This is a genomic window from Stenotrophomonas sp. STEN020 (genome assembly GCF_056760195.1).
This window is the reverse complement of sequence record NZ_JBRREI010000040.1, coordinates 1-44,207: the sequence shown is the minus strand read 5'-3', so window position 1 is coordinate 44,207 and position 44,207 is coordinate 1. Positions and strand designations below refer to the sequence as shown.

The following is a 44,207-nucleotide window of genomic DNA, read 5'->3' as shown; positions in this document are numbered from 1 at the left end:
CCCCCCCCCCCCCCCCCCCCCCCCCCCCCCCCCCCCCCCCCCCCCCCCCCCCCCCCCCCCCCCCCCCCCCCCCCCCCCCCCCCCCCCCCCCCCACCCCCCCCCCCCCCCCCACCCCCCCCCCCCCCCCCCCCCCCCCCGCTCCCACAACATCTGGCACCAACAATTGCAGCCATCGCCGCTGCCGCCGATACTCGGCGCGGTCATGAACCCGCTTTCCTCTTCCCTGTTGCAGTCCGCAACCGACATCCCGGTGATGGTCGGCTTCAGCGGCGGCCTGGACTCCACCGTGCTGCTGCATCTGCTCGCCAACGCCCCTAGACGCCAGCCCGGCAGCCTGCGCGCATTGCATGTGCATCACGGCCTGCAGACAGTTGCCGATGACTGGCAACAGCATTGCACCAACCTCTGTGCACAGTGGGACATCCCGCTGCAGGTAGTGCTTGTTGATGTTCCGCGCGACACGGGCCAAGGTCTGGAAGCGGCAGCCCGCGATGCCCGCCATGCCGCATTCAAAGCCCATCTGCACGAAGGCGAATGGCTGGCCTTGGCCCATCACCAGGACGATCAGGCAGAAACCTTCCTGCTGCGCGCACTACGCGGCGCCGGTGTCGATGGCCTTGGCGCGATGCAGGAACAACGCAGCTTCGGCACCAACACACTATGGCGCCCGCTGCTGCAGCTGCCGCGCAGCGCGCTGGAAGCCTACGCCAGCCAGCACCAACTGCAGTGGATCGAGGACCCCAGCAACGACAGCGCCGATTTCGACCGCAATTTCCTGCGCCTGCAGGTGCTGCCACTGCTGCGCCAGCGTTGGCCGCACGCCTCAGCAGCAATGGCTCGCAGTGCCGAGCTCGCGGCGCAGGCAGCGGCGCTGTTGCACGAGAATGATGCCGCCCTGCTGCAGCGCTGCCTGTGCACAGAGAACGCGCTGCAGCTGCCCGAGCTCAACCAACTCGCAGCCCCGCAACAATCCCGCGTACTGCGTTTATGGGCGAAACAACAAGGACTGCCAGCACTGCCGGCCAATGGCATACAGGCAATCCAGCAACAGCTGCTGGCCAGTGGCCATGACCAGCAGGCCGAGTTCCGCTGGCAGCAGGCCCGCATCGTGCGCTGGCGTGCCCAGCTGCATGCAGTGCCCTTGATCAAGCCCTGGCCCGAGGGCTGGACGCGCGAATGGGACGGCGCTGAACCAGTGGATCTACCCGATGGCGGCAAATTGCTGCTGCACGGCGCAAACGCCTTTGATGGACCGCTACAACTGCGCCAACGTCACGGTGGTGAGCGCATCCAGTTGCCGGGGCGCAGCCACAGCCATCAACTCAAGCATTGCCTGCAACAGGCGGGCGTGCCCCCTTGGCTGCGCGCGCAGCTACCGCTGATCTGCGCTGGCAACAGCGTGCTGGCGGCGGCGGATCGGGTCATCTCGGCCCCGCTGCAGGCTTGGCTGCAAGGCCACGGTGCATCCCTGGAGTGGCAACCGCCAGATCCGGTGAATTGACCCTTTCCCGCTGGCCGCTCACACTTGCCTCATGGCAAAGAAGTCCCCCAATGAAACCTCACCGGTGGCCCACTTCGAGCAATCGCTTGAAGAGCTGGAGCAGCTGGTAGAGAAGATGGAAGCTGGCGACCTGAGTCTGGATCAGTCGCTGACCGCTTACGAACGTGGTGTAGGTCTCTACCGCCAGTGCCAGCAGGCGCTGGAGCAGGCCGAACTGCGCGTACGCCTGGTTACCGACCCGGCCCAGCCGGAAAAATCCGAACCCTTTGAAAGCAGCGGCAATGAAGACTGACGCCCTGCTCACCCGCTGGCTGGAACGCACCGAAGAACAGCTGCAAGACGCCCTGCCCGACCCGGAGCTTGCTCCGCAGCGCCTGCACCAGGCCATGCGCTACGCAGCGCTGGGTGGCGGCAAGCGCATGCGGCCGATGCTGGTCTACGCCACCGGCTACCTGTTCGGCGCCGATGAGGCGCGTCTGGACGCGGCTGCGGTTGCAGTCGAATTCATCCACGCCTATTCGCTGGTACATGACGACCTGCCGGCGATGGACGACGACGCACTGCGTCGCGGCCGCCCGACCACCCATATCGCCTTTGACGAGGCCACCGCGATTCTCGCCGGTGACGCCCTGCAAACCCGCGCCTTTGAAATCCTGGCTGGCGGATGGATGTCGCCGACCTTGGCGCTGAACTGCGTACAGACCCTTGCCGGCGCCTCCGGTGCTGCCGGCATGTGCGGCGGGCAGGCGCTGGACATCGACGCCACCGGCCAACAGCAGGGGCTAGACGATCTCAAGCGCATGCATGGGATGAAAACCGGAGCGCTGATCCGCGCCGCGGTGCGCATGGGCGCACTGTGCGGTGAGGCCAGCGACGCTCAGCTTGCGCAGCTGGACAGCTTCGCCGACACCCTTGGCCTGGCCTTCCAGATCCGCGACGACATCCTCGATGTCGAGGCCAGCTCCGAGCAGCTGGGCAAGACAGCGGGCAAGGACCAGGCCCAGGACAAGTCGACCTTCCCCTCATTGCTGGGCATGGACGGCGCCAAGGCCACCCTGGCCGAGCTGGCAACGGCTATGCAGGCGGCACTGATTCCGTTCGGTCAGCGGGCAGCGGCACTGTCGGCCTTGGCCGAGCTGACGGTACGTCGCTCGCATTGAGCGCAGCCCTGCTGAGCTTGTGAGCGGCGTAAGCCGCGAAGCTCACAAAGCGACAGCGCAAAGCCAACCCCTCCCCAACCCTCCCCTTGCCTTCGGCAAAGGGAGGGGGCAAAACGAGCGCTTTCTACCCAAACAAAAAGCCCGGGATTTCCCGGGCTTTTTGTCGAACAAACACCGCGCCGATTATTTGATCAGGCGGATGGTCATCGGGTAGCGGTAGGTCTCGCCCTTGTTGGCAGCCAGGCCAGCAAGGATGGCGAACACCAGGCCACCGATCCATGCCACGGCATAGGTCAGGAAGCCGATCAGCACGACCATCAGGATGCCGCTGATGAAGTAGGCGCCCAGCAGGGTCAGCTGGAAGTTCAGCGCTTCCTTGGAATTGGCGTTCAAGAAGGCCTTTTCCGGCTTGTCCTTGTTGATCAGCCAAACGATCAACGGCACGATGAAGCTGAAGAAGATGCCCGACAGGTGCACCAGCATCGCAATGCTGTTGTCGTCGGAAGCGCCTGCGCTGGTCGGTGCCGGCGGCGGAGTGGTCTGGTAATCGCTCATTGTTTCCCCAAGATCCTTGTAAAGGGTTTATCCGTAATGGCTGACAACTATAGGGAGCACATCAGCTCCCACGTAAGAATAGTCCGCTGTTTGCCAAGACTCCGTCAATCATTACCTGCTACGGTCATCTTCCCCACCAGAATCGAACCGGTGGAAACATGCGAACGCTTGTCCACATCGCTACCCACCGCTTCAATGCCAGCAAACATCTGCTTGAGGTTGCCAGCGATGGTGATGCCGTCCACCGGATAGGCGATCTGCCCGTTCTCGACCCAGAAGCCGCCGGCTCCGCGTGAGTAGTCACCGGTGATGCCATTCACGCCCTGCCCCATCAATTCAGTCACCAGCAGACCGGTGCCCATACCCGACAGCATGGATGCCCGGTCACCGGCATTGGCCTTCACTTTCAGGTTGTGCACGCCACCGGCATTTGCCGTGGTCTGCAGGCCCAGCTTGCGCGCCGAGTAGCTGCCCAGAATGTAGCGCTGCAGAACGCCGTCGGTAATCAAGGCCGAGTTACGGGTTGCAACGCCTTCGCCGTCGTAGGAACTGGAACGCAGGCCACGACGCAGCAGCGGCAGTTCATCGATGGCGAACCAGTCCGGGAACAGCTGGGTGTCCACACTGTCGAGCAGGAAGCTGGCGCGGCGATACAGGGCGCCGCCAGAGACGGCGCTGAGCAGATGGCCGATCAAGGAACGTGCCATTTCCGCAGCAAACAAGACCTGCACCTCGCCGGTCGGCAGCGAGCGTGGCTGCAGCCGGGCGACCGTGCGTTCGGCCGCGCGCAGGCCCACCGCCGCCGGATCGTCCAGGTCTTCGCGGGCAATCGCACTGGTATACCAACCGTCGCGCTGCATGCCGTCGCCCTGACCGGCGATCAGCGCACAGCCAATGGAATGGTGGCTGCTGCGGTCACGGCCGATGAAGCCATGCGAGTTGGCATACACCGACACGCTCTGCGCGGTGGAAGCCGAGGCGCCGTCGGAGTTGCTGATGCGGCTGTCGCTGTCACGGCCAGCCGATTCACAGGCCAACGCCAGGTCCAGCGCCTGCTCGGCACTCAGTTCCCACGGATGCCAGCCGTCCAGATCGGGGAAGTCGGTGGCCATCAGCGCCGGATCGGCCAGGCCGGAGGCCGGATCGTCCTCGGTGTGCCGGGCGATTGCGCAGGCCTGGGCCACAGTGGCCTCCAGGCTGGCTTCCTGCAGGTCGGCGGTGCTGGCGCTGCCCTTGCGCTGGCCGAAATACACGGTCACCGCGATGCCGCGGTCGTGGGTGGCTTCAACCGTCTCCACCTCGCCCAGGCGCACATTCACATCCAGCCCACGGTCCTCGCTGCAGCTGACCTCGGCCTGGCTGGCGCCCATGGCGCGGGCACGTTCCAGCAGGCGCTGGGAGATGCCGGTCAGGCGTTCCAGGCGCTGCAGGCTGTCGTCGACGGCAGGCTTATCGGTGCTAATGGCGTTCAATGCTTTATCCTTGGTGGCCAAATCCCTTCACATCTGCCCGGTCTTGTATGACTGGCGGCGGCGTGACGTGGATTTTTCGTGGAGCCCGGCGAGCGCCTGGCTTTCCTGTCATGAAGTTTAGTAGGTAGCAGTGCGATGCGCGGACGCGATCAAGAAACCGGTGAATTTTTAGGCGAAAGCCGTAGCCAGAACCGGCGCGAAGCGCTGGAGGTGCTGGCGTTGGGCGAAACCCTGGTGGAGCTGACCCCCGCCCAGCTGGCGCGCCTGCCGATCCCGGACGGCATGATGGAACACATCGAGTACACCAAGCGGATCACCTCGCATGGTGCGCGCAAGCGTCAGCTGGCGTTCCTGGCCAAGCAGATGCGCCGCGAGGAAGACGAGACGCTGGACGCGATCCGCAATGCGCTGGACGCCAATAGCGAGACCTCGCGCCGCGAAGTGGCGATCATGCACCGCATGGAGCGCTGGCGCGAGCGACTGCTGGCTGAGGGCGATGTCGCCCTGGGCGAGCTGCTGGACGAGCATCCGGAGGCTGACCGTCAGGCCCTGCGCACTTTGGTGCGCAACGCACTGGCCGAGAAGGCCAAGAACAAGCCGCCGCGCGCCTACCGTGAGATCTACCAGGTACTGCGCGAGCTGATGCTGGTGCCGGTGTTGAGCGCGGCCGCTGAGTTTGCTGGCGATGACGATGCCGATGATGTGGATGGCGACGACGAGCAGGATTGATGTGGGTTGAGGGGGCGTTGCTGCTGGTTTGGTTCTTTAGCGAAAAGCTCCCCTCATCCGCCCCTATCGGGGCACCTTCTCCCGCCAGCGGGAGAAGGGACGGCTGGCATGTGGAATTTGGCGGAGTCAGCTCGAACTGCAGCTCTGCAATCCCTTCTCCCGCGCGCGGGAGAAGGTGCCCCGAAAGGGGCGGATGAGGGGAGCTCTTAACCAAGCACCCTCAAGCCTGCGTACCACCCACCGTCAGCCCATCAATCAGCAACGACGGCTGGCCGACACCGACCGGCACGCTCTGCCCGTCCTTGCCGCAGATACCCACGCCTTCATCCAGTGCCAGATCGTTGCCGATCATGCGCACCTTCTGCATGGTCTCCGGACCGTTGCCAATCAAGGTCGCACCCTTCACCGGCGCAGTGATTCTGCCGTCTTCGATCAGGTAGGCCTCGGTCGCCGAGAAAACGTACTTGCCGCTGGTGATGTCGACCTGGCCACCGCCAAAGTTCACCGCGTACAAACCCTTTTTCACCGAGCGGATCATCTCCTCCGGATCATGGTTGCCTGCGCGCATATAGGTATTGGTCATGCGCGGCATGGTCATGTGCGCGAACGACTCGCGGCGACCATTGCCGGTCGGCGCAACGCCCATCAGGCGTGCGTTGAGCGTGTCCTGCATGTAGCCGACCAGGATGCCGTCCTCGATCAGCGTGGTGCACTGGGTCGGCGTGCCTTCGTCATCAATGTTCAAGGAACCACGGCGGCCATCGAGGGTGCCGTCATCGACAATCGTCACGCCCGGCGAAGCCACGCGCTCGCCGATGCGGCCGGCATAGACGCTGGTGCCCTTACGGTTGAAATCACCTTCCAGGCCGTGGCCGACCGCTTCGTGCAGCAGCACGCCGGGCCAGCCCGGGCCCAGCACCACCGGCATCACCCCGGCCGGTGCCGGAATGGCTTCCAGATTTACCAATGCCTGGCGCAACGCTTCGCGGGCGAAGGCTTCCGGGCGGTCACCGCCAAACAGCTCTTCGTAGCTGTAACGGCCACCGCCGCCGGCATAGCCGGACTCACGACGACCGTTGTGCTCGACAATGACCTGTACGTTCAAGCGCACCAGCGGACGCACGTCAGCGGCCAGCACGCCGTCGCTGCGCGCGATCAGCACCGTATCCACGCCACCAGACAGGCTCACCATCACCTGCTGCACGCGGGTATCAGCCGCACGCAGATAGCGATCCAGGCGCTTGAGCACTTCAACCTTGGTCTCGTTGCCGATGCTGTCCACCGGGTCCAGTGCCGGGTACAGCGCGCGACCACCTCCACGTACCAGCGAGCGAACATTCTGCTCACCGCCCTCGCGGGAGATCGCGCGTGCCGACTGTGCAGCGGCCAGCAATGCTGCCGGCTGGATATCGTCCGAATACGCAAAGCCGGTCTTTTCGCCTGCAATCGCACGCACGCCCACGCCCTGCTCGATCGAGTGCGCACCGTCCTTGACGATGCCGTCCTCGACGCTCCAGCTCTCGCGGCGCGAATGCTGGAAGTACAGGTCACCGAAATCGATGCCCGGCCCGAGCAAGGTGCCAAAGGTGCGTTCCAGACGGTTGGCGTCCAACCCTGCGGGCAGCAGCAGGCGGGTTTCGGCGAGCGTGAGAGCGTTTTCGGTCATGACATTCCAGATGGGGGCAGGCCTGCCTCTTGCAAGCCTGCACTGATTCAGGGGTTGCTGGCGGCGCCGGGGGTGACCAGCGGGGGCGGCAGACGGGCGGCGTCACGGTCCAGCACTTCGACCTTGGGATCTTTCCATGGCCCGGTTACCTTATAGGTCTTGGAGCCGATCTCGCCCAGTGGCTTGCCCAGCACCGCGTTGGCCGCAGCGCCCACTGCGGCACCTACCGGCCCACCGGCCACCGCACCGACCACGGTGAGCAGGTTGCCCGAGCGCGGGTTCACATCAATGGTCTGGTTGAACTGCTGGGCAACCAGGTCAGCCTGGCCACGGATGGTGATTTCCGCCGCTGGCGCCTCGATGGCGATCTTGTCGGTACTGGCCTGGCCGTTGCCGAAGCGCATCGCGCCTTCGACGTGGTTGAACGCCAGACCCTTGGAAAACAGGTCACGGAAATCAAACAGCAGGCGTCGTGGCAGCTGCGCCACGCTGAGCAGGCCGAGTACGCGGCCGGCGCCTGGGTCCACTTCCAACAGCTGACCGTTACGCAGGTTCATGTCCATGCCGCCCTCCAGCGTGGCCAGATTGAAGGCCATCGGACCGCCTTGCCAGCCAGCCTGCAGATTTACCTTGCCCTGCCCGCCACGCAGCTGCCCGGCATAGCCAAGACGCTGCAACAGATCGCCAAGATCTTCGCTCTGTACCTGTGCCGTTGCCTGGGTTCGTGCCTGCGCGCCCATACCACGCCACTCGCCGTGCACGTCGATGACCTGCTTGGGCGCGCGGATAGCCAGCTCCTGCACCTGCAGACCGTCACTGGTCGGGCGCGTGCGCAGACGGGTCTGGCCAAGCTTGATCGTGGCGAATTGCAGGTCGTCGATATCCAGTGCCAGCGGCGGGATATTGGCCGGATTGATAGGCGCTGCCGGTGTGTCACTGGATTCGGTTGTTGCCGCCGTCGCCGCCTGCCAATAGACCCGTGCCAGCTGCCCGCTGACCGTGCCGCCATCGACGGTAGGTACGCGCAGGTTGCCCACCAGTGCCGGCCCATCAAGTTGCACGGCAACCGCATCGGCACCGGGCCGCAGCTGCAGCCGGGTCTGCGCGAAGCGCCCGCCCACCATCAACAGCTGATCAGCCAATACATCAACCTGCTTGAGTGCCACACCGCCGTCGCTGCCGTCGCTATCGCCACCGCGTGCCAGGCTGATCCACTCCAGCGCGTCCAGCGAGGGGGTGCGGCCGTTGACCACCAATCCATCTGCCGGCGGCTCGTGATCGACCGTGTCGCTGCCCATCGTGACCTGCACGCCAGTCTTGCCGTTCTGGCTGCGCGCAGCCAAGGCCATCAGCTTGCCGAAGGAGACATCAATCCGCCCCGCCCCCATCGGCAAGGCCGCCTGGACGGTGGTTGCCAAGGCATCGGCCGCCGGCTTGTTCAATGGCGCCGGCAACTGCAGGCGGGTGCCCTGCAGGTCCGAACGCAGGGTCAGCAGGGTGGGCGGGCCAGTGCGTGCACCTGCTTGCTCCTTGGGCAGGCTTACACCGACCGTCCATGCCGAGGTGCCGTGCACATAGGGTTTGAGCCAAGCCAGCTCCGGCGCACGGTCCAGCAGCTTGCCCGCATCCAGATCCGCACTCAGCTCGGCCTCGAAGGCATGCGCGGGGTCCTTGACCGGCTTGCCGGCGCGCAGCGCCAGCACGCCGTCGCGTTCCTGATGACGTACCTGCAGGGCCGGCGCATCGAAACCATCGCTGCTGTACTGGGCCTTGCCGCGCACACCCTCGAACTGCAGGTCCCAGCGTTTGTCGGCCATACGCACGTCGCGCAGATCGACGTCGCCCAGCAGATGTCCACCGCCATCGTGGTGCAGCGGCAAAAGAAGATCGAAATTTACCGCCGCCGGCCCAGTCACCGTCAGGTTGTCCAGGGTGTCGCCATAACTGGCCTGCAATGGACTCTGCCGCAGCATCGCCAGCAGGCGCGCGCTTTCGTCAACGGTACTGGCCTGTACCACCAGCTTGGAGTCGGCAAAGCTGGCGATACCCGCACGCAGGCGATCCACCTTGACCCCGGCCAGATCGCCGCGGCCATTCAAATCAAAACCGCCACCGATGAAGTTGATATCGGCATTGACGTGCTGCATCAACGGCCAATCCTGCTGGAAGCGGATCGAGCCATCATCGATATGCCCCCCCGCCTCGAAGCGACCGTTGTTGCCGGTGAATGGCCAGTCATCCAGGTCACCGACAGCCAGACCGGTGCCGCCGCGCAGGGTGCCATCCACCAATGCGGCATCCAGCCACTCAATCGCCGCATCGCTCATGCTTGAGCGCACCCAGAACTGCTTGGCAGCAGTCATCGGCACATCATCGATCTTGGCGGCCAGGCTGATCCATGGCCGGGTGCCGTCGCCCTGGAACCACAGGCCGCCGCGCACATCAGCGGCATAGTTCTGGCCCTGCACCCGCAGCGCCGGTGTACCCACCTGCCAGCCGGCGCCTTCGCGCCAGCCGACCAGGTCGCCAGAAAGCTGCAGCTCATGCAGCACGCCAAAGCCGGTCGGCCAATCAAAACGTACGACATGGTCAGGCTTCAGACCCAGCGAGAACGCCTGTGCGTCGCCTTCGAAATGCCCGCGTAGACCACTGACTCCGGGGCTGCCGCCAACCGGCGCAAAGCTCGCGCCCAGCAGTTCGCCACTGGCACGCAAGGGACCATCGGCAGTACCGAGAACGCTGATATCGGCAAATTTCAACGACGGTTTGGAGCGATGCAACCAGTTCCGCAGGCTGGGCTCCAAGCGGTCACTGAGCGCAAGTACCTGCAGCAGCGGGCCGGCATCGAGCTGCTTGCCCTGCACCGCATAGTGCTTGCCACCGGCCAGCAGCAAGCCGTCCAATGACTGGGTAGTGCTGTCGGTGGCGATCCGCAGGGTGGGCGCGTCCAGCCGCCAGCCACCATCAATCGCTTTCCAACGCGCGCGTAGTTGCAGCTTGTTGAAGGCCACGCTCGGCGCGGCAGCGCCCTGCAAAGGCGCACCGGCAAGCTGCACATCGTCCAGTTCGCCTTCGGCGCTGACCGCCACTACGCGGTTGTCCTGCAGCTGTACCCAGCTCTGCAGTTCACCCTTGCCCTGGCGCAGCTGCACCCCGGCAAACTTCAGCAATTCGGACCATGCCCCCAGCTCGGCCGGATCGGCCGAGAACCAGGCCTGGCCATCACCGCGTTGGCGCTGGAAATCCAATACCGCGGTGACCGGCGCAGCCTTGGTATCGATCCAGCCCTTGGCCCCTACCCGCAGACGCTCACCGTCCACACGCAGGCGCAGGTCGATACGCGGAATGCGGGTCTGCAGGCCGATCGACGGTGCCTGTATCTGCAGCTGGCCACCTATAACCTGCAGCTCGCCTAGCCTGCGCAGCGCGTCGAGTGGATCGCCGCCGGTTTTGGACTCGGGCAGACCACGCACCGACCAACGGCCGTCATCGGCCCGTTGCAGGGTCAACGCCAGCCCGCGCAGGCGCAGCTCGGTCAGCGGCGCGCCGGGCAGCAGGCCCGAATACACCGCCACCAGTACCTCGGCCTGGCCAATGCGTACACCCTCGCCCTGCCCCACCCGCAAACCATCGAGCTGCAGGATGGGGCCGCGTCGGGTCCAGCGGGTATCCAGCCTATCGAACGCTACCTGTTGCCCAGCACGCTCACTCAACCAGGCAGCAACCTTGTCCGGATGCGCCTCCACCAGCGGCAGCAACTGACTGACCGTGCCGACCAGCAAAGCTACGCACACCAATGCGATCGCCAATGCCATCAAGGCATAGCGACGGAAGCGGCGCAGGCGGTGGCGCAACAACGTGGTCATCAGCTCACTTCGCGCTTCCGTGCAGCGAAGTGAGCTGGCTCAGAGCAGCACCACATCGAACTGCTCCTGCAGGTATTGATCGTCGGCCTGGAAGCGGATGCTCTTGCCGAGGAACTCCTCCAGCTCGGCCACCGCCGCCGACTCTTCGTCGGTGATACGCGCGACCACCTTGCTCGAGGCAATCACCAGCAAGCGTGCCGCCTCGAACTGGCGCACGGCGCGGGTGATCTCACGGAAGATTTCGTAGGTCACGGTTTCGGCGGTCTTGATGCTGCCACGGCCACTGCATTGCGGGCAGGTTTCCGACAGCTGCCGCTCCAGGCTTTCAACGGTGCGCTTGCGGGTCATTTCCACCAGACCCAGCGGCGAGAAGTCATACACCGTGGTTTTGGCGTGGTCGCGGGTCAGCGCCTTTTCCAGCGTACGCAGCACCTGACGACGATGCTCGGCGTCATCCATGTCGATGAAGTCGATGATGATGATGCCGCCCAGATTGCGCAGCCGCAGCTGCCGGGCCACCGTCTGCGCCGCCTCCAGATTGGTGCGGAACACGGTTTCTTCCAGATTGCGCTGGCCGACGAAGGAACCGGTGTTGACGTCGATGGTGGTCATCGCCTCGGTCTGGTCGATGACCAGATAGCCACCGGACTTGAGCGGCACCTGCTTGTTCAAGGCGCGGACGATCTCATCCTCGACCCCGAACATGTCGAAGATCGGGCGGTCGCCGGTATACAGCTCCAGCTTCTCGCCCAGCACCGGCATGTACTTGGCGACGAAGGCCTGCAGCTGGCCGAAGGTTTCCTTGGAGTCGACCTTGACCTTGTCCACGTCCTTGCGGATCAGGTCGCGCACCGAGCGCAACGGCAGGCTCAGGTCTTCATAGATGATGCTGCACGGCGGCGCTTCGCGGCCGCGCCGTTCCACCACCGCCCAGACCCGCGACAGGTATGAAATGTCTTCGGCCAAGGCCTCGGCCGGCTGGCCCTCGGCATTGGTGCGCACGATGTAGCCGTAACCGCCATGCTGGGCCGAAATCTCGGTGACCAGCGACTTCAACCGGGCGCGCTCGCCCTCATCCTCGATGCGGGCCGAAACCCCGACCATCTTGGACTGCGGCAGCAACACTAGGTAACGCGAGGGAATGCTGATCTGCGTGGTCAGCCGTGCACCCTTGGTGCTGATCGGGTCCTTGACCACCTGCACCACCACGTCCTGGCCATCGCGCAGCAGCTCCACGATCGGCACCGAGGACGGCAATGGCAGGCTGGGCGCGGTTTCATCGGTATCGGCCGCCACCGGCGCCGGACGCATCACGTCATTGGCGTGCAGGAACGCAGCACGGTCCAGGCCGACCTCGACGAAAGCGGCCTGCATGCCCGGCATCACCCGCTGCACCTTGCCCTTGTAGATGTTGCCGACCACACCCCGGCGCCAACCGCGCTCGATGTGCAGCTCCTGCAACATGCCGTTTTCAATCACCGCCACGCGGGTTTCGCGCGGGGTGACGTTGACCAGAATTTCTTCAGACACGTCCTTCATTCCCCCTTGTCCATGGAATCGTCGTCCGCGCCTGCGGCAAATGCCGCCAGCAGCGCGGCGGTCTGTTGCAACGGCAGCCCCATCACCCCGGAGTAGCTGCCGGCCAAATGACTGATGAAACGCTCCGCCCCACCCTGGATGGCATAGCCACCAGCCTTGCCCATCGGCTCGCCGATGGCGACGTAGGCCTGGATCTGTGCCGCGCTCATCGGCGCGAACGTCACTTCCGAGATCACCGTCTCCAGCGCATGTCGCCCCGCCGCAGCCAGCGCCACCACGGTGATCACACTATGCGTACGCCCCGCCAGCGAGGCCAGCATGGCCGCCGCATCGGCAGCATCGGCCGGCTTGCCATAGACCCGGTCATCCAGCACGACCTCGGTATCGGAGCCCAGCACCACCGCTTGGGGGTCATCGGCGACCAGCGCCAACCCGGCCTGGGCCTTGTCCAGCGCAACCCGGCGCACATAGGCCTCGGCCGCCTCACCCGGCGCACGCTGCTCCGGCACCTCCAGATCAAGGGCGCGGAAGGGCACATCAAGGCGGGACAGCAGTTCGTTGCGACGGGGAGAGCGGGAGGCGAGATAAAGCATCGTGAAAGCATAACCCGCGCCAGCAACCTGAATGATGAGCATTGCTGGCAAAGTGACGGCGACCCCATCATGGCTCACCACCCGTTCATCGCTCTGTGTTCATTTTCACGATCCAGCCAAGGAGGATCACCATGCGTCGTACCGCCCTCGCCCCACTGCTGCTGTCCCTGTCACTTGCCCTGGGAGCCTCGATGACCGCCCACGCCCAAACCGTGCCCGCCGTTGTAGCCAACGACGCCACCCTGCTCAATGTCTCGGCCCAGGCCGAAGCCCACCGGGTGCCGGATGTAGCCACCTTGTCGGCCGGGGTGGTCACCCAGGCCGCCGACGGCAACGCCGCCATGCGCGACAACGCCGTACAGATGGACAAGGTGATGGCCGCGATCAAGGCCGCTGGCATTGCCGAGCGCGACATCCAGACCAGCGGCATCAACCTCAGCCCGCAGTACCGCTACGCCGAGAACGAGCCGCCGAAGATCACTGGCTACCAGGCCAGCAACACGGTCAGCCTGAAGGTGCGCGACATCAGCAAGCTGGGCAAGGTGCTGGACAGCCTGGCCGCACAGGGAGCAAACCAGATCAACGGCCCGAGCTTTGAAATCGACCAGCCGGAACCGGTCTATGACGAAGCCCGCCTGGCCGCGCTGAAGAAGGCCCAAGCCCGCGCCGAAACCTATGCCAAGTCGCTGGGCCTGCGCGTGCGCCGCATCGTCAGCATTTCCGAAGGCAGCCAGGGCGGCTTCCGGCCGATGCCGATGATGGCCATGGCCGCCGGTCGTGCCAACAAGATGGAAATGGATACCGCGGTGTCTCCGGGCGAAACCACCGTCTCGGTCAACCTGGACGTGGTGTTCGAACTGGGCCGCTGAGCAACGCGGCAGCTGCAATCGGAACGGCGCCTGCGGGCGCCGTTTTTGTTTTGGCCACTTATCCTTGATGAGCTGGCCGGCATTTTTTTTGTGGAAGCGGTGTAAGCCGCAAAGCTGGAACTGCTGAACCTATCGGCAGCTGTGCCATCTGATGACGCACCTGCTTCGCGGCTTACACCGCTCCCACAAGAGCCGGCCTTCGCACCCTCAAGCTGTCCGCCAGCTGACCAGAAACGATCCCCCCGCTTGTCGAAAGCCCGAATAACAGGCGCACTGCAGCTACCGGACACGAAAGCAGCAACCCCGTCCCGTGTCATCGCGCGTTGTTCTCTGTCACACGCCCACGCATGGAGGTGGAACATGGTCCGCACGCAACAACGCAGTCCGTCCCTGCACGTAGAACCCTCGCGCATCCTTGCCTACAGCACGGCCCTGGCCCTGCACGCATTTGCCTTGGGCTTGCTGTTGATTCCGCTGTCACAGGTGCCCATCCAAAGGGAAGCAGCGCGTGAACGGTGGCAGGTCCCTGACGTCAAACCCATCGTCCCCAACCCGCCCCTACCGCCGGTCGATGTACCGGTGACCCGCACGCCATCACCACCGCGGCAACCGGCACTGGCAGCACCGGTAGACAACGCACCCATGCCGATCTTCGCTACCGAGGCAGTCGTCACCGCGCCGGTGGACGTTGCACCGGCGATCGATAGCAGCCCGTCCATTGATTCAATGGGCGCATCCACACCATTGCAAGGCGTGCAACTGCGTTACCTCAATGCTCCGGCACCGGGCTATCCGCGTGATGCCCTGCTCGCCGGTGCGCAGGGCACGGTGACACTGCGGGTTTTGGTGGATGTGGATGGCTCACCGCTGGAGGTCAGCGTCGAGCACAGTAGCGGCAACCGCAGCCTGGACAACGCCGCCCGCAGCCAAGTGCTGCGCCGCTGGAAGTTCCAACCCGCTACTGACGGCGGCCGTCCGGTACAGGCTTATGGCCTGATCCCGGTTGACTTCAAACTTGGCTGAACAGGGCCGATGCCCACTTACGGCAGCGTTTTCTAAACGCTGCCGTAAGAGCCTCGAATCCACCTGCGCCTATTAACGGTTATTTCACTACCTCGTCACCCATGGAAAACCTAGATTCGCGGCCGTCGATGTTCTTTGGCCGCGTGTTGGCGGCCTTCTTGCCGCTGTTCCCTGGAGAGAGACTGTGAAACATCCGACCTACCCGCGCAGCAATCGTCTTAGCGACGCAATCACCGGCAATCTCAGCCGCCTGCTTCTGGTTCCATTGACCCTGGTAGCGGCCGCGCCGCTGGCCATGGCCCAGGACCAGAAGGCCACCAACCTGGACCGGATAACCGTTACCGGCTCCAACATTCCGCGCGCCACCACTGAAACCGCCTCGCCGGTACAGGTTATCACCCGGCAGGAAATCGACCGAACAGGCAAGGCCACCATCGCCGAGTACCTGCAGACCCTGACCAGCGACGGCGCCGGCTCCATTCCCAAGAGCTTCGGCACCGGCTTTGCCGGCGGCGGCTCCGGCATCTCGCTGCGCGGCCTCGGCGCTGCTTCGACCCTGGTCCTGCTCAACGGCCGACGCATGGCACCTTACGGTCTGGCCGATGACGGCCAGAAGGTTTTCACCGACCTCAGCGTCATCCCGATGGATGCGGTCGAGCGCGTCGAGGTACTGAAGGATGGTGCTTCAGCCATCTATGGCTCCGATGCCATCGCCGGCGTCGTCAACATCATCCTGCGCCGCGACTTCACCGGCGCCATTCTCAAGGCCTCCTACGGCACCTCCGGTGACAGCGATGGCAATGCGCGCAAGGCATCCTTGACCGCCGGCGTAGGCGATCTGGACACCGATGGTTTCAACGCCTTCGTCAGCATCGACCTCAGCAAGACTGATGACATCCGTATTTCCGACCGCCGCAACCGCAAGTGGATCGGCAACGGCGACTTGAGCCCCTATGGCTTCAACCGCGTCTCGGGCGGCCAGTTCTTCCCGCTCAACGGTGCCATCACCTCCAACGGCACCGTCGCCGGCAGCTCACCTGCAGGTAGCATCCGCGACCCGGCAACCGGTCGTTACCAGTCACTGCCCGGCTGCTCACAATTTTCCAACATCAGCCCTCCCGACGTGGGCGGTGGCTGCCTGTGGCAGACCCAGGATTTCCGTAGCCTGAGCCCGAGCGAAGAGTTCGGCAATCTGTTCGCACGCGGCACCTTCGTGCTGTCGGACAACTTCGAGATGTACGGCGAATTCGGCTACTCGAAGAAAAAGAACGTGTTCTACAACACCCCCAGCGGTGTTTCCGGCTCCTGGGGCTATCCGGGCGGCCCGGTCAACGCCAGCAGCGGCAGCGGTGCAACGGTGCTGGGCGCAGCTCACCCTGACAACCCATTGGGCGTGGACGCCCGTCTGCGCTACGCGGCATTTGATGTCGGCCCACGCGTCACCAGAAACACCAACGAGTTCACCCGCTTTCTGGTCGGGGTGAAAGGCACCGCAGGCGAATGGGATATCGATACCGCCTATCTGCACTCGGCAACCCAACTGGTCAACGAGCGCACCGGCTTCCTGCGCTACAGCCACGTGCGCACCGCGTTGACCGACCCGAACAGCCCGGTGGGCTGGTGGCGTATCGGCGCCAATGCCGGACAGAACTCGCAGGCGCTGTACGACTACATCTCCCCGACCATCCACGCCAACGCGTCCACCACGCTGGACATGATCGACTTCAAGGCCTCGCGCAGCCTCGCCGACCTGGCCGGTGGCCCGCTGGGCCTCGCATTCGGTGCGGAGTACCGTCGCCAGAAGGCCAACCTGGATCCGCAGAGCTATACCGACCTGGGCGACATCATCGGCCTGGGCTATTCGGCCTATAAGGGCACCGAAGAAGTCGCCGTGGCCTATACGGAAGTGGTTGCCCCTGTACTGAAATCGTTGGAGCTGTCCGGCGCCCTGCGCGTTGACAAGTACAAGGGCGGCGACACCGCGACCACGCCGAAAGTCGGCCTGAAATGGACCCCGGCCGAGTGGATCGCCCTGCGTGCCACCTATGCCGAAGGCTTCCGCGCACCTGGCCCGGCCGAAGCCGGTGACGGCGGCCTGGCCGCCTTCAGCACCGCGCGTGACCCGGTGCGCTGCCCGGGTGGCACCCCGGCACCTGGTGCCACCGCAGTGGACTGCGCCGTCAGCCTGGCCATCATCACCTCGGCCAACCCTGCACTGAAGCCGGAGAAGTCCAAGAGCTACACCGTCGGCCTGGTGCTGGACCCGACCTCGAGCACGACGCTGACCTTCGATGCCTGGCAGATCAAGCGCACCAACGAGATCAACCAGGGTGATACCGATCTGGCCTTGGCTGCTGGCCGCGGCATCCGCTCGGACAATGACCTGCCTGGCATTCCCAACAGCGGCAGCCTGCTCGCTGTCAGCGTTGACTACATCAACTCCGCATCCACCACCGTGCGCGGTTTTGACTTCGACATCCGCCAGCGCGTGGCATTGGGCAACTACGGCAAGCTGCTGATGGACATGCAATGGACCCGCATCAACTCGTTCGAGCGCGATGACGGCACCGGCTCCGTGTTCCAGTACGCCGGTACGCACGGCAATTGCGATGTCACCAATTGCATCGGCACTCCGAAGGATCGTCTGAACTTCGGCCTGACCTGGGACATGGACCGTTTCAGCATCAGCAGCATCGCCAACTACATCGGCAGCATGGACAACGTCGCCTTTGAAGGTGACAGCTGTGCCAATCACTATGTCGATGGCTCCGACGCACCGCGCGGCTGCAAGTTGCGTGCCTTCTACACCATCGACCTGTCCGGTCGCTGGCGCGCCACCGATGCGCTCGAGATCTTCGGTTCGGTACAGAACCTCACTGATCGCATCGCACCGCTGGATCCTCTGACCTACGGCGCGGTCAACTACAACCCGCTGCATTACAGCGGTGCAGTTGGCCGTTATTACACGCTGGGCGCCAAGTACACGTTCAAGTGATGTCGCCCGCCCCGGCGCGCTCCCCGCCGGGGCGGCGTGAATGCCAGACAAAAAAAAACCCACATCTCGCGATGCGGGTTTTTTGTAAAACTTGGCGCCCGAAGTTGGACTCGAACCAACGACCCCCTGATTAACAGTCAAGTGCTCTAACCGGCTGAGCTATTCGGGCGGGGAGGCGCATTCTATACGTTAATTACGCGCGATGGTAGGGGTGATTGGCCAACATCGCTGCTGCGCGATACAACTGCTCGGCTACGACCAGCCGAACCAGCATATGCGGCAAGGTCAGCGGGCCTATCGACCACTTCTCATCGGCCACTGCAGATACTTCCGCCGCGTGCCCTTCCGGGCCGCCAATCAGGAACGCCAGATCGCGCCCCTGCGTGCGCCAGTGCTCCAGTCGCTGCGCCAACTGCTCGGAACTGAGCTGCCGGCCCGGCACGTCCAAAGCGACCACATAGGGATTTTTGGGAAGCGCGGCCAATACCCGCCTGCCCTCGTCCTCGATCGCGCGTCTGGGATCGCGGCCCTTGCCGCGCAGGCCCGGCTCAATCTCAACCAACTCCAGCGGCAACCAATGCGACAGCCGCTTCTGGTACTCGGCAAACCCCTGCGCAACCCAGGATGGCGCGCGTTCGCCGGTGGCGATCAATCTGGCTTTCATGCGTGGCCTCCTATCAGGCTGCACAAACGAAGACGGCGCCCTGCGGCGCCGTCACAGAAACAGAAGCTGCTGCCGTCAGGCTCAGCCAACATCCTGCTCGTCTTCGTCGTCGTAGGCCGAACGCGGCTGGTCGCCAACGGTCCACAGACGCTCAAGCGCATACAGCTCGCGCACGCGCGGCAGCATGACGTGGACGATAACGTCGCCCAGGTCGACCAGCACCCACTCGGCTTCGCGCTCGCCTTCCACACCCAGCGGCATCACGCCCAGGTTTTTGGCAAAACGCACCACTTCCTCACCGATGGACTTGACGTGACGGGTAGAGGTACCTGAGACCACCACCATGTAATCAGCCACGCTGGACTTGCCACGCACATCGAGCTCGACGGCATCCCGGGCCTTGATCTCCTCAAGGGCGGAGTGAACGGACGCCAGCAGGGCCGGAACGGAGGGTGCCGGGCTGGGCATTTGGGTCTTGATGACTTGGGCTTCGGTGGTCAAAGCAGCAGAACTCGATGAATTAAGGGGGACGATTATAGAGAACATGGCCGCTGCCGGCATTCACGCCCGCGCGGCACTGCCATACAGGCCTTGCGCAAGGATGTACCCAGCCACCGCCGAAGGCAACAAATCACGCCATTGGCCACCGTTGGCGATGGCCTCCCGCACCTCGGTCGCGGATTCGGCATGCAGCGGCTGGCGCAGCCGCCAGACCCGTCCCGCCGGACTGGTGGCCAGCGCCTCGGCCGAGCTGGCCCAGGCCCCGTCCAGCCGTTGCGTCAGTTCAGCTGGCAAGGCGCCATCCAGGCCACTGCCCGGTCGTTCAGCAACCACGATATGCGCCAGATCGAGCAGATGCTCCCATTCATGCCAGCCCGGCAGGCCGAGCAGGCTGTCAGCGCCCATCAGCATCGCCAGAGGCCGCTGCGGGCCGATCTGCGCGCGGATGTCACGCAGGGTATCCACGGTCCACGACGGCACACCGGGCTGGCGCTCAGCGCGCTGCAGCTCGCGGGTATCCACCAGCAGGTTGGGCTCGTCCTCAACCGCCAGTGCCAGCATCTGCGCACGCTGAGCGGCATTGGCACCGGGCGGTGCACGGTGCGGCGGATCGGCGGCAGGCATAAGGTGCACCGGCACCTGCAGCTCGGCTGCAGCGCAACGGGCAATGGCCAGATGGCCGTTATGAACCGGGTCGAAGGTGCCGCCATACAGCAGCCACAGGCCGTCGTCCGCGGCAGCAGCTGCCGGCGACAGCCCCGTAACACTCATTCAGCGCACGCCACGGACAAGCAGACGCACCGCGCGGGCTTCGGCCAGCGCAACCAGCAGACGCTCCAGGGCAAGCCACGGATCACCCTCGGCCCTGCCCTTGGCCATGCGATCCACCTGCGAGGCCTCGGCGACGAAGCGCTCCCAGCGGCGCGGATCGGGATGGCGCTGCAGGGCGCGCTTGAACGGCGCCTGGCGCGATTCCCAGATGCCCTTGGATTTCATTTCGGCAGCCAGATTGCCGCCATTAGCCTGTACCCGCGCCAGCCCGGCCGTGATCAACAGCTCGCGGATCAGGATCGGCATCAGCGCGGCGACCGCCTCGCCCTCGGCACGCAGGCCGGCGACCATCCGCAGCACCGCCGGTGCCTGCCCGGAGAAGGCGGCTTCGCTCAAACGGAAAACGTCGTAGCGGGCGGCATCGGCTACCAACGATTCCATCTTGGCGACGTCCAGCGATTGGCCATCCGCCAGCAAGGCCAACTTGTCGATTTCCTGGGCGGCCGCCAGCAGATTGCCTTCGACCCGCTCACTCAGCCGCTGCACGGCGGCAGGATCGGCACGCAAGCCCTTGCTGCGCAGGCGACGCTCGATCCAGTCAGCCAGCTCATGCGGCTTGATCGCCCAAGCCACCGACAGCACGCCAACCTTGTTGACTGCCTCGGCCCATTTACCCTGGTGTGCCTTGCTCCATTCGCCAGCGGTGATCAGCAGCACCACATCCGGCGCAGGCCGTGCGCAGAAGTCGCTGATCACCTCAGCGCCCTCCTTGCCCGGCTTGCCATTGGGCAGGCGCACTTCGACCAGGCGGCGCGCGCTGAACAGGCTGGGCGCGTTGAAGCTGGAAGCCAACTGCCCCCAATCAAAATCGCGACCATCAGCATCAAAGACTTCGCGCTCGCCAATGCCATCGGCACGCGCCTTGGCGCGCACCGCATCAGCAGCTTCAATCACCCGCAACAGCTCGGGGCCGGCGATCAGGTACACCGGCGCCAAGGGCTGCGAGGCTATCTGGCTGGCCAGTTGTTCCGGTCGCAGCTCCATTGTTCAGCCCCTATGCGTCTGCGTAGCGCCAGAACGCGTCAACTCAGTGCGCCCCACCCGCTGCGTCCTCCGCAGGCTTGGGTGCCTGCAGGGCTTTTTCCACATCGGCGCGGACCACGCTGTCGATACGGCGCAGGATTGAGGCCGACATTTCGCGACGCAGCTCATCGGCGAGGATTTCGCGCTCGGTGGTGGTACCGGTGGAATCACGCGGCGGCGCCACATAGTCGCGCGACAGCTCTACTGCCTGTTCCGGCACGATCACGCCGCCGTCCGGGCGCAGGAAGGAGAACACCACCGCGTAGCGCAGGCTGTATTCCTGGGCACGGCCTTGGCCGTCGATGGCGATGGGCAGGTCACCCCAACGCTCGGATCGGATCTGCAGGCGGGCAACCCCGGCCTGCTTGCCAGCGACTACCAGCGTGTCGCCGGCTTCCACCACAGTGGCGCCAGAGGAACGCAGGCCGCGGTTGAGGAACTTGACCAGCTCGCTGTAACGCACTGCTGAAACCACCTGCACCGCCGGCATATCGGCAGGCAGTGCGAGCTTGTTACGCAGATGGAAGCCGCAACCGGTGAGGGTGGCAGCGAGAATCAGGGCAGTCAGGTATCGAGTCATGCACACAGTCTGGAGGAGCCGGCCGGGAGCGGCAACAGGCAGCAAGCCTGCCTGATGCCGCGTGAACTGCACTTGAGATACCCGTTGCGGCTTACGCCGCAACGATGTTGACGATCTTGCCCGGCACGATGATGACCTTGCGGATCGTCAACCCGACCAGGAACTTGGCCGTGTTCGGCTCGTCCTTGGCCAGGGTTTCGATCTGCTCGCGCGAGGTATCGGCGGCCACGTCGATGGTGCCGCGCAGCTTGCCGTTGACCTGCACCGCCAGGGTCAGCGAGTCCTTGACCAGCGCAGCCGCGTCCACCTGCGGGAACGGCTGGTCTTCGAGCAGGGTCTGCTCATGGCCCAGCAGCTGCCACATCGCATGACAGGCATGCGGGGTAATCGGGTTCAACAGCAGTACCGCCGACTGCAAGGCTTCCTGGCGCACAGCACGGCCCTGCTCGCTGGCATCGTCAAACTTGGCCAGGGTGTTGAGCAGCTCCATCACTGCAGCGATGGCGGTGTTGAAGGCGTGGCGACGACCGTAGTCGTCACTGACCTTGCTGATGGTTTCGTGGGTCTTGCGGCGGATTGCCTTCTGCTCGGCGCTCAGTGCAGCAACGTCCAACGCCGGCGCAATGCCGTCAGCGGTGTGCTTGTGCACCATCGCCCACAGGCGGCGCAGGAAACGCGCCATGCCGTCGACGCCGGCTTCGTTCCACTCCAGCGACTGCTCCGGCGGAGCAGCAAACATCGAGAACAGACGCACGGTGTCAGCGCCGTACTTGGCCACCATGGTCTGCGGGTCGACGCCGTTGTTCTTGGACTTGGACATCTTCTCGACGCCACCGATCACCACCGGCTGGCCGTCTTCGCGCAGGGTCGCGCCGGTGATGCGGCCGCGCTCGTCACGCACCGTGTCCACGTCGGCCGGGTTGAACCAATCCTTGGAGCCGTCACTGTTCTGGCGGTAGAAGGTTTCGGCAATGACCATGCCCTGGCACAGCAGGTTCTGCGCCGGCTCGTTGCTGTCCACCATGCGCGCATCGCGCATCAGCTTGTGGAAGAAACGGAAATACATCAGGTGCAGGATGGCGTGCTCGATGCCGCCGATGTACTGGTCGACCGGCAGCCAATAGTTGCCGCGCTTGTCCACCGCTTCGCGGGCACCCGGCGAGGTGTAGCGGGCGTAGTACCAGCTCGACTCCATGAAGGTGTCGAAGGTGTCGGTTTCGCGCTCGGCCGCGCCGCCGCAATCCGGGCAGGTGGTCTTGCGCCATTCCAGGTCGGCCTTGATCGGCGAACCGGTGCCGTTAAGGGTCACGTCCTCGGGCAGGATCACCGGCAGCTGGTCTTCCGGCACCGGCACCGCGCCACACTTGTCGCAGTAGATCACCGGGATCGGGCAGCCCCAATAACGCTGGCGGCTCACGCCCCAGTCGCGCAGGCGGTAATTGATGCGGCGCTGGCCCTGGGCCTTGCGCTCGAAACGCTCGGCCAGTGCCTCGAACGCGCCCTGGAAATCCAGGCCGTCGAACTCGGCCGAATTGACCAGCTCGGTTTCGCGGCTCTTGTCGCCGTACCAGTCCTGCCAGCGGCTGTCGTCATAGCTGCGTTCGTCGTCGTTCTTCGGCGACTTCAGCGCGATGACCTGCTTCTTGGCCAGGTTGTACTTGGTGGCGAACTCGAAATCACGCTGATCGTGACCCGGCACGGCCATGACTGCGCCCGTGCCGTAGCCCATCAGCACGAAGTTGGCGACCCAGATCGGCACCTGCTCGCCGCTGACCGGATGGATGGCCTTCAGGCCGGTATCCATGCCGCGCTTTTCCTGGGTTTCCAGTTCGGCCTCGGAGACACCGCCCTGCTTCAGCTCGGCCAGCAAGGCGGCCAGCTGCGGGTTGTTCTTGGCGGCGTGCATGGCCAGCGGGTGTTCGCCGGCGATGGAGACGAAGCTCACGCCCATCACCGTGTCCGGGCGGGTGGTGAACACGCGCAGCGGATCCAGTGCAGCGCCATCCACGTCGCGCACGTCGAATTGGATTTCCAGGCCTTCGGAGCGGCCGATCCAGTTGCGCTGCATGGTCTTGACCGATTCCGGCCAGCCCGGCAGTTCGTCCAGACCGTCCAGCAGTTCCTGGGCGTAATCGGTGATGCGCAGGAACCACTGCGGGATCTCGCGCTTCTCGACCAGTGCGCCGGAACGCCAGCCGCGGCCATCGATGACCTGCTCATTGGCCAGCACGGTGTTGTCGACCGGGTCCCAGTTCACCACCGAGTTGCGGCGATAGGCCAGGCCCTTGCGCATCAGGCGGGTGAACATACGCTGCTCATGGACGTAGTAGTCCGGCGTGCAGGTAGCGAACTCGCGCGACCAGTCGATCGCATAGCCCAGCGACTTGAGCTGGCTGCGCATGTGGGCGATGTTGGCGTAGGTCCATTTGGCCGGCGCGGTCTTGTTCTTGATCGCGGCGTTTTCGGCCGGAAGACCGAAGGCGTCCCAGCCCATCGGCTGCAGCACGTTATGGCCGGTCATGCGCTTGTAGCGGCTGATGACGTCGCCAATGGTGTAGTTGCGCACATGGCCCATGTGCAGTGCACCGGACGGGTACGGAAGCATCGACAAGCAGTAGAACTTGGGCTTGTCCGAGGTTTCGTTCACCTCGAATGCTTTTTCGGCCTCCCAGAATTTCTGGGCGGCGGCTTCAACCTGCTGGGGATCGTAGATATTCGGTTCGACGCTGGACATGTCAACGCTGGGCAACGGCAAAGCGGCAAAGGGTACCGCAGTGCATCATTGCACTCCAATCCGGGCGCAGACCAGCATCCAACAAGACCCGCAGGTCATTGAAATATAGAGCTTTTAAAAAACCAGCAGATTCTCAAGCCAGCACCAAGCGCGTCGCCTGCGCGAGCCCTGCCCCGCCAGTGCGGTGATTGCGCCCCGCCGCTCAGCTGCGCGGCGGGGCCAGCCGGGCCGCGCCCAACAGCCAAACCAGCCACCCCAGGAACGCCAAACGCTGCGCCATTGCCACCGGCATCGCGATCTCGAACAGGAACGCACTGCAGACAGCCCAAAGCGCGCAGACCACCGTCAGTGTCGACAAGGAGCGCCAGCCACTGGCCTTGCCCGCCCCAAAACGCAGGGCGATGGCGGCAGCAGTGAACGCCAGCAGCCACAGCAACCAGGCACTGGCGTGGAACTGACTTGCTCGGTTCTCGATATCCTCCACATCCAGCGGAAACAGGCCCATCGCGGCAAAGGCGATGGCTGCCAGCAGCAGCATCTGCCCACCTACCCGTAGCGGACGCGGCGCGCTCGCCGGCATGCGCAGGATCAGGTCCAGCATCGCAATCGCCGCCAGCAGGCCCGCCACTACGAACCCCAGCAGACTGAAGGCGGTGCCACCGGGGATACCGCGCGCACCCAGCAAGGACACCGGATGCAGCATCTGGTCGTAACCGCGCAGCTGTGCGCCGAAACCCGCCACTGCGGCAATGAAAACCACCGCTGCCAGAGGACCGGCCCAGGCCAATACATTGTTCCACTTCAACACAGCACACCTTGTCCCGCTCTGGCCGGGGCACAGCTGCCACGACTACCGGCCGCCATTGTGAGGGCTGCGACCGACAATGACATCGGTCGCCCACCTCGAAAGCTCCGACTCAACCACCGTTCACGACAATTTCGACCCGCCGGTTCGGCGCCAGGCAATCCAGCAGTGCGGCGCCAGCAGCGTCATCACATTGCACCAGCGGCGCGCTGTTACCGCGCCCCTCGGCATGGATGGCGCCAGCGGGAATGCCTTGCTGCACCAGATAGCTGCGCACACTTTGCGCACGTCGCCGCGACAATTCCATGTTGTAGGCGTCGCTGCCGATGCGATCGGTGTAGCCGATGATGTTCAGCGTCACCGCCGCGGTGCTGGCACGGAGTTCCTGCACGAACTCATCCAGCTTTGCCCGACCGGCGGCTGACAGGTTGGCGCTGTCAAAAGCGAACAACGCATCAGCCGACAACCGCAGCGGTGCGACCACCGGTGGTGGCGGAGGCGGCGCTGGCGCAGCAGGGGCAGGTGGCGGTTCCAGCAAGGCCGCGCAGCTGCCCGGCTTCCATTCCTGCCCGGTGGCCACACCTTTGGAATCGAACCTGACCTGGAACTGGCATTGGATCGGCTCAGCCCCAACCGAGCGACGGAAATTGAATACATAGTTCCACTCGCGCACACCCCACAAACCCTCGTTGAACTGTGGCGTACCCAGCAACTCCTGAATCTGACGCTTGTTCATACCTGGCGCGTACTGGCGCAGGTTGTCCAGATTTACATAGGTGCCGCCTGCGGGATAGGCGCGAGCCGGGTCCGGAAACTCCTCTCGCACGTTGCCCTTGCCACAGGCGGTCAGCGTTGCCAGCAAGGCAAGTACGGTCCATTTCCTGTTCATAGCGTCCTCGATACATAGCCAGGGTTGTCTGCTTGCAGGTAGCCGTTTGCAGTGCTCACCACTGGAAACCGGCACCGACGGTCACCCCGCCATCGCCGCGGGTATTGGCCGAGCCACTAAGCTTGTAGATCCAACGGCCGCCATCGGTGACCCCGGACACGCCCACCGCCATGCTCGACTCACCGTGGAAGGTACTGGCCGCCATCGACGCCATGCGCCTGCCCGCCTCGGTGGGCTGCGGCAGACCCGCCATCGCCATTGCCGAGGCCACGCCGGCAGAGGCCCGGTCATCGATGCGCTTGATGTCGCGAGTAACATCATTGAAGCGTTGATCGGTGTAGTTCTTCGACCAGTTCATGACCTCCCCCATGCCCTTGTTGAGTTGAGCGACATTGACTGCATCGGTGGGCGCAACGCCGGTACCAACGTTGTGGATGACGGTGCTGGTGCCCGGCCGCCCCATGGTCACGCTGGCGTAGTTGGTGCTGCCGTCGGTGTTCTGGTCATAGCGCACCGTGCCCTGCTGCGAGGCCTGCAGCTGGCGCACGTTGACCGCGTCGGTGGCCGCGGTGCCATCGCCTACGTTGGTTATCTGCCGCTCGGCGCCCGCGGCGCCGACTGACACGGTATTGGCGCGGGTTGCCACCGAGCCTGCACCCAGAGCCACGCTGCCGGCGGCGGATGCGTTGGCACCGTTACCGATAGCCACCGCCTGGTTGCCGCTGGCCGTGGCTTGCGGACCAGCAGCCACGCTGTCCTGGCCGGTAGCCGAGGCCGCCGCCTTGGTTGAATTGACGGCAAAATACTGGTTTCCGGCACCGCCGTTCTGGATGTTGTCGATGCGATTGTTGACGTTGACGATGGAGCCATTCATTGCAGCCAGTGCATCGGTGACATTGCCCAGCGTTTGCTGGCTGCCAACACCACTACTGTTGATCGAAGTGACATTGAAGCTGGCTGCGCTCCACTGCCCGGTGCTGCTGTTGTACTGCAGCGTGCCGCCGATGGCCGACGCAAGCGCCTGGTTGGTTGCTGCCAGTTGCCCACCATTGATCGCATCCAGGCTTCCAGTGGTGACACTGCCGGCAGCCACATTGCCCAGGGCCACCGCCGCACCACTGCCATTGCCGGTCAAACGTACTGCGTTGGTCGGATTACCGGCAGCGTCGGCGATGTATTTCACCGCCAAGGGATCGCTGCTGCCCGGGACATTGCCCGGCAACAGATTGCGCAGGTTGAGCAGCGAATCGCTGATTGAGCTGAACGCGCTGCCGATGTTTGCATACGACTGCAGCGAAGCCGCACCCAGCACACCGATGCTGTTGATCTGGTAGTTCGGTGCACCAAGCACACCACCGTTGAAGGTCGCGCCGCCCCCCAGGTACGCCGCCATCGAGCTGCCCAGCCCAAACAGCTGCCCACCGTTGACCGCTTCCATGCTACCCGCTGCGACCGCACCGGCCGCGAGATTTGCCAGGACCGTGCCACTGACCGCCTGGCCGCTGCCCAGCGTAACCTTGCTGTAGTTGATGACGCCATTGACGTCTTCGTCATAGACCACGGCTGCCAGGCCAAGATCATCAATCTGATCCAGCGCGCCACGCAGTTGCTTGACGTTTACCGCATCGGTGTCCTGGCTGCCGGCGGCGACATGGGTGATCTGCCGCTCGCGCCCAGCCGAACCCACAGCTACTTCACCGATGGAGGTTTGCGTAGCGGTCAATCCGAATGCGGTGTAGTTGTCCTGGCCACCGCGGGCGGCATTGGACTTGAAGCCAAGCGCCACGCTGTTGGCCTTATCCGAGGTTGCACCAGCACCGATCAGGGTCTGTGCGTTGGCGGTGCCCTTGGCGCTGTCGCCAACCACCACCGAATGACCCAGCCGGGCGTCGTAGTCGGCGGTCGGGACACCGGTCTTGCCGCCTGCGGCATCGATGAACACCTGGTCCGCGGTCTGCGTTGCCAACCGATGCTCGGCATTGCTGCCGATCACCACTTCCTTGGAGCCATTTGCAAACGCACCGTCACCGATCAGCACCTGGTAATCCTGCGCTGCTGGCACTGCCCAGCATTTGGCAGTCACCGCACCCAGCACGTTGAGGCAGTCGGAGGCCCAGCCCGGAGCGCCGTCCGGCAACACCAAGCCAAGCAGGCCGCCCGGATCGCCATTGTTGATATTGGTGATGTAGCTGTCGGAGGTAACCCCTCCGATCAGGGTCAAATGCGAGTTGCCGCCGGTGCTCAAACCACCCAGCCCGTCCAGCAGACTGCCTACCGGACTCAGATTAACCACCGGCAAACCCAGCACCGATACCTCGGAATAGGTCTGCATCACGTTGGTGCTGTTGACCTTCAGGCTACCGCTGTTGATATAGCCGTTGCCCCCCAGAATGGAGGTAAGCGGCGAATCCACCAGTTGGTTCACCGAGCCAACCAGCCCACCATTGCCGACGATCAGGCCAGATGGGCCTGCACTGGGTGCCGGCGGTGCAGCGGGCACCACCGGAGTGCCGGTGAGGCCGCCAACAACGTTCGACAACCCACCGGTCACACCACCGATCACGCCACTCAGTGCACCGGTCACACCACCCACGCCCGATCCAGAGCCGACGATGCCGCCCAGCGTATTGCCGGTTGCACCCAGCAGCGTGGAAGCAGTGTTGCCGACCGTTCCCAGCAGACTTTGCACCGTGCCGGTCACGTCGCCGTTGGCGAGCGCGCCGGTCGTGTCCTTCAGCCCGCCGGTCAGCGTGCCAACCGTGTTGGCGACACCTGTGCCCAGCGTGTTCGAACCGGTCACGCCACCCACCACCGCACCGAGAAGATCGCCAACGCCGTCCAGCACCGGCGCAGTGCCATCGACCACGCCATTCACAACACCACCAAGACCCGCCCCCTCGATCAGCCCGCCGGTCAGATCTTCGACGGCGCCCACCGTGCCAGTCACGGCGCCAAGCACCGGATTGCCGCCTTGCTCTGCGCCTGGCAGCAACAAGTCGCCCACACCCGCAACGCCACTGCCAAGTTGGCCGGTAACCGAGGTCACCGTTGTGCTGACGTGTGAGGTGAGCGTTTCCACCGCAGCCATCGGCTGGCCTGCCAGCACCGCGCCAGTCACTTCCTTTACCGCACCAACCGTTGAAGCCAGCGCGCCCTGCAACGGGCTTCCACCCTGCTGGCCCGGCAGCAGCCCACCGACCAAACCTTCAACGCCGCTGCCCAGATGCTGACCAAGCGGCGTCAACGTCGTCCCCACATGCGAGGTGAGCGTTTCCACCGCAGCCATCGGTTCGCCGGTCAGCACTTCGCCGGTGAGCTCCTTGACCGCACCAGTCGCTGAAAGCAATGTTCCGTGCAACGGACTTCCGCCCTCCTCTTTGCCCGGCAACAGCACCGCGGCGATGCCTTGCAGGCCCGCACCAGTTCCGGTCAACGGGCCAACCGTTGCAGTAACTGCAGCATTGGCCGAAGCCGCCAGCGGCTTCACTGCGAGCGCGGCATCCGCTACGACGGACAGCGCTGCAGCTGGTGAATTTGCCCCACCATGTGGATGCAGCTTCGGTAACGTGGCGCTCACACCCACCCGTGCGCGTATCGCGGCTGGCGCAGTGGCGACATGCGGCTTGACCGCGACTGCCGCCGACGCGTCCACCTGCAGCAACGCCGGTGACCTCACCGAGGCGTTGAGCGCAGCACCAGCGCCGACTGTCGGCAGGCTGGTGGCGACAATCTGTTGTGCGTCGGTGTTGCTGTACTTGGCGACCAGGTCCTGCAGGTCGGCAAGCTTGGCGTCGGTTGCCAACGCTGGCCCGGCCATCGCCAGCGCGATGGCGCTGCCCAGACCAGCCAGCCGCCACGACATCGACGGCGACAAACTTGCCGGACCAGAACGTTTCCCCTGTGCGCTGGCCAGTTCGGAACCTACGACGAAGGCATTGAGTGTGCGGTTCCAGACCAAACGATAAATGCGGTTCATGTGGCGCCTCCGGTTCGACCCATCCGGGCGCGGACAGGTCTTGGTTCGTGAGGCCAGTACAACGCTTGTGCACGCGATGGTTTGCCCACATCCGGCACATCCATAGGGCAATTTGGCAAAGCGATACCCGTTAGCGGCACGCAGATGCACGTATTCGGCAACCGCAGCGATTAAGTGATGGGCATCACACAGCGGTTCTGCGCAGCTCAGGCAGGCGAGTACGTGCCGCGCATCAAGGTCTCGCTCGGCAATTCACCAAACACCTTGCGGTAGCTGTCAGCAAAACGCGACAGGTCCCACAGGCCGCAGCTCAACGCGATTGACTTGACCGACTTACGGCCTGCATCCGCACTGGACAGGCTGCGGCAGGCCTCACATAGGCGCAGCATCGACAGATAGCGCACCGGGGAAATCCCCACCAGTTCTTCGAAGGCATAGCGCAATGCCCGCTCACTAACCCCAGCGGCGTCGCACAGCTCGTGCATATAGATATGGCGACGCAGATTCGCATACATCATGTCTTCGGCGCGACGAAAGATCAGATAACGAGCGCGTCTGCTGCGATTGCAGCCAGCGCGTTCTGGCGCGCGATTGGTCACTACTTCCTTGACGTGGGCATCGAGCATGGCGTCGATCTCATCGCTCCCGACTTCACCTTGGTGGATGCGCTCGTGCAACCCCTGGTAGTAAGCCTGCAGCGGAATGTGTGGGCGGTTACTCAACACCGGTACGCCAGCCGCCTCTTCCAGAATACCTCCTAGACGCTGCGCTGCCGCACGCTCTTGGAAGCGCTTGAGTGGGACCAGCACAAAGGTCATCCGACTGCCGGCACCCAAGGCAAATTCGGTTACCCCCTCAGGCATCACTGACACGATGTTTCCAGACACCAGAGGCACACCATGGCACCAGCTGCTTTCCGGATCCACTGTCTGCAGGCATCCCAATAGGCACCAATCCAGCGGCAGCATGAAGCGGCCACGTGTACGCGCGCCAACCTCGAACGTACACAACAAGGCCTGGTCGTGAACAAACGAGGTGATCGATGCCGTGGGTGGCTGGTCATCAAGCAGCACCAGTTCAACGTGGCACACGCGAAGCGTGCCGCTCAGCGACGCCAGATCAAATGATCGCAAACCGTTTCCGCCGACTACCGCATCCATGTGAACGCCTTTGCGCCCCTGAGTCAGGAACGCGCTTCAGAAGCTCGACTATCCGCTGCAGGTAAAAGAACCAAACCTGCAATCCCCTGCCGCACAGCCTGAAACTCGCATTACGGAACCGCCAAGACAGACGCATTCAACATCCTTTGCGCCTTGGATACTGACAAAAAAAACAAGCCTTCACGCCGACTCCGGCGCCCCCAATAGCGAAGTCCATCACATATATGAAAAACAATTCATTCTTGCCGAATCTGCGCATCCGTGGGAGCGCCCGATTGCAATGATGCTTCCGGGCATGCGCTGCATGCCGACAGGGGACAACGGAAGCAAAGGTAGGAAACTGCCGGCACAACCCGGCAGCCTGAGCAACCGTCGGCACACTCTTGCCGGTGTCATGAGCATCCCAATGACCTCAATCGGGCAGCAATGCCCATCGCCCGGCTTTCTGTCGGAGCAACACCGACACCGGGTCATCAGGGAGAACATCATGAACGCACAGCTGCGCAGGTTTTTCCGGGAAGAAGATGGTGTTACCGCACTTGAGTATGGGCTGCTGGCAGCCGTGGTGGCGGGCCTGATCATATTCTTCGCACGCGATGGCCTGAAGACGGTTTTCACAACCGTGCTTGCCAAACTTACTGCACTGGTCAGCGGCGCCGATTCAGCCGGCGGCGGCAGTGGCGGCGGCATGATCTGAGCCAAGCACGAGGCCACCAACATGACCTTCGCCTACCTGGTCGCGCTGTTGCTTGGGGCCCAGGTCGCCATAAGCGACCTGATGGCCCGTCGCGTTTCCAACCGGGTACTGCTATCCGTGTTGGCGTGCACAGCAGCGATGCAGCTGTTGCAGATCGGAGGCTCGCCGTCGTTCGCCGATTGTCTGCTTGGTGGCGCGCTCGGACTGGCGGTACTGCTACCGTTCTATGCCATCGGCTGGATGGGTGCGGGCGACGTGAAATTGTTTTCCGTCATAGGCTTTCTGCTCGGAAGCGGCGCGCTGCTACCGGTCTGGGTCATCGCCAGCTTGGCTGCCGGAGCCCACGCGCTGCTCCTCGTTGCATGGTCTTCGCTAGCACTGTACGTACCGCCCCGGCTCTTACGAGCGGTGCAATCGCTACAAGGCCCGGCCGTTCTTCACGACTGGCAGATGGATCTGCGTTCTGCACGCCAAGGTCGGCGTGGCATTCCCTACGCCGCCTACATGGGCCTGGCACTGATAGCCGTCGTATTGCAGGGAGGTACGCATGCCTAGGTATCCATCTCCAAACCGGCATCTTCCAAATCGGCAGCGGACGCGCGGTGTGGTAACCATCGAATTCGCCTTGATGATGATGTTTGGCGTATTGCCCCTGCTGTTCATCACCTTCACCGGAGTGATGATCTTTGCCGCACAGCAGTCACTGGCGTTGGCCGCCGGTGAGGGGGCTCGTGCAGCCTTGCGCTATGGAACCACCGCAGAACGGCGCAGCAATGCCTGCCAGGCCGCCGCACGTTCGATGCAATGGCTGTTGAATTATTCAAAGACATCGGCCGCCTGCAGCAGTGCCAGTGCCGCACCGATCGCGGTCTCTCAACCTTATGTCTGCGCTGCCGATAGCACTATCAAGTGCATCAAGGTGACCACCTCGTACGACCATGATGCGCATCCCTTCATGCCGGGCACTGGCACCTTGATGGGCTGGACCATGGGCAAGTCATTGAGCAGTACCGCCGTTGTTCAACTGGATCTAGGCGACCGCTAAACGCGGACTCCAAGGGGGAGGAGCTTCAAGATGCCCAAGGCAATACGCATAGCTGCAATCCTGCTGTTGGCCGTTGCAGCACTGCTGATGGTGCTTGCCTTCGGAATCGGCCGGCGCGCAGCGCCAACCACCGAGATCAGCAGCGCGACGCTGCCGACCAATCCACCCAAGCGGATGATGGTGGTCGCCAGCAAGGAGCTCCCCGCCGGCCAACCAATCACAGGTGCCGATCTCACCATCACCGAAATGGCCTTGCCGCCAGCTAACGGCTATAACACCATCAGCGAGGTGGAAGGACGTACGCCGGCAAGGAACATCGCTGCCGGCGCGATGATCACCAGCGAACAATTGCTACAAGGCATCGCCATTGGCATCAAACCTGGCGAACGCGCGGTTGCGGTGCCGGTTGACGAGCTTGCCGGGGTCAGCAACCGCGTCACCCCCGGCGACTATGTCGATGTGTTCATGAGCCTGCAGGACCCATCCAACCCTGGCAGCGGCCAGACCAATACCCAGGCACGACTGCTGCTCTCACGCCTACAGGTATTGGGCTACGGCAACGCCGATGTGGGCCAAGCAAGCAGCCGCGCCGACGAACAGAGCAACGAGGTTGGTACTTCGTCACCGGAGCCGGGCAGCCGAGCCGAAACCATCGCATCACGTGATGGTCGTAGCAGTGGCTCTGCCAACGCTGATGCGGCGCAGGCACGCAGTGCGATTCTGGCCGTCCCGGTACAGGATGCAGGGCGTCTGCTGCTGGCCGCACATAGTGGCAAATTGTTCCTCGCGTTGCGTAATCCTGGCGACACTGGATTGGCGGATGAGTCTATCTTTACAACGCCGGCAGCGGTGCTGGCGCTACGCGGCAATCTGGACGAAACAGCAGTCGAAGCCGCTGCGCGCCCAGAAAACCGCGCCTATGCGGGTATCGACCTGAAGGCACTAGCCGGTGGCAGCAGCCGCTCACCGCCCGCAGCGGCCACGGCTTCGGCCGCGCCGCAGCGCCGCCGCAGCGCACGGCCAGCTGGCCGCCAAGGCATCGAGATCATCCGCGGCACGACCCCATCCAATCAGCAGTCTTCGCCATGACCGGGGGAATCCTCTTGCACCAGCGTTCTTCCATCACCGCGTCTGCGTTGTTCACCTTGGCGCTATTGGCGGTGAGTGGCTTCATTCCACCACTGACCCAGGCCGCGCAGGCACAGGCGAGCAGCAACAGTGTTGTGCTCGAACTCAATGAGCAACGCCCTTGGAACCTGCCAGCCGGCGTTGAACGGATCGCCATCGCCGACCCCTCCATCGCAGACATCACTCGTATCGGCCGCAACAGCGAGGCCTTGTTGGTGGGCAAATCCGCTGGCAGCACCACCCTGCTGTTGTGGCTGCAGAAGCAGGCCGCACCAACCCGCATCCGTGTTGACGTGCGCAACGCGGTACAGGGCGGGCTACTGGATGGCAGCGCCAACGGGCTCACCGTGCAGGCGGGCCAAGCCCTGCTATCAGGCAGTACGGGCTCATTGCTTGAGCACGAAGCACGCCGCAAAGCAGCGGCTTCGGCTATCGGCGAAAAAGGCCTGATCAGCGACGCAACCACCATCAGTAGCGGCGGTGTAGTGCAGGTCGAAGTCAAGGTGGTGGAGTTCAACAAGAGCGTACTGCGCCAGGTCGGCATCAGTTTCAAGAACATCAATGGCGGCTTCAGCTACGGGATCACCTCGCCAAGTGGCAGCAATGACAGCGGTGCGCTTTCATCGGCATTCAAGCTGGTAGCCAAATCCATCCCCGGCGCCTGGGATGCCAATATCGATCTGCTGCAGGCCAATGGCATGGCCCGGGTACTCGCCGAGCCGACGCTGGTTGCTTTGTCCGGCCAGAGCGCAAGCTTTCTGGCCGGTGGCGAACTGCCGATCCTCGAGCCGCAAGGGCTTGGTACCACCACGGTGACCTTCAAACCCTTCGGCATCGGCCTGACCGTCACCCCGACCGTATTGTCGGCCGACCGCATCGCGCTGAAGGTGGCACCGGAAGCCAGCGACCTGGACTACACCCGCGGCATCACCCTGGATGGCACCCAGATTCCCGCCATCTCCACCCGCCGCGCCGACACCACGGTGGAGCTTGGCGACGGCGAGAGCTTCGTCATCGGCGGGCTGGTCAGTAGCCAGCTGTCCTCCAATGTCAACAAGATCCCTCTGCTCGGCGACATCCCGATTCTTGGCTCGTTCTTCCGCAACCTCAGCTACAAGCGCGAGGACAAAGAGCTGGTGATCGTGGTGACACCGCGTCTGGTCAAACCGCTGGCACGTGGCACCGAAATCCCGCTACCCGGCCAACGCGAAGCACAACCCAAACTACCGGTCTGGGGCGCGTGGTTGCTGCACCCGGCCAGCCCCGACCAACTCCCTGGCTTCTCACGCTGAAGTGCCCCCATGCCCCCGGTGATGCCCTTGCCCCAGACCCAGAGCCATCCCGAATTGAATCTGCTGCTGTACGCACCGGACAACCGCCACATGGCGCGTCTGGGTTCCGTACTCGCGGGGCAGGCCAATCTGCGCTGGGTCGATAGCCGCGAAACCAATCCGCGCCAGCTGCTCGACGCCGCTACCGGCTCGGCATTCGTGTTGCTCGACTATTGCGGTGGCAATGCTGCGTACTCCACCGACGTCGCCCGGCAACTGCACGCCCTGCCCGACTGCCCTGCACTGATTGGATTGGGCACTACCGGGCCGGAACAGGCTGCACACCTGTTGGCGGCGATGCGTGCGGGCGTCTGCGACTTTGTCGATATCGACAACAGTACGGCCCAGATGCTGGAGGTGTTTGAGCGCGTCGGCGCGGCTCCCAGCCCGGTGCGCGCGAGCGCTGCACCGGAACTGCGACCGGACGGCCGTCTGATCGTGCTGCTAGGAGTGCGACCCGGCGTCGGTACCAGCACCTTGGCAACCCATCTTGGGGTGAGCTTGGCCGACCAGAACCCGGTCTCGCCCGATGTTGCCGGCCTGCAGGGTTGGCTGCTGCTGATCGACCTGGGCCAACCCGCTGCAGACTCCGCGCTTTACCTGGGCATGGAAAGTCACTTCAGCTATGAAGAAGCACTGCGCAGCGTCGAGCGGATGGATCGCACCTTTGCCGGCACCGCGTTTGCCCACCACGCCAGTGGCATGGCCCTGCTCGGAATCGCCAGTGGCAGCCTGCTGAAAAAGCATGAGCCCATCTCCCTGCTCGACCGTCTACGCACAGTCTTCCCGCTGAGCCTGTGCGATGTCGGCGGCCTGCCGGTGCAACTGCTGCCTACCACGCTGCTCAAGAGTGCGTCCGAAGTCTGGTTGGTTACCGACCAAGCGATTGGTTCCCTGGTATCGCTGGACCAGACCATGCGCGAGTTGGAAAGCCGTGGCCTGCGCGACGAGCGCCTGCAGCTGATCGTCAACCGTTTCGACGCCAACGGCGGACTGGCCGACACGCAGATCGCACAGCGCTTCAACGTGCCGTTGTTGGCCACCATTCCCGACCGTTCACGGGTGCTGCGCTCCAACGCAGGACTGGGCCGTCTGTTGACCGACGCTGCTCCGCGTGACCCCTATCTCAAGGCCTTGCAGCCTCTGCTGCAGCGCCTGGAAAGGCGGCGACCTGCGACCCCGCCAACTACCTTGCCGGCCTCACCGCTGGCTCGTCTCGCCAATCTGCTGGGTAGATAACAATGGAAGACAAAGTCACCCCCTTGTCCCCCCGTATCGCCGCAGCCGCACTGTCGGTGGAGCCGGTGCCGAACGTGCCGTTCGAGCAGACCGAGCAGTTCCAGACCGTGCTGTCGGCAGCACACGAATACCTGTTGAACCATGTCGAAGACCAGCGGGTCGATATCGACTCCTGGTCACCGGAAACCATCGGCAAATTCGTGCGCACGCAGACCGCGGCCTTCGTCAAGGAATGGAAGATCCCGGTCAACGCATACGAGATGGAAGCCGTTGCCAGCGCCCTGCACAAGGAACTGACCGGATTTGGTCCACTGGATGACCTGCTGCACGACCCGGAGATCGAGGACATCCTGATCAACGGCTACAAGGACGTACATGTCTCGGCCGGCGGCATGCTGCGCCGTTCTACCCAGCGCTTCGGTGACGACCGCCATCTGCTGCGCATCCTGCGCCGCATCATCGCCCCGCTCGGCCGCCGCCTGGACGACTCCAATCCAATGGTCGACGCGCGTCTGCCCAATGGCGGCCGTCTCAACGCCATCATCTCGCCGTTGGCCGTTGATGGGCCAATGGTATCGATCCGCAAGTTCCGCAAGGATCCGTTCACGCCCGACGAACTGCTGGGACGCGGCGCCTTCGACAAGCCGATGTACGCCCTGCTCAACGCGATGGTGCGCGGCCGCTGCAACATCCTGATCTCCGGCGGCACCAGCTCCGGCAAGACCTCGCTGCTCAACGCGCTGGCGACCTTCATCCCGCACAACGAGCGCGTCATCACCGTCGAAGACACCGCCGAGCTGGCCCTAAACCACCCGCACGTAGTGCGGCTGGAATCACGCATGGGCGGTTTTGACGGCAGCGGCGCGGTCAGCATCCGTGAGCTGGTCCGCAACAGCCTGCGCATGCGCCCGGACCGCATCGTGGTCGGCGAAGTACGTGGTGCTGAGGTGTTGGAAATGCTGCAGGCGATGAACACCGGCCACGACGGCTCAATGGCCACCGTGCACGCCAACAACGCCCGCGACTGCCTGTATCGATTGGAAATGCTGGCCGGCTTTGCCGGCTTCCAGGGCAGCGAAGACAGCCTGCGCCGACAGATCGCCGGCGCCATCGATTTCATCGTGCAGATCTCGCGGCTGGGCAGTGGCCGCAGGGTGATCGTCTCCATTACCGAGATCACCGGCGTCAGCGACAACGTCATCACCAGCCAGGAGCTGTTCAAGCACGAAGCCTGGATCGACCAGGACAGCCGCGAGCGCGACCGCTGGATAGGTCTGGGCTTCCACCCGCACTGCCACAAGCTCGAACCGTTCCGGCAGGAACTGCGCGAGGCCAACATGGGGAGCTTCCCTTCATGATGCTGCCCTTGCTGCTCGGGAGCTTTGCGGTGCTGCTGGTGGCCTTGGCCATGGGCCTGTGGTGGGGCCTGGCTACCCGCGTGCAACAGCGCGCCGCCGCCAGCCACGCCGACACCCGGCTGTCGCAGCCCGATCCGCAGCGCGCCGCCGATGAAGCGCGCAACAGCCGACCACCGAGCAAACGCTGGGCCGAGCTGCTGCGCCGGGCGGGATTGAAAGACTCGGTGCGCACGCTGATCCTGATCGCACTGCCAGGGATCGTCGCTACTATCGGTGCTGGCCTGCGCTTGGGCAGCGCCTGGTTTGGCGCCTTCGTGCTGGCGCTGTATCTGCTGGCCGTGGGGTTGTGGTTGTACCGGCGCATCGACAAGATCCAACAGCGGCTGGTCGCGCAGATGCCGGATTTCCTGGAAAACATGGTGCGCATGGCCGGCATCGGCAACAGCCTGTCGATGGCCTTCCAGAGCGCCACCCAGAATGTCGATCCGCCACTGCGCCCCATCCTCGACAACGCACTGACCTATACCCGCGCGGGCATGGACTTGGATCGGGCACTGCAACACGCCGCGCAGGCCTATCGTTTGCGCCCTCTGGAAATGCTGGCAGTGATCCTCGGCACCAGCATCCGCATCGGCGGGCGCAGCGACCAGATCCTGCAACGCATGAGCGACTTCATGCGCGATATGGAGGAGGTGCAGCGCGAACTGCAGGCGACCACCTCCGAGACCCGCATGTCTGCCTGGGTACTTGCGTTACTGCCAGTCGGCGCAGCCTTGTCGATGGCCTTGATGAGCCCCGACTTCTTCCAGCCCATGTTCCACGAACCGCTGGGCAAGAAAATCCTGCTGATTGCGGTGCTGCTCGAACTGTGCGGCGGCTTTCTGCTGTACCGGCTGGCCAAATCGCTATGACGCCGTCAATCGCCCCTCACCCCCGCCGGAGAGCCGCATGAACCAGCTGTACGCCATCGCCATGATGCTGGTCGTACTGGCCCTGGTACTGGCCGCGGCCGGCCTGCTCTATCGTGGGCGCCGTAGCCAGCAAGCGGGCGCGGCACTGCAGACCGCACTGGACACGGCCCAGCACCTGGAACAGGACAACGCGCCGAAAGCCGGTTGGTGGCGGCAGCGCCTGAGTGACCTTGCCGCCATCGGCCAACACTTCGACGGCAGCCGCGTGCAGAAAGCGCTGCTTGCGCCCGAGGACAAGCTGCTGTTGGAACAGGTTGGCTGGAACCACAACACCGGAACCGCCGCTTTTCTTGCCGCACGATTGCTGTTGGCTTTGCTGATGCCGTTCCTTGCCGTGCTGGTGTTGCGGCCGCACGGCAGCGACATGGTCATCATTCTACTGGTCGGTTTTGCGCTGGGAATTCTGCTGCCAAAACTGCTGTTGCGCAGCTGGGCCGGACGTCTTCGAAAAAAAGTGGACGAGGAACTGCCGTTGCTGATCGACCTGCTGCGCCTGCTACAGGGCGTCGGCTTCAGTATCGACCAAAGCCTGCAGATGGTTGGCGAGAAACTGCATATCGCCATCCCGGTACTCGGGCGTGAGCTGCAGCTCGCCAATGCCGGCTATAGTCGCGGCCGCAGTCGTGCGCAATCGCTGCGGCGCCTGTCTGATTCCTTCGACAACGACGACCTGCGCAGCCTCATACAGATGATATTGCAGGTGCACCAGCATGGCGGCGCCGTGCAGGAGCCCCTCAAGCAATTCGGCATGCGCCTGCGCGAGCAGCGCCGCATGAAGATGAAAGAGAAGGTCGGCAAGCTCTCGGTGAAGATGACCGTGGTGATGATGATCACCTTGTTGCCGGCGCTGATGCTGGTACTGGCCGGGCCGGCCATCATTTCGCTGGCAGCCGCGATCAAGGGGATGTAATGAAAGCCGACCTGATGAAGACCAAAGCACTGCTGCTGGTCGCACTGGCCCCTGCCCTGCTCGCGGGCTGTGGCGGCAACCGCGCCGCCTACAAACAACCGCCGCATGAACCAGCGCTGGTGGAAGCCGCGCAAGACGATCGCGGCATGTATCTTGGCCTGCTCAAACAGATGCAGCAGCAAGGCGCCTACTACGCCTCATTGGCGCATATCGACGCCTTCCGGCAACGCTTCGGCGACAGCCCGGAACTGCGCATCCTGCAAGCCAACGCATTGCGCGAAACCGGCGATGACCAAACCGCAGCCAGCATCTACCGGAGTTTGACCAGGGGCGCCCAGGCCGCACCGGCCTGGCATGGACTTGGGCTGATCGCGGCCGGCACACGTGACCACGCCGCCGCACAGCTAGCGCTCGACAACGCGGTGCGTGCCGACCCACTCAATGTCGCCTACCTCGGCGATCTTGGGTTTGCACTATTGCAGGCTGGTCAAGTCGAGCAGGCACGGGCACCGCTGGCCAAGGCGGCCGAGCTGGGGCCTGACAATATCCGCGCCATCTCCAATCTGGCGCTGTGGGCGTTGCTGTCCGGGCAGGCCACGACGGCGGAAAGCATGATGCAACGCGCGAATCTTCCTCCTTCGACCCGGAACGAAATCTACCGGCTCGCGCAGACCCTGCGACAGCCGGTTGCGGCTGCCATTCCTGCCGCATCGGCGGCAAGCAATGCAACCAGCTTGGCTGCGCAGCAGCCTGCAACCAGCAGCAGGCATGTCCCGCGTCCACCCGGCTCAATGCTTGATCGTTTCAGCCCCTCGTCGACCACTTCGCAGGAGGTAACGCCATGACCCGAACGGCAGCCATTGCAGCAGCATTGCTGCTGGGTACATTCGCAAGCTGCGCTTCCGCAGCCGACCAGCATGCACCGTTGATCGAACGCATGTCCGATACCAGCACCGGAACCAGCACAAACGCAGGCAATGCGGTTGCTGCAGCCGCGACGGATTCGGCCAGCACCTTTGCCGACCTGCCACGTTCACAAGTGGGTGACACCACCCGCGCCCTGCTGCAGCTGCAGGCCGACAACAGTCGCCCCGGCACCGTGCTGCCGATGCTCGGCGAGGCCGCCAGTCGCAGTTACCAACGCTATCTCAACAGCTTTGATCACCCCATTCCCGAGTACTTCGAAGCAGCGCTCCCCAATTCCAAGCAAGGCGGCGGCAGCCGCTGAGGCCAACCATGGACAGCCCGCGTAGGTCATCACATTCATTGTCACGCGCGCTACGCGATCCATCCAACAGCGCGCGCCAACGTGGCGGTGCGGGCCTGCCGATGCTGTTGCTGCTGCTCGGGCTGGTGGTGATACTCGGCCTGGTCGAGGTGGGCTACCTGTATTGGAGCAAGCGTGATGTTCAGAAGACCGCCGACCTGGCTGCACTGGCTGGGGCGCAGCGTCTTGAACAATGCACCACCGACTACAAGGACAACCTGGCTGCACGCCGCAACGCCACCACCGACAATGGTTTCCAGGGCCAGTTGACGGTCAGCTGCGGCTACTGGGGGGCCGAGCTGCCGAGCGGCGCTCGCTTTGTCGCCATCAGCAGCACGCGCCCACTGAATGCCGTCCAGGTCACCGCCTCGCGGCAAGCGGTACCGCTGCTGGGCCAGCTCACCTCCCTGCCGCGTATCAGTGCCACCGCCGTGGCCAAGCGCACCTCCCCCCAAGCAGCTTTCAGCGTCGGTTCGCGCCTGCTCAACACCAACAGCAACGCGCCGCTGCAGGGAATACTGCGACTGGTCGGTGTCGACTTGACCCAGACCCAGATCGCCAGCTATCAGGGCTTGGCCAACCTGAAGATCACCCCGCGCGGCCTGCTGCAGGCATTGGGCATTCCCGTTGCCACCGACATCAATGTCGGCGAATTCAACAATCTGCTGGCCGCCAACCAGGTGTCCGTCGGCAGACTGCTGGACGTGATGGCCAGCTTGGCCAGCCAACAGGGGCTGGCCGGCGTCGACCTGCGCCTGCTGCAGCAGAAGCTGCTTGGCGCCGGCATCAGCAACGCGCTGGTGCAGCTGGGCTCTACCGCCAGTAGCGCAGGCCTGTTCGCCAAGATCGCCGGCGGCAGCGAAGCGGCCAATGGCGCTCTGGATGTGGACCTCAATGCGCTCGATCTGCTTGGCACCAGCATCTCCATCGCCAATTCCAAACACGCCGTCGAGGTACCGCAGCTGGACGTGCTCGGCCTGCTCAAAGCCAAAGCAAGCATTGTCGAGCCCGCCTCGATCGGCATTGGCCCGGTCGGCACCACCGCCTACAACAGCCAGGTGCGCCTGTTCCTGGATATCGATTCGCAGCGGATTCCCGCACTCGGCACGGTACTGAACTGGTTGGGCACCCGCATCAAGCTGCCTACCTACATCGATGTGATCGACGGCTTCGGTCAACTCACCGCCATCGATTGTTCAAGCAAACCGGCCACAGCCACCGTCGACGTCACCAGCGCCATCGCCAATGTCTGCATCGGCAAGGCCACCACGCCATGGGACTCCACCCGCGAGCTATGCCGCACGGGGCTTGGCAATGAGACCCTGGTCAGCCTGCTCGGCCGCGATGTGCTCAACAAGAAAATTTCTCTTGAAGCCCTGTCACAACGCGATCAGCTGACCTTGAGTCCAGGCCAGACCGGCACGGTGAAACCCAATGATCTGAAGGTAGGCAAGCTGGTCTCGGACCTGGTCGATGCCTTGCTCGGCACCGTGCAGTCACTGTTCGCACCACAGGGCAACAGCACCGACGCGGCCAAGGATCTGGCGGTGCAGTACCTGGAAGCCACCAAGAAAAATGGCCTGTACCAGCCCGCCGTGGTGGTTCAGGCCCTGACCAACGGCAACAGCGATGCCAATCTGCCGGCACTGGGCAGCTGGACCACCGAAATCCCAACCTGCGAGAGCTGGCTTCTGGGCTGCACGCCGAAAAAAGTGCAGGGCGACGTATGGCAGGGCTTTCTCTACGAAACCACGATCAGCAAACCCAGCGTGCTCGGCGGCCTGCTCGACGTGCTCGGTCTGACATCTTGCCAAGGCCTGATCGCCGGCCTTGCCTTCAACGACTGCGTCAGCAATTCGCTGGCCAAATACCTGCAGACCAAGCCCGGTGGCCTCAGCGGCAGCGGCGGCTACAACCCGGTGACTGGCAGCGGCAACTGCAGCAGTGTGCTTTGCCTGCTGCTCAAGCCGGTGATCGACAATACCTTGCGACCGCTGCTCGATGGCGTCGGCAACCTGCTCTCAAAGCTGCTGTCGGACGTGCTGGGCCTGCAGCTGGGCCGCACCGACGTGCATATGCAGTCGATCCAATGCGGCCGCAGCCAGCTGGTCGAATGAGGGCCACCCCAAACAGTGCAGACGCCCACCCCGCAATGCTTTCCAGCGCCAGATCGCGTGCTATGCTCGGGTACGAACAAGGCGCATTCATGAAATGCGACGGCCATCGCAATTCGGGGGAATTACGAGGACTTATGACAAGGATCGAAATGCTTCCGAGCCGGTTTGGCTGTGCACTTTTTCTGGTTGTTGGCCTGCTGACGGCACCTGCCGCGATGGCCGGCCGTTGGCAGCGCGGTGAAGCCGAGGTACCGGCCGCCCCCGCCAACAGCGAAGACAGCGCCGTTGGCAATACCGTGGCCGAGCTGAAACGCTTGATGGGCAACCAGGAACTTACCGAGCTCCGTACTACCTACAACGGTAACTACGGTGCCAGCCTGCTGTTCCATGCCGACTCGCTGAACTATTACGTGGCGCTGTTCCACGAGAAGGAGTTCTGGCGGGTGATCCGCACCGACTCGGTGGAAAGCGCCGAATCGCTCTACCTCACCTTCGCTGAGCAGACCAAGCAGTTGGCCCAGGTCTATCTGGACACCATCCGCCTTCAGGCCGGCAAGGGCTATAGCGAGAAGCTGGTAGCGATGAACGAGCGCCGCCTGCGCGGCCTGCAGCAGGAAGCGGAGCAGCAACGCCAGCAGTCGCTGCAGGTCAGCAACGCCCTGCAGGAGCGCAAGCAGCAAGCCGTGGCACTGAGCTCGGACCTGCGCGCCACCAACACCCAGCTGGAAGCCTTGAACCAGCAGATCAAGGCCTTGCAGGCGCAGCAGGTCAATCCCGAGTTGACCCTGCCAGCCACCCCCAGCGTCGCCCCGGCGACCGCCGCCAACCCGGTGATCCACACCACCCAGGAACCGGCCAGCCACCCCTGAGGCCCCAAGCTTCAGCACGACAGACAAAACAGACGCCGCCGTCCTCCCAGAGGGCGGCATTTTTGTAGTGGGCGGGGGGCGGCCGCCCGGGGGGGCGAGCCGGCCCCGACGCCCCCCCCGGGCCGGGGCCGCAGCCGGACAGA

General features: G+C 63.9%; 36 protein-coding genes and 1 tRNA gene. 20 read left to right on the top strand and 17 right to left on the bottom strand.

All coding sequences use genetic code 11. From position 1 onward, the window contains the following. Positions 1-203: 203 nt before the first annotated feature. The 3 genes from tilS to ACVOLZ_RS15840 are packed head-to-tail and all read left to right on the top strand — an operon-like array spanning position 204 to position 2,662. Positions 204-1,502 (top strand): tRNA lysidine(34) synthetase TilS, encoded by a 1,299-nt coding sequence (gene tilS, locus ACVOLZ_RS15850; protein ID WP_481516972.1) that lies wholly within the window; start codon positions 204-206, stop codon positions 1,500-1,502. Positions 1,503-1,533: 31 nt separating this feature from the next. Beyond that, positions 1,534-1,794, top strand: coding sequence for an exodeoxyribonuclease VII small subunit (locus ACVOLZ_RS15845; protein ID WP_282269773.1), 261 nt, complete (start codon positions 1,534-1,536; stop codon positions 1,792-1,794). Continuing rightward, positions 1,784-2,662 carry a polyprenyl synthetase family protein gene (locus ACVOLZ_RS15840; protein ID WP_481516971.1) on the top strand — a complete coding sequence of 293 codons (879 nt, stop codon included), beginning with the start codon at positions 1,784-1,786 and terminating at the stop codon, positions 2,660-2,662. Before ACVOLZ_RS15845 ends, ACVOLZ_RS15840 begins: the two co-directional genes overlap by 11 nt. A 183-nt stretch (positions 2,663-2,845) precedes the next feature. Here ACVOLZ_RS15840 and ACVOLZ_RS15835 read toward each other — a convergent pair whose 3' ends face one another. Further along, positions 2,846-3,217: a DUF4870 domain-containing protein gene (locus ACVOLZ_RS15835; protein WP_481508404.1), complete on the bottom strand. Its 372-nt coding sequence runs from the start codon at positions 3,215-3,217 to the stop codon at positions 2,846-2,848. A 104-nt stretch (positions 3,218-3,321) separates the two neighbouring features. After that, positions 3,322-4,689: a metalloprotease PmbA gene (gene pmbA / locus ACVOLZ_RS15830; protein WP_481516970.1), complete on the bottom strand. Its 1,368-nt coding sequence runs from the start codon at positions 4,687-4,689 to the stop codon at positions 3,322-3,324. A 135-nt stretch (positions 4,690-4,824) separates the two neighbouring features. Here pmbA and yjgA point away from each other — a divergent pair, with 135 nt between their 5' ends. After that, positions 4,825-5,418 (top strand): ribosome biogenesis factor YjgA, encoded by a 594-nt coding sequence (yjgA, locus tag ACVOLZ_RS15825; RefSeq protein WP_481516969.1) that lies wholly within the window; start codon positions 4,825-4,827, stop codon positions 5,416-5,418. A gap of 220 nt (positions 5,419-5,638) precedes the next feature. On the opposite strand, the gene tldD is transcribed toward yjgA, so the two are convergent. The 4 genes from tldD to ACVOLZ_RS15805 are packed head-to-tail and all read right to left on the bottom strand — an operon-like array spanning position 5,639 to position 13,082. Then, complete coding sequence (tldD, locus tag ACVOLZ_RS15820) at positions 5,639-7,084, bottom strand: metalloprotease TldD (protein WP_481516968.1); 1,446 nt, start codon at positions 7,082-7,084, stop codon at positions 5,639-5,641. A 47-nt stretch (positions 7,085-7,131) separates the two neighbouring features. Beyond that, a complete protein-coding gene (locus ACVOLZ_RS15815; protein WP_481516967.1) occupies positions 7,132-10,950 on the bottom strand; it encodes a YhdP family protein in 3,819 nt (1,272 codons plus the stop codon). Between the two features lie 39 nt (positions 10,951-10,989). Then, positions 10,990-12,480 carry a ribonuclease G gene (rng, locus tag ACVOLZ_RS15810; protein WP_481516973.1) on the bottom strand — a complete coding sequence of 497 codons (1,491 nt, stop codon included), beginning with the start codon at positions 12,478-12,480 and terminating at the stop codon, positions 10,990-10,992. Positions 12,481-12,485: 5 nt separating this feature from the next. Beyond that, positions 12,486-13,082 carry a Maf family nucleotide pyrophosphatase gene (locus ACVOLZ_RS15805; RefSeq protein WP_481516966.1) on the bottom strand — a complete coding sequence of 199 codons (597 nt, stop codon included), beginning with the start codon at positions 13,080-13,082 and terminating at the stop codon, positions 12,486-12,488. A 131-nt stretch (positions 13,083-13,213) separates the two neighbouring features. On the opposite strand from ACVOLZ_RS15805, the gene ACVOLZ_RS15800 reads away from it, so the two are divergent. The 3 genes from ACVOLZ_RS15800 to ACVOLZ_RS15790 all read left to right on the top strand — a co-directional run bounded on the left by ACVOLZ_RS15800 (position 13,214) and on the right by ACVOLZ_RS15790 (position 17,969). Then, positions 13,214-13,951, top strand: coding sequence for an SIMPL domain-containing protein (locus ACVOLZ_RS15800; protein ID WP_481516965.1), 738 nt, complete (start codon positions 13,214-13,216; stop codon positions 13,949-13,951). A 360-nt stretch (positions 13,952-14,311) separates the two neighbouring features. Next, positions 14,312-14,974 carry an energy transducer TonB gene (locus tag ACVOLZ_RS15795; RefSeq protein WP_481516964.1) on the top strand — a complete coding sequence of 221 codons (663 nt, stop codon included), beginning with the start codon at positions 14,312-14,314 and terminating at the stop codon, positions 14,972-14,974. Between the two features lie 184 nt (positions 14,975-15,158). Beyond that, the gene (locus ACVOLZ_RS15790; protein ID WP_481516963.1) at positions 15,159-17,969 is read left to right on the top strand and encodes a TonB-dependent receptor; all 2,811 of its coding nucleotides are present in this window, start codon (positions 15,159-15,161) and stop codon (positions 17,967-17,969) included. Positions 17,970-18,061: 92 nt separating this feature from the next. On the opposite strand, the gene ACVOLZ_RS15785 is transcribed toward ACVOLZ_RS15790, so the two are convergent. The 11 genes from ACVOLZ_RS15785 to ACVOLZ_RS15735 form a co-directional block, all read right to left on the bottom strand. Beyond that, positions 18,062-18,138: transfer RNA gene (locus ACVOLZ_RS15785), tRNA-Asn, on the bottom strand. Positions 18,139-18,162: 24 nt separating this feature from the next. Continuing rightward, a complete protein-coding gene (gene rlmH, locus ACVOLZ_RS15780; protein WP_481516962.1) occupies positions 18,163-18,633 on the bottom strand; it encodes a 23S rRNA (pseudouridine(1915)-N(3))-methyltransferase RlmH in 471 nt (156 codons plus the stop codon). An 81-nt stretch (positions 18,634-18,714) separates the two neighbouring features. Continuing rightward, positions 18,715-19,134 (bottom strand): ribosome silencing factor, encoded by a 420-nt coding sequence (gene rsfS, locus ACVOLZ_RS15775; RefSeq protein WP_481516961.1) that lies wholly within the window; start codon positions 19,132-19,134, stop codon positions 18,715-18,717. Between the two features lie 60 nt (positions 19,135-19,194). Beyond that, positions 19,195-19,905 carry a nicotinate-nucleotide adenylyltransferase gene (gene nadD, locus ACVOLZ_RS15770; protein ID WP_481516960.1) on the bottom strand — a complete coding sequence of 237 codons (711 nt, stop codon included), beginning with the start codon at positions 19,903-19,905 and terminating at the stop codon, positions 19,195-19,197. Further along, complete coding sequence (holA, locus tag ACVOLZ_RS15765) at positions 19,906-20,949, bottom strand: DNA polymerase III subunit delta (protein WP_481516959.1); 1,044 nt, start codon at positions 20,947-20,949, stop codon at positions 19,906-19,908. 43 nt (positions 20,950-20,992) lie between these two features. Then, positions 20,993-21,568, bottom strand: a complete 576-nt coding sequence (locus ACVOLZ_RS15760) for an LPS-assembly lipoprotein LptE (protein WP_481516958.1) — start codon at positions 21,566-21,568, stop codon at positions 20,993-20,995. Positions 21,569-21,659: 91 nt separating this feature from the next. Continuing rightward, a complete protein-coding gene (gene leuS, locus ACVOLZ_RS15755) occupies positions 21,660-24,302 on the bottom strand; it encodes a leucine--tRNA ligase (RefSeq protein WP_481516957.1) in 2,643 nt (880 codons plus the stop codon). Between the two features lie 202 nt (positions 24,303-24,504). Further along, entirely contained in the window at positions 24,505-25,107 is a 603-nt protein-coding gene (locus ACVOLZ_RS15750; protein ID WP_481516956.1) for a DUF998 domain-containing protein, read from the bottom strand. Between the two features lie 112 nt (positions 25,108-25,219). Then, on the bottom strand, positions 25,220-25,996 hold the full coding sequence (locus ACVOLZ_RS15745; RefSeq protein WP_481516955.1) for an OmpA family protein: 777 nt from the start codon (positions 25,994-25,996) through the stop codon (positions 25,220-25,222). A 55-nt stretch (positions 25,997-26,051) separates the two neighbouring features. Further along, complete coding sequence (locus tag ACVOLZ_RS15740; protein ID WP_481516954.1) at positions 26,052-29,972, bottom strand: ESPR-type extended signal peptide-containing protein; 3,921 nt, start codon at positions 29,970-29,972, stop codon at positions 26,052-26,054. A 206-nt stretch (positions 29,973-30,178) separates the two neighbouring features. Then, on the bottom strand, positions 30,179-31,105 hold the full coding sequence (locus tag ACVOLZ_RS15735) for a helix-turn-helix domain-containing protein (RefSeq protein WP_481516953.1): 927 nt from the start codon (positions 31,103-31,105) through the stop codon (positions 30,179-30,181). Positions 31,106-31,619: 514 nt separating this feature from the next. Between ACVOLZ_RS15735 and ACVOLZ_RS15730 the strand changes: the two genes are divergently transcribed. From ACVOLZ_RS15730 to ACVOLZ_RS15670, 13 genes are all read left to right on the top strand, one after another. Then, positions 31,620-31,829 carry a Flp family type IVb pilin gene (locus tag ACVOLZ_RS15730; protein ID WP_481516952.1) on the top strand — a complete coding sequence of 70 codons (210 nt, stop codon included), beginning with the start codon at positions 31,620-31,622 and terminating at the stop codon, positions 31,827-31,829. A gap of 21 nt (positions 31,830-31,850) precedes the next feature. Continuing rightward, a complete protein-coding gene (locus ACVOLZ_RS15725; RefSeq protein WP_481516951.1) occupies positions 31,851-32,384 on the top strand; it encodes an A24 family peptidase in 534 nt (177 codons plus the stop codon). Next, positions 32,377-32,874 (top strand): TadE/TadG family type IV pilus assembly protein, encoded by a 498-nt coding sequence (locus tag ACVOLZ_RS15720; protein ID WP_481516950.1) that lies wholly within the window; start codon positions 32,377-32,379, stop codon positions 32,872-32,874. The genes ACVOLZ_RS15725 and ACVOLZ_RS15720 overlap by 8 nt, the downstream gene beginning before the upstream one ends. Positions 32,875-32,904: 30 nt before the next feature. After that, complete coding sequence (gene cpaB / locus ACVOLZ_RS15715; protein ID WP_481516949.1) at positions 32,905-33,963, top strand: Flp pilus assembly protein CpaB; 1,059 nt, start codon at positions 32,905-32,907, stop codon at positions 33,961-33,963. Between the two features lie 14 nt (positions 33,964-33,977). Continuing rightward, on the top strand, positions 33,978-35,294 hold the full coding sequence (locus tag ACVOLZ_RS15710; protein ID WP_481516948.1) for a type II and III secretion system protein family protein: 1,317 nt from the start codon (positions 33,978-33,980) through the stop codon (positions 35,292-35,294). A 27-nt stretch (positions 35,295-35,321) separates the two neighbouring features. Next, positions 35,322-36,572 (top strand): CpaE/TadZ family protein, encoded by a 1,251-nt coding sequence (locus ACVOLZ_RS15705; protein ID WP_481516947.1) that lies wholly within the window; start codon positions 35,322-35,324, stop codon positions 36,570-36,572. A 2-nt stretch (positions 36,573-36,574) separates the two neighbouring features. After that, positions 36,575-37,930, top strand: coding sequence for a TadA family conjugal transfer-associated ATPase (locus ACVOLZ_RS15700; RefSeq protein ID WP_481516946.1), 1,356 nt, complete (start codon positions 36,575-36,577; stop codon positions 37,928-37,930). Then, on the top strand, positions 37,927-38,841 hold the full coding sequence (locus ACVOLZ_RS15695) for a type II secretion system F family protein (RefSeq protein ID WP_481516945.1): 915 nt from the start codon (positions 37,927-37,929) through the stop codon (positions 38,839-38,841). Before ACVOLZ_RS15700 ends, ACVOLZ_RS15695 begins: the two co-directional genes overlap by 4 nt. 37 nt (positions 38,842-38,878) lie before the next feature. After that, complete coding sequence (locus ACVOLZ_RS15690) at positions 38,879-39,811, top strand: type II secretion system F family protein (RefSeq protein WP_481516944.1); 933 nt, start codon at positions 38,879-38,881, stop codon at positions 39,809-39,811. Next, positions 39,811-40,656 carry a tetratricopeptide repeat protein gene (locus tag ACVOLZ_RS15685; protein ID WP_481516943.1) on the top strand — a complete coding sequence of 282 codons (846 nt, stop codon included), beginning with the start codon at positions 39,811-39,813 and terminating at the stop codon, positions 40,654-40,656. Before ACVOLZ_RS15690 ends, ACVOLZ_RS15685 begins: the two co-directional genes overlap by 1 nt. Next, positions 40,653-41,039: a DUF3613 domain-containing protein gene (locus ACVOLZ_RS15680; protein ID WP_481516942.1), complete on the top strand. Its 387-nt coding sequence runs from the start codon at positions 40,653-40,655 to the stop codon at positions 41,037-41,039. Before ACVOLZ_RS15685 ends, ACVOLZ_RS15680 begins: the two co-directional genes overlap by 4 nt. 8 nt (positions 41,040-41,047) lie before the next feature. Then, entirely contained in the window at positions 41,048-43,195 is a 2,148-nt protein-coding gene (locus ACVOLZ_RS15675) for a TadG family pilus assembly protein (protein WP_481516941.1), read from the top strand. Between the two features lie 134 nt (positions 43,196-43,329). Next, entirely contained in the window at positions 43,330-44,064 is a 735-nt protein-coding gene (locus ACVOLZ_RS15670; RefSeq protein WP_481516940.1) for a DUF2968 domain-containing protein, read from the top strand. Positions 44,065-44,207 lie beyond the last annotated feature (143 nt).

Coding starts and splice junctions, on each gene's coding strand:
- tilS (WP_481516972.1), top strand. CDS start 204: ATGAACCCGCTTTCCTCTTCCCTGTTGCAGTCCGCAACCGACATCCCG.
- ACVOLZ_RS15845 (WP_282269773.1), top strand. CDS start 1,534: ATGGCAAAGAAGTCCCCCAATGAAACCTCACCGGTGGCCCACTTCGAG.
- ACVOLZ_RS15840 (WP_481516971.1), top strand. CDS start 1,784: ATGAAGACTGACGCCCTGCTCACCCGCTGGCTGGAACGCACCGAAGAA.
- ACVOLZ_RS15835 (WP_481508404.1), bottom strand. CDS start 3,217: ATGAGCGATTACCAGACCACTCCGCCGCCGGCACCGACCAGCGCAGGC.
- yjgA (WP_481516969.1), top strand. CDS start 4,825: ATGCGCGGACGCGATCAAGAAACCGGTGAATTTTTAGGCGAAAGCCGT.
- tldD (WP_481516968.1), bottom strand. CDS start 7,084: ATGACCGAAAACGCTCTCACGCTCGCCGAAACCCGCCTGCTGCTGCCC.
- ACVOLZ_RS15815 (WP_481516967.1), bottom strand. CDS start 10,950: ATGACCACGTTGTTGCGCCACCGCCTGCGCCGCTTCCGTCGCTATGCC.
- ACVOLZ_RS15805 (WP_481516966.1), bottom strand. CDS start 13,082: ATGCTTTATCTCGCCTCCCGCTCTCCCCGTCGCAACGAACTGCTGTCC.
- ACVOLZ_RS15800 (WP_481516965.1), top strand. CDS start 13,214: ATGCGTCGTACCGCCCTCGCCCCACTGCTGCTGTCCCTGTCACTTGCC.
- ACVOLZ_RS15795 (WP_481516964.1), top strand. CDS start 14,312: ATGGTCCGCACGCAACAACGCAGTCCGTCCCTGCACGTAGAACCCTCG.
- rlmH (WP_481516962.1), bottom strand. CDS start 18,633: ATGAAAGCCAGATTGATCGCCACCGGCGAACGCGCGCCATCCTGGGTT.
- nadD (WP_481516960.1), bottom strand. CDS start 19,905: ATGAGTGTTACGGGGCTGTCGCCGGCAGCTGCTGCCGCGGACGACGGC.
- holA (WP_481516959.1), bottom strand. CDS start 20,949: ATGGAGCTGCGACCGGAACAACTGGCCAGCCAGATAGCCTCGCAGCCC.
- ACVOLZ_RS15760 (WP_481516958.1), bottom strand. CDS start 21,568: ATGACTCGATACCTGACTGCCCTGATTCTCGCTGCCACCCTCACCGGT.
- leuS (WP_481516957.1), bottom strand. CDS start 24,302: ATGTCCAGCGTCGAACCGAATATCTACGATCCCCAGCAGGTTGAAGCC.
- ACVOLZ_RS15745 (WP_481516955.1), bottom strand. CDS start 25,996: ATGAACAGGAAATGGACCGTACTTGCCTTGCTGGCAACGCTGACCGCC.
- ACVOLZ_RS15740 (WP_481516954.1), bottom strand. CDS start 29,972: ATGAACCGCATTTATCGTTTGGTCTGGAACCGCACACTCAATGCCTTC.
- ACVOLZ_RS15730 (WP_481516952.1), top strand. CDS start 31,620: ATGAACGCACAGCTGCGCAGGTTTTTCCGGGAAGAAGATGGTGTTACC.
- ACVOLZ_RS15725 (WP_481516951.1), top strand. CDS start 31,851: ATGACCTTCGCCTACCTGGTCGCGCTGTTGCTTGGGGCCCAGGTCGCC.
- ACVOLZ_RS15720 (WP_481516950.1), top strand. CDS start 32,377: ATGCCTAGGTATCCATCTCCAAACCGGCATCTTCCAAATCGGCAGCGG.
- cpaB (WP_481516949.1), top strand. CDS start 32,905: ATGCCCAAGGCAATACGCATAGCTGCAATCCTGCTGTTGGCCGTTGCA.
- ACVOLZ_RS15700 (WP_481516946.1), top strand. CDS start 36,575: ATGGAAGACAAAGTCACCCCCTTGTCCCCCCGTATCGCCGCAGCCGCA.
- ACVOLZ_RS15695 (WP_481516945.1), top strand. CDS start 37,927: ATGATGCTGCCCTTGCTGCTCGGGAGCTTTGCGGTGCTGCTGGTGGCC.
- ACVOLZ_RS15690 (WP_481516944.1), top strand. CDS start 38,879: ATGAACCAGCTGTACGCCATCGCCATGATGCTGGTCGTACTGGCCCTG.
- ACVOLZ_RS15685 (WP_481516943.1), top strand. CDS start 39,811: ATGAAAGCCGACCTGATGAAGACCAAAGCACTGCTGCTGGTCGCACTG.
- ACVOLZ_RS15680 (WP_481516942.1), top strand. CDS start 40,653: ATGACCCGAACGGCAGCCATTGCAGCAGCATTGCTGCTGGGTACATTC.
- ACVOLZ_RS15675 (WP_481516941.1), top strand. CDS start 41,048: ATGGACAGCCCGCGTAGGTCATCACATTCATTGTCACGCGCGCTACGC.
- ACVOLZ_RS15670 (WP_481516940.1), top strand. CDS start 43,330: ATGACAAGGATCGAAATGCTTCCGAGCCGGTTTGGCTGTGCACTTTTT.